The organism is Ensifer sp. EB106-03-01-XG145 (genome assembly GCF_058792075.1).
The window spans coordinates 109,345-166,810 of the sequence record NZ_JBYTEC010000006.1; the positions used below are offsets into that span (position 1 = coordinate 109,345).

Here is a 57,466-nt window from a genome sequence, read left to right on the forward strand (position 1 = left end):
GACCATCTGGTTAGAATATTCGTAGACTTCCTTGATCCGCTCGATATCCGAGCAGTCGAGCTGCGGGTCGACGCCTTGCGTGAACATGTTCAGCGCCAGGGTGACGACGTCGACGTTGCCGGTGCGCTCGCCATTGCCGAACAGGGTGCCTTCGACGCGGTCGGCGCCGGCCATCAGGCCGAGCTCGGTGGCGGCGATGCCGGTGCCGCGGTCGTTGTGCGGATGCAGCGAAATGATCAGGTTTTCGCGATTGTCGAGGTTGCGGCACATCCACTCGATCTGGTCGGCATAGATGTTCGGTGTCGCCATCTCGACGGTCGAGGGCAGGTTCAGGATCAGCTTGTTTTCGGGAGTCGGCTTGACGATTTCGGTGACCGCATTGCAGATCTCCAGCGCCACTTCGAGTTCGGTGCCGGTAAAGCTCTCGGGCGAATACTCGAAGCGGTAGCCGCCACCGGCCTTGGCCGCCATGTCGGTGATCATCTTGGCAGCGTCGGTGGCAATCTGCTTGATGCCGGCGACGTCCTTGGCGAAGACCACGCGGCGCTGCAATTCACTGGTGGAATTGTAGAAATGCACGATCGGCTGGTGGGCGCCCTCGAGCGCCTCGAAGGTGCGGGTGATCAACTCGGGCCGGCACTGCACCAGCACCTGCAGCGACACGTCCTTGGCGACGTTGCCCTCCTCGATGCACCAGCGGGCAAAGTCGAAGTCGGTCTGCGAGGCCGAGGGGAAGCCGATCTCGATTTCCTTGAAGCCCATGTCGAGCAGCAGCTGGAACATGCGGGCCTTGCGATCGTGACCCATCGGGTCGATCAGCGACTGGTTACCGTCGCGCAGGTCAACCGAGCACCAGATCGGCGCCTTGGTGATCGTCTTCGACGGCCAGGTGCGGTCGGTGAGTGCGATCTGCGGGTAAGGCTGATACTTCACCGACGCTTCCGGCATGCCGTTCTTGATGGAATGGGACTTCTGGATCATTGCAGCTTCTCTTCATCACTGAGCGCTCTGGCAGCATTGCCATAACCGATCGGGGACCGGATTGCGATGGCAAATGCCGCGGCGGGCGCGCCTTTGTCCTAAAACTCTATGGGGGTCGAGGAGCATCCGCCGGCGTGGCTTTTCGGCCGCCGGGCGCTCCTCAGCGAACCCGGCAACCGCGAGTAAGGCCGAGAAGAAGAAGCGATGCGAAGGCGCGCGACGGCGCACGATTGTCATCGTGTCCGGCGGGGATCGAGGCGATCCGATATGCGTCAGCCTTGGTCATGGTCAAAGCCTATACACGGCTTGCCGAACCGGAGCAAGCGGCACAATGCGCGCAGGTCGCTGCAAAAGAAAAGGGCACCGCCGCGATGCCGGTGCCCTTCATATCCGTTCGGCTGAAGCGAACTCAGATGTCCGCAGCCGAGGTGATGATGCGCGACACGAGACCATAGCTCTTGGCCTCTTCAGCCGACAGCCAGTAATCGCGCTCGGTGTCCTTGGCGATCTTTTCGACCGTCTGGCCGGTCGCTTCGGAGAAGATCTTGTTGAGGCGCTCGTTCATCTTGATGATTTCGCGTGCCTGGATCTCGATGTCCGAAGCCATGCCGCGGGTGCCGCCCGACGGTTGGTGAAGCAGGAAGCGGGTGTTCGGCAGGCAAAGGCGACGCTCCTTGGGAACGCCGACATAAATCAGCGCGCCGGCGGATGCGACCCAGCCGGTGCCGATCGTCCAGACCTTCGGCTTCACGAACTTGATCATGTCGTGAATGCTGTCGCCGGATTCAACGTGGCCGCCCGGCGAACTGACGAAGAGACGGATGTCCTCATCGCTGGCCGACGCAAGCGCCACGAGCTGCGAGCACACTTTCTGCGCCAGTTCCTGGGTGATCGTGCCGTAGATGAAAATCGAACGCGACTTGAAAAGGTTCGCCTCCGTTTCCTTGCCGAGCGGCAATTCGGTCTTCTTGTCGTCCTCGTCGTCGTTGTCGTACATCCGTGTTTCTCCGGCGTCTCATGAAGTCTTCAGTCAAAGTCAGATAATGCGACTCGACGCCGAAGACAATGCAACAAACCGAAGCGGCGACAAAGCGGCAAGGCGCACTTCGCTTATGGTAAAAACACCTACCGCCAAATGCCGTATAGACAGGTGGACAAAGGCCAATAAAATCAACCGCGCCAAACATTCAGAACGGGGCCATCCTCCCAGGCCTCGCCGATCCATGGGGACACGCATGAACAGACGCATCCTGATTGCTGCCGCGGCGCTGATCGCTTCCGCCGCCCCGGCCTTCGCCCACCTCAACCCGGAAGAAAACGGCTCGTTTGCGGCCGGCTTCTCGCATCCGCTCTTCGGCCTCGACCATATCCTCGTCATGGTCGCCGTCGGCCTCTGGGCCGCCCAGATTGGCGGCCGGGCACTGTGGATCGTGCCGACGGCCTTCGTCTCCATGATGGCGGCGGGCTTCGCGCTCGCCATGGCCGGCGTCGGACTGCCCTTCGTCGAGCCGGCGATCTTGGCCTCTGTGGTCGCACTCGGCCTGCTCGTCGCCATGGCGGTGCGCCTCGACACCGCTGCATCGGCGGCCATCGTCGGCGTCTTTGCCCTCTTCCACGGCCACGCCCATGGCGGTGAGCTTGGCAGCGCCGGGGCACTCGCCTTCTCGGTCGGCTTCATTGGCGCGACCGCAGCGCTTCATGTAGCCGGCATCGGTCTCGGCATCGCCCTTCAGCGCCTTTCCGGCGGCAACGTGCTGGCGCGCATCCTCGGCGGGCTGACTGCAGTTGCGGGTGCAGCCCTGATCTTCGGCTGAGATCAGGAAACGTGCAGCACGGACGCATTATCTTTCTGAACGGCACGTCCAGTTCCGGAAAATCCACGCTGGCAAAGGCGCTCCGGGAAATCCTCCCGGAGCCCTTCTGCTACTATGCGTCAGATCAGCTTGCCGACGCCGGCTTTCGGGTGCTCAAGCGTGGCATGCACCATGGGATGCGCGGCGAACGCAACAGGTTCTTCGACGGATTTCACCGCTCGATTGCGGCTTTCGCCGGGGCCGGCAACGATCTGATCGTCGAGCATATCGTCGAGGAGAAAAGCTGGTCCGACGAGATCAGAAAACTGACAGCACATCTGGACGTCTTCTGGATCGGCGTTCATGCGCCTATCGAAGACCTTGAGCGTCGCGAGCGCGGCGATCGCACGATCGGTGAAGCCCGGTTTCACCTCAAGACGCATGCCCACTGCAACTACGACCTCGAAGTGGATACGCACGAACCAACCGATCAGGTTGCCGCGCGCATCGCTGATGCCTGGCGCCAACGCCGGGCTTTCAAGCCGTAGCGGAGACCCCGCTTTTTCCCTTACCCGCGACCGCGATAGGTCGGCACGCCCTGATCGGGAAGCCACAGGCCCTCCGGCGGCTTGCCGGTCTGCCAGAAGACGTCGATCGGGATACCGCCACGCGGGTACCAATAGGCGCCGATGCGGAGCCAGCGTGGCGAAAGCAGCGAGACCAGCCGCTGGGCGATCTCGATGGTGCAGTCCTCGTGGAAGGCGCCGTGGTTGCGGAAGGAGTGCAGGAACAGTTTCAGCGACTTCGATTCCACCAGCCACTCATCCGGCACATAGTCGATGACGATATGGGCGAAATCCGGCTGCCCGGTCATCGGGCAGAGCGAGGTGAACTCCGGCGCGGTGAAGCGCACCAGATAGTCCTTGCCCTTGTTGCCGCTCGGCACCCGCTCCAGCACCGCCTCTTCCGGGCTTTGCGGCAGGTCGACCTTCGCGCCCAATTGCGAGAGGCCAGATACGTCAGTCTTGCTCATTTGCCTGTTGCTCCGTGAGAACATCCGCGCGTGGGTTCGGTCGATACCGGCTTGCGCCCTCGCCGACCCGCTCCGTTTGCGGCCCTTAAATCAGAACTGCCTTAAGAAGGAAATCTTCTCGCAGTTCAAGCGATATCGCCCGTTTGTGTTTTCAATGGCGCGCTGACGTCGTCTTGACGCGCACGCCGTGCGCCTTCTCGCCCTCGGGCTCCACGTGGATTGCAATTTTTGCGCCCGGATGCACCACCCGGATCGCATCCTCGATCCGGTCGCAGATATCGTGCGCCTCGCCGACCGGCATTGCTTCCGGTACGACCATGTGGAAGTCCACAAAGATGGCCGGACCGGCCTGACGGGTCTTGAGATCGTGCACGCCGAGCGACCCCGCGGCATTGGCGGCGATCGCCTGCTTGATCGCCTCTTCCTCTTCACCCGAAACCGCCCGGTCCATCAAGCCGTCGATCGAACGCGAGATCACCATCCAGCCCTGGAAGAGGATGTTGCAGGCGACGACGACGGCGAGCAGGGGGTCGAGGATCGCGTAGCCGGTCGCGATGGCAAGCACGAGGCCGACGAGAACGCCGATCGAGGTGACGACATCCGACAGGATATGGTGACCATCGGCACTCAGCGCCGGCGAGCGATGGTTGCGGCCGGCTGTGATCAGCACATAGGCCCAGATGGCGTTGACGACACCCGCGGCGAAGTTGATCGCCAGGCCCAGAGCCGGCGCTTCCATCACCACCGGCGCCATGATCGCCGGCACCGCTTCCCAGACGATCAAAAGAGCTGCAACGACGATCAGCACGCCTTCGATGACGGCTGAAAAATACTCCGCCTTATGGTGGCCAAAGGGATGGCCGGCATCCGCCGGCTTGGAAGCATAACCGATCATCAGATAGGCGATCACTGCAGCGATCACGTTGACCGTGGATTCGAGACCATCGGACAAAAGGGCCACCGAGCCGGTGAGCCACCAGGCAAGAAGCTTCAGCCCCAGCACGGCCAGAGACAGCGGAATGCCCCAAAAGGCAAGCCGCAGGACGGTTCTGTTGTCGGACGCAGACATTTTTATCATTCCCTATGCAGATGCAAACGAGTTGCAAACGCAAGCCCATTGAAACGCAAAACCGCCCGCGCGAATTTCGCGCAGGCGGTCTATCGCTAAGCATATGAGCGATTGGGCCCCGCTTGTCAAAGCTTGGTTCGGCTGGCTCCGGTTTCTCCGCAGGCAATGACCTCGAGGGCCAACAGCTTGGCTTCGATTTCGTCGCCGTCGGCAACCTTGCTACCCCGGCCAATGAAGAAGAACACGACGGCTGCGGTCGCAACCGTGATGCCAGTCAGCAGCCAAAGCAAGGCACTGAACGCATCGCCATAGGCGTGGAGGAGAACGACGTGCGATGTCTGCGGTGCAAGCAGCGCTGCGTCCGTAAGGTTGCCAGTCACGACGCGCTGGGCCATTGCAGCGGCATTCGCGCCGGCCTCCGGCCCCAGGTTCGAAGCGGTGAGCGCGGAGAGAACTGCGCTCACGATCGCGAGCGCAACCCCCTCGCCTGCGACACGCGTGGTGCTGAAGATCCCCGTCGCCATGCCCGCGCGCTCCTTCGGCACGACGCTGACGGCAAGCCCGTCCATCAGCCCCCAGGGCAGGCTGATGCCAAGTCCTATCAGCAGCAGAGGTGCGAGCAGCACGGTCGGCTCGGAACCCACCGGAAACCGGCTTAGCCAGAAGAGCCCTGCCGCCGAGAACAGCAAGCCCGCTCCACAGATCGCTGCCGGCGTGAACCAGCGCGTCAACAGGCCTGCGGCAATTGGCAGGATCAGAAGCGGCGCAGACATCGCGATCATCATCTGGCCACCTGAGACCGCGCTCATGCCCTCGATACCGATGAAACGCACGGGAAGCAGGATGAGTAGGACGACGAAGCCATAGGCGGGAGCTGCCGCAAGCAATTGCACGCCGACGAAGCGTGGATAGCGAAAAAGCGTCAGATCGAGCATGGGCCGCGCGACCGACCACTCGATCCGCCAGAAGGCCAGAAAGAAAAGTACGGAGGCCGCGAACATGGCGACCACGAGCGGGTGGCTCCAGCCGCTTTCCGGTGCCTGCAAAATGCCGAAGGTGAGCGCAGTCAGCGCCGCGGTGAAACTCGCAGCTCCCTTCCAGTCGAGGCCGGTGGCATCCGGATCCCACGTCTCCCGCATGAAAACCGCTCCGAGTGCCAGCGCCAGGCCAGCAAGAGCAACGACGAGCAGGAAGATCGCGGGCCACCCGAAGGCCTCGACCATCAGGCCCGAGGCGATTGGCCCGAAGGCGAGGCCGACGCCGAAGCTGGCGCCAACGAGGCTGAAGGCTCTCAGCCGCTCGTTTCCTTCGAACTCCTGGGCGAGCGAGGCCATGCCGCCGGAGAAGGCGGCGGCTGCCCCTATCCCTTGAAGCGCTCGCAACACGTCGAACCAGACGATATTGCCGGCGAATGCCAGAGCAGCCGAGAACAGCAGGAACGCGGCAAGACCGCCGAGGAAGACGCGCTTGCGACCGAAACTGTCGGCAACTGCGCCTGCCGCCATCAGCGAACTGCCGAAGGTCAGCATGAAGGCATTGGTGACCCAATTGAGCGCGATCGGATCGGCGCCGAGGCTGCGGCTGATCGCCGGCAACGCCACGGCTGGTCCCGTGAAGGTGAGCGGCATCGCGGCCGCCGCGCAGCAAACCGCGAGCAGCACGAACCGGCGTCCGCGCCCGTCTTTGAACTTTTCTCTCATATCGTCCATCCGTTGGAGCAAAGGAGATACCCACACAGACTTCCTGGAAACCTGCAGCTGGACGTCCGCCGCTTGGGCATCGATTGACGAATGCAGGATAGTTTCGCCATAATCGGCTGAGAATTGTGCCAAGAGGACAGGCATACCGGAACAGAACGCTCGAATAGGAAGTCAGCAATGGATCGCCTGAGTGGATTGACCGCCTTCGTGCGCACCGCCGATCTCGGCAGCTTCGTCGCGGCCGGGCGCGTGCTCGGCCTGTCCGCCTCCGCGGTCGGCAAGGCAGTCACTGCTCTCGAAAAGCAGCTCGGCGTGCGCCTGCTGCAGCGCTCGACCCGTAGTATCCGGCTGACCGAGGAGGGACGCCTCTTTCACGAGCGCTGCCGCCGCATCCTCGACGACCTCGACGATGCCGAAGCCTCATTGGCCGAGGCCGTGGCCGTTCCACGCGGTCGGTTGCGCGTCAGCGTGCCGATCGTCAGCTACCATTTGCTGCTGCCGGTGCTGCCGGAGTTCGTGCGGCGCCACCCCGAAATCGAGCTCGACCTCGACTTCAACGATCGCATCGTCGATCTGATCGACGAGGAAGTCGACGTCGCCGTCCGCAGCGGCGTGCTGCCGGATTCCCGGCTGATGACCCGGGCGCTGCGACCGTTCCAGCTTCTGCTCTGCGCCGCCCCCGCCTATCTCGATCGGCACGGCACACCCGAATGCCCGCGTGACCTCGACGGGCACCATGCGATCCGCTTCCGTTTTCCCAACAGCCGGAAGCTGCAGGAATGGCCGATCGCCATGCCCTCAGACGGACCCGGACCGCAGATCAAGACCGTGCTCACCAGCAACAACATGGAGGCGCTCAGCGGCGCCGTCCTCAGCGGTCTCGGCATCGGCTGCCTGCCGGATTTCCTCGCGCGCCAGCCACTCAGTGACGGCCGGCTCCGCACGGTGCTCGACGCCTATCTCGACGCTCCCGGACAGTTTCACCTCCTCTGGCTGTCAAACCGCCATCTATCGCCAAAGGTGCGCGTGTTCGTCGATTTCCTGGGCGAGCGGCTTTTTGCCGATCGCTGCGAGCGCGCGCCAGCCATTCAGGCGACACGGTAGGAACAAAAAGGGCCACCTCCATGACGGAAGCGGCCCCTTGGTTCTTCAATATCGTCAAGATCTTCCCAACGTCAGCATCGCCCGAATGCGGGAATGCTCAGGCGGCCTTGATCTTGGCGCGCTTGGCAAGATGCGCCACGACGTTCTCGATCATCCGCATGCCGGCGTCGCCGCCAAGCGTCATGATCGATTCCGGGTGAAACTGCACTGCAGCCACCGGTTCCTTGGTGTGCTCGATACCCATGATCGTGCCGTCTTCGCTTTCAGCTGTAATCATGAAGTCGTTAGGCAAGCTCGACGGATCGGCGAAGATCGAGTGGTAGCGCCCGACGGTCACTTCCTTGCCGAGACCGGAGAAGACGATGCCCGGTTCCAGCACGCGGATGCGCGACGGCTTGCCGTGCATCGGGATCGCGAGTTGGCGCAGGTCCCCGCCATAGGCTTCGGCAAGCGCCTGCAGACCGAGGCAGACGCCGAAAATCGGCAGTTCGCGGGCCCGCGCCTTCTTGATCGTTGCCCTGCAGTCGAAATCTTTCGGATTGCCGGGTCCTGGCGAAAGCACGACGAGATCCGGCTTGACGCGATCGAAGATCTCTTCCGCCACCGGCGTGCGCACCGTCGTGACGGTTGCCCCCGTCTGGCGGAAATAGTTCGCCAGCGTATGAACGAAGCTGTCTTCGTGATCGACGAGCAGGATGTTGACGCCGGCGCCGACCGCCGCAACGTCGCGGCTTGCCTTGCCGGCGTTGGCGGATTTCGCGTCGCGAATGGCAGCGATCATGGCGGAGGCCTTCAGTTCGGTTTCGGCTTCTTCTTCTTCCGGGTTTGAATCGTAGAGCAGCGTCGCCCCTGCCCTGACCTCGGCGATGCCGTCCTTGATGCGGATCGTGCGCAGCGTCAGGCCCGTGTTCATGTCGCCGTTGAAGCCGACCATGCCGATCGCGCCACCATACCATGCGCGCGGGCTCTTCTCATGGCTTTCGATGAAGCGCATGGCCCAGAGCTTCGGCGCACCGGTGACCGTCACCGCCCAGGCATGGCTCAGGAAGCCGTCGAAGGCATCCATGTCGTCGCGCAGGCGTCCTTCGATATGGTCGACCGTGTGGATCAGCCGCGAATACATCTCGATCTGGCGGCGGCCGATGACCTTGACCGAGCCGGGCACGCAGACGCGGCTCTTGTCGTTGCGGTCGACGTCCGAGCACATGGTGAGCTCGGATTCGTCCTTCTTGGAATTCAAGAGCTTCAGAATCTGCTCGCTGTCGGCGATCGGGTCGTCGCCGCGCTTGATCGTACCCGAGATCGGGCAGGTCTCGATGCGGCGGCCGGAAACGCGAACGAACATTTCCGGCGAAGCGCCGACGAGATATTCCTGGTTTCCGAGATTGATGAAGAAGGAATAGGGCGACGGATTGATCGCCTTCAGCCGATTGGAGATTTCCGAAGGCTTGCTCTCGCAGCGCTCGAAGAACTTCTGGCCGGGCACCACTTCGAACAGATCGCCACGGCGGAAGCTCTCCTTCGCCTTGACGACGAGCTCGGCATATTCGCCGGGGCGATGGTCGCCATGCGGCGGGATGCTGTCGACTGTCTGGAATGGTTCGCTCGCGATCTCGTCCGCCTTGCCTTCGGTCGTCTTGCCATCCTTGGCGAAATCGTAGCGGTCGATCCAGGCCTTGGCGGCATAGTGGTCGACGACGAGGATCTCGTCCGGCAGGAACAGCACCATGTCGCGCTGGTCGTCGGGACGCTTGAGCTTCAGGTCGATCGCGTCGAACTGGAAGGCGAGATCGTAGCCGAAGGCGCCATAAAGGCCGAGGCTCGCGTCCTCGGCCGAATGGAAGAGATTGGTGACGGCGCGCAGCACGCTGAACACCGTCGGCATCTTCGAGCGCTCTTCCTCGGTGAAGACGCGGTCAGGCTGATTGATCGTCAGATCGAGGCGGCGGCTGGTCGAGGCGCCGAGGGTGATGTCCGCTACTGTCTTCAGGTGCTCGGCGATGATCGACAGCAGCACTTCGCCACGGTCGTTATAGGCTTCGATCCAGAGCGCGCGGCCGAACGAGGAAATGCCGAGCGGCGGATCGACGACGGCCGTGTCCCAACGGGTGTAGCGGCCGGGATATTCATAGTTGGAAGAAAACACCGCGCCGCGGCGTTCATCGAGCTTGTCCACATAGCTCGCGATCGCCTGCGTATAGGAGGCTTCGCGTCGCCTGCGCGTCACCACGATGCCGCCTTTGGTGGTGTAGCTCTCCGCTCCGCCCTCGAGAATTACCGTTGCCATTCGCCTCGCTCCGTAAAAGCCCGGTCCTTGAGCGGCCCAACATGAAAAAAGCCGCCTCGAAATCTCCGGGCGGCTTCATCTCTCAATCACGCATGACTGGTCAAGGCCGCTTCAGCGAGCCCACCACCAAGTCGAAATGTTGCGTGCATTTTCCATGGGCGAAAGTGTTAGCGTGGGTTGATGCCTTGCGCAAGCGGGAAAGCCGCGCCGGATATCACGGATCGATCAAAAAAAGAGGCGGCTCTTGCGAGCCGCCCGACTGGAGTTGATCTGATCCTATCAGAACTTCGCCTTCGCCGTAACCAGGAAGGTGCGACCGCGGCCCGTATCGATCGTGCTGCCTGCAATCGTGCTCGACGACGGCGTGTAGGTCTTGTCGAACAGGTTCGTCACCGTCGCCGTCACCTCGAAGCCGTTCTCGAACTTGTAGTTCGCGAAGAGGTCGACGAGGCCATAGCCCGGAACGTTCGGCGGCGTGCGGTTGATCTCGCCGACGAATGCGTTCGACACGGCATAGAGCCGCGTGCCGACCGTCAGGCGCTGGTCTTCGAGGAAGCGCGCACCGAGCGTTGCGCTGATGATGTTGTCAGGCAGGTAGCTCTGGACACCGAATCCATTGACCTGCGAAGGCAAGTTGCTGTCGGTGTAGGTGTAGGCGAGATCACCGAAGACATAGCCGGCATCGTAAGCCGCCTGGAGTTCGAAGCCCTGCACCGTCGAAGTGCCGGGATTGTTGACGAAGAAGATCTGGCGACCGCCACCCAGCAGCGCTGCGGTGATGTAGTTGTCGATGCGGTTGTGGAAGTAGTTCGCCTTCACACGCAGGCTGTCGCTGGGATCGAGCAGCCCGTCGAAGGTGAAGTTCGCACCGATTTCCCAGCCCTTCGAGATTTCAGGCTCGAGGAACGGATTGGGGAAGAACGACTGGCCGCTCGTACCCGGGTGCGTGCCACCGGCGAAGGTCTCGTTGACGGTCGGCGAGCGTGAGGTCTCGGCGTAGGTCACGTAGGGCTGGAACCAGTCCGTCGGGTTGAGCGCGACCGTGACGCTCGGATTGAGACGGCCGTCGGACTTGTCGACCGTGTAGGGACCCGCCGGCAGGCCGATCGGGTTGCCTCGCACCACGGCGCCGGAGCCATCGAGGCTGAAGTGATCCCACCGCAGGCCGGCCGTCAGGTCGACGATGCCGTAGGTGAAGGTCGTGTTGCTGAAGACGCCGGTCGTGGCATTGGTGCCGCTGCCGTTGACACCGCCGCCCGGCCGCGCCGCGCTGTTGATGACGTCGTAGTCGTCGCGGAAATATTCGACGCCGTAGTTCGCCCGGACGGCAACCTCACCGAGATCGAACAGCGAGGTGTTCGAGATATCGAAGCCCTTGCCCGTGTCGGTGATGCGGCGACCGGCCGCCGAGCCGCCACCGCGAACATCGGTGTCGTACTTCATCTTCAGCCGGTTCCAATAGGCATTGGCCCGGAAATCGATGAGTTCGTTGTCCGGCGTGTAGGAATAGCTGGCCGAAACGGTCTGGTTCTTCACGTTCTGGAAGTAGGAGTTCGCGAAGAAGTCGTTGTCATAGGTGATGCCGGTGAGCTTGAAGGTGTGGTCCTGATCCGGAGTCACCTCGAACTTCAACAGGCCGGAAAGCAGGTCTTCCTCGGTGTAAGGCACCGTTACGCCGTTGCCGTTGTCGTAGTTGCCGGGATCAGCCTTGCTGATGCCGCCGAGCACCGAGAAGACGTCGTAGAAACGATAGGCACCGATCAAAGATTCCGACCAGCCGGCCTCGTTGCTGCCGTAGGTGGCAGAAGCGATGCCGCCGTAGTTCTTGCCGTCCTGGATCAGGTCTTCGACGTCGTAGGTCTTGAAGTTGACCGAACCGGCCAAAGCACCGCCGCCGACACCGGTGACGGCACCGCGGATGACGTCGATCTCGGAAAGGAATGCCGGATCGAAATAGGCAAGGCCCTGGGCTTCATGGCCGGTGAAGCGGAAGTTCTGGCGCACACCGTCGATCATCATGTTGACGCGGCCGGAACCCTCGAAGCCGCGGATGTTGACGGCGACGCCCGGGTTCTGCGGGTTGTTGGCGGTCGACGTGCCGGGAACGCCGCGCAGCAGGTCGTCGGTCTCGAGACCGGATTGCAGGTCGATCTGGTCGGACGTGACGACGCTGAACGGGCCGGCCTTGGCATAGGGGTCAGCGGTGCGCGAGCCCTTGGCAACGATCGGCGACAGATAGGTTTCGCCCTTCTTGGTCTCCTCAGCCTTTTTCTCTTCCGGCTTTGCCTGGTTTGTCGAACTCTGGGCGAATGCGACGGTAGCGACTGAAATTGCAAGAGTTGTCGTGCAAGCCAACAGGGCCTGGCGACGATGCCGGGTGAGCATGGACCAATCCTTTGAGGTTCGAGGCCGGGCTTGCTGTTGAGCGGCAAACTCAAGGGGCTGGCTGGGCGCGTTCTGGGCGTTGCGACATGTCGTCGCCTCATTTATGCCGCATAAAAAACATGAGTATAATTGTCAACATACAAAGATACTCCCCACAATTTGTGGGGTCGTGCCAATTCGAGGCGTTGCCGAACTGCAACGCTTTTGCCGGAGAGTTGGAGCGGACGAGGAAAAGTGCATGCGGCCTTCCGCCCGCATCCCGCTCTAATTTATTGGAATCGGTCACGTTTATGATTTGGTCGATTCCAACCAAAACATCGCGATCTCATGAAACCAGATCCGGTTCTGCGCGTTCCCTCCGCTCAAAGCCCGCCGCGCGGGCAGTGAGAAAGGTACTGGATGCGTCGCTCTTTCCCCTTGATCCTGCTGTCACTCCTGATCCTGACGGGCGCCAGCCTGCCGAAACACGGCCCCATCCCGATAGAAAAGCCGCCGACGGATGCAGGAGCGGAAGAGGCTGTTCCCACACCCGACAAGAAGCCGGCGGCACCGGCGGACGACGGCAAGGGCGCGACGGAGAAAGGGCCGACGGCAGCCAACGGCGAACAGCCCGTTCCGCAGCCGAAGCAGGCGGATGGAGACGAGCAATCGACAAAGGACAAGAAGCCGCCGGCGGACGAAAAGGACCAGCGCGCGGACGAGAAGAAGGATGCCGAGCCAGCGCCGGCGCCAATCGTCTATCCACCGGTCGAGACGGAGAATGCTGCCGAATATGCCAAGTGCCTTACCGACCTGAAAGCGGTTGGCGCGACGTTTGTCGAAGCCAAGCGCATCGACGACGGCAAGGGCTGCGGCATCGACAAGCCACTGGAGGTCACCAGCATTCTGCCCGACGTTACGCTCGCGCCCAAGGGAGTGATGCGGTGCGAAACGGCGCTGGCGCTGGCACGCTGGACAAAGGAAGCCGCCCAGCCGGCTGCCGAGGTCGCCTTCGACAAGAACATCAAGATCAAGGCGCTGAACCAGGCGTCGACCTATATCTGCCGCCTGCGCAACAATGCAACGTCAGGCAAGATCTCCGAACATGCCCACGGCAACGCCGTCGACATCGCGTCCTTCCGCTTGAGCGACGGAACGACGATCGCCATCCAGCCGCGCGACGAGGATGGCACGATGGACGGCGCCTTCCAGCGCGCGGTCACCGCCTCCGCCTGCCTGTATTTCAAGACTGTGCTCGATCCCGGCAGCGACGCAGCCCACGAAACCCACCTGCATCTCGACGTGATCGATCGGCGCAACGACTATCGCTATTGCCGCTAGGCGGGGATCACCTGGCCCGGTCGCCGCAACTCAGTCATTGCTATAGCCGAGGGCGACAAACTCGCCCTCGAAACGCCCGGCCACCTCTCCACCGTCAAGCAGGTCGGCAACGACCACGGCCCGCGCCCTGCCCCGCCGTTCGAGCAATCGCAGAAAGCTCGGCCACTGCCCGGCATTCGCTAGCGACGAGCGAGCCGAAAAGGCACCGGCCACCGGCTTTAGATAGTCCATGCGGTTGCTCTGGATCACCAGGCGCGCAGCCACGCCGCTTTTGCGCAACCGCACATGCAAGAGCGACCACGCCGACAGGATCGATAGCGCCGAGGCGCTGCCGCCGAACACCGTTTCGCGGTGATTGATGTTGGGTGCCAGGGGCGCCGAGAGCAGGATATGGTCTTCCGCTACCTCCTCTACATGAACCTGCATCGCCGCCGAAAGCGGGATATGGGCGTGAAGATAGGTCTGCAAATCCTGGGGCGTCATCGCGGTGTCCATTGTGTCTGCTACAGTGGCGTACGCCTTGCGTGTCGCGCAAAGGTCGCCTCCGATCAATGCACGAGACCCCATGTCCTGGCCAGTGCCGCAGGCCCGCGTTCAGTCGCCTCCGGCCAGCCTCATAACCACAAAGATACCGGTCGGCGCGCCTTGCAGGACGGCACCCCGGCTCCCAAATACAGGCATGAGGAAAATCCACCCGTTTTGCGCCCAGTCTCAAGGAAATGTGTCATGGCATTGACGATCTACCAGCTCTCCATTCCCGCATTCATTCGCGGTCTTGGTGTGCTCACCAAACTGCTCGACAAGGCCGAGGCTCATGCGCGCGACAACGGCATCTCCCCTGATGATCTCGTCATTGCCCGGCTGGCGCCGGACATGCTGACGCTTGCCGGCCAGGTGCAGCGAGTGAGCGACACGAGCAAGGGTCTGGTCGGGCGCCTGACTTCGATCGAGGTTCCCCGTTTTCCGGACGAGGAAAAGACCCTGGACGAACTGCGTCAGCGCATCGCCAACACGGTTGCTTTTCTTGAAATTGTGCGCCCCGTCGACCTGGAGGATAGCGGCAGCCGCGAGGTCGTCCTCAACTTCCCGACCCTGAAAGTGACGCTCACGGGCGAAGAGTATCTGCTGAGATTCGTTCTGCCAAACTTCTATTTCCACCTGACGACGGCCTACGACATCCTGCGTCACAAGGGCGTCTCGATCGGCAAGGCCGACTTCCTCAGCCTCACTGCCTAACTTCCATTCTGGAAGCAAAGATAAAGGAATGCAAAACACGACAACGCCGCGCATCCCGAAGGACGCGCGGCGTTGTTTTGATCAGGCCAGTCGGTCGCTCTAGAACAGCCCCTCGATGTAACCCCGCTCGTTCAGGAAGATCTTCTCCGACGACGGCACTTTGGGAAGGCCGGGCATGGTCATGATCTCGCCGGTGATGACCACGATAAAACCGGCGCCGGCCGCAAGTCGCACCTCGCGGATCGGCACCGCATGGCCGCTCGGCGCGCCGCGCAGGTTCGGGTCGGTCGAGAAGGAATATTGTGTCTTGGCCATGCAGATCGGCAGGTGGCCATAGCCCTGGTTCTCCCAGGTGTGCAGTTGATCGCGCACCGACTTGTCGGCGATCACTTCGCTCGCATGATAGATGTCCTTGGCGATTGTCTCGATCTTGTGGAAGAGCGGCATGTCATCCGGATAGAGCGGCGAGAACTGCGAATGGCCGCCCTCGGCCAGATCCGCCACCTTGCGCGCCAGTTCTTCGATTCCCGCCGACCCCTCGGCCCAATGCCGGCAGAGCACGGCGTCGGCACCGAGTGTCGTCACATAGTCCTTGATCGCCTGAATCTCGGCCTCGGTGTCGGAGGTGAAGTGGTTGATCGCGACGATCGCGGGAACGCCGAACTTCTTAACGTTCTGTACATGCCGGCCAAGGTTGGCGCAGCCCTTGCGCAGGGCCTCCAGGTTTTCCTTGCCGAGATCGTCCTTCTTGACGCCGCCATTCATCTTGATCGCCCTGACGGTGGCGACGATCACCGCGGCATCGGGCTTCAGCCCCGCCTTGCGGCACTTAATGTCGAAGAATTTTTCCGCACCGAGATCGGCGCCGAAGCCGGCTTCCGTCACGACATAGTCGGCGAGCTTCAGCGCCGTCGTCGTCGCGATCACCGAATTGCAGCCATGGGCGATGTTGGCGAAGGGACCGCCATGCACGAAGGCGGGATTGTTTTCCAATGTCTGCACTAGGTTCGGCTGCATCGCGTCCTTGAGCAGCACCGCCATCGCGCCATCGGCCTTGATGTCGCGCGCAAACACCGGGCTCTTGTCGCGTCGGTTGCCGACGATGATATTGCCGAGGCGCTTCTCGAGATCCTTCAGATCGGTTGCCAGGCAGAGGATGGCCATGACCTCGGATGCAACGGTGATGTCGAAACCGGTCTCGCGCGGATAACCATTCGCGACACCACCGAGCGGTCCGACAATGCTGCGCAGTGCCCGGTCGTTCATGTCCATAACGCGACGCCAGGCGATGCGGCGGATGTCGACGTTCTGCTCGTTGCCCCAGTAGATGTGATTGTCGAGCAGCGCCGCGAGCAGATTGTGCGCTGAAGTAATGGCGTGGAAATCGCCGGTGAAATGGAGGTTCATGTCCTCCATGGGCACCACCTGTGCGTAACCGCCGCCGGCGGCTCCGCCCTTGATGCCGAAGCAGGGGCCGAGCGACGCCTCGCGGATGCAGACGATCGCCTTCTTGCCGATACGGTTGAGCCCGTCGCCGAGGCCGACCGTCGTCGTCGTCTTGCCTTCGCCGGCCGGCGTCGGATTGATCGCCGTCACCAGGATCAGGTGGCCGTTTTTCTTTTCGCGCTGGCGGGCGATGAAATCGGCCCCGATCTTAGCCTTGTCGTGGCCGTAGGGCAGCAGATCTTCCGCCGGGATGCCGAGTGCCGCCCCTATCTCCAGGATCGGCTTTTTCTTCGCCGCACGCGCAATCTCGATATCGGACTTAACCTCGGTCATGACATGTCCCCTCCCCAGGGTCTCGTTTTCATCCACGCCTTTCAAGGCGCAGTTCGCGATGCCGGAGCGAGATGAGGAAACGTGTCTGCGGCTTTCGGCCCGCATCCCGCTTTAACTCAAGTAAGGTCTGCGGCAGCGCCCGGAAGTTCAGGCGCCACCTTGCCGTTCAGCCCTATCGGGCGAGGATATCGCGCATTTCGACGATGTTCGAGCGTACCCTCAGCGTATAGAAGCCCATCGTCGCCAGATGCGTCGGCATGATCCAGCCGGCCTCCTCGCCGTTGGAGATGATCAGCGGCTGGATGCGCAATGCGGCGCGCAGTTGCTTGATCGTTTCCGTCCAGATCGGCGTCAGGCCGCGCTGGGCAACGACGTTGTCGAAGTCGGCGCCGGCGGCCGACAGAATGCCGTAATAACCGTAGAGCTGGCCATAGGCGAACCAGAAGCGGTCGTCGGCGCGCGTGTCGAACCAGCCGCCATTGTGGTTTTCCGACCGTTCGCGAATGATCGCCGAGGTGTTGCCGAGATCGTTGGCAACACGGTCGAGGAATTCGACGAGGTTGTCGGAGCGGCCGTCGAAGATCGCTTCGCATTTGCCGAGCGAGATGTTGAAGGCCCTGAGGTCCTTCATCGCCGCCCGGTAGAAGCTCGGCGTCGGCGTCTTCGGGCCAAACGGGTTCAGGCCGAAATACCAGGTCTCCTCATCGAACTGGATATTGCCGCGCGCACTCTGCAGGTCGCTGTTGATGCCGGACGTGCCGCGCACGCGACCAAGCGAATCGACCAGTTCGACCGAGGTGCGGCGCACCGCCTGGTTGATGCCGCGCTGGAACGACGCCTTGTTGTCGAGCCAGGGCGTGTCGTCCCAGTCAAGCCCGAAGAAACCGAGCTTGTAGAGCAGCATCGACGATATCCACGCATTCTCGTTGACATTGTAATCGATAAGGTCGGCGGCGACATCGACGATTGCCGAGGTCTGGCACACGGTACCGGCAGGCAATTGCACCACCGCCAGCGCCTCCGGTGTCGATTCGGTCTGCGGTGCAGCCGCCGCCGCAAGGTTGGTTGCCGCCGCACCGGTCGTCGATTGGCCCGTCGTCGCACCCGGGCCGCTCTTCGGCGAGCCCGCCGGCACCTTGTGCTCGGCCAGCTTGTAACGCTCGACATAGTCAGGATCGAAGTTCGTCCAGGCCTGCGTCTGCCAGATGAAATAGCCGTAGAGGAAGATGAGGCCGAGCAGAACGATGCCGATTGGTCCTTTGATGATCCAGCTCCGCTGCCGATACCAGTTACCGGCCGCGACGAACGGCCAGAGCAGCCAGGCAACGGCGAGACCTATGCCGCGGCCGATCGCGGTAAAGACCCGCTGGAAAAACGCAACGATCGGATCGAACATGTCCTATTCCTCTCTGAGGCCGTAAAGCTTGTGGCGGAAGGCCGCCTTGTCCTTGAGATATGAACCCGTCAGCGTCGCCACAACATAGGCCTTGAAGCTTTCGCCATAGCGCTCGTAGGCGTCGTAGAAACCCTGCTTGTCGAAGACGAAGCGCGAGACGAAATCGCGGGGCACGAGCTGGGAAATCAGTCGGTTGACCAGCCACTGGTCGGGATGGGTGGGTGCTGCGCGCACCAGCATGAAGCGGTTCGCCGGCGCCACGTCCTGCATCTTGATCGTGCCGGTCGCGGCAACCATGCGGATCATCTCCTGCAGGAACGGATAGGCCCCGTCCCTCGCGACGACAGCCGCATTGCGGTGCATCCAGGTCTGCAGCCAGATCCGGTCGGCATTGGCGAGATCGGCCGTCGGGTCAATGTCGTCGATCAGCCCGCGCACGATCATGTCGGCCCGGTGCTGATAGAGCCCCGACTCCTCCACCCAGGACGCCTGTGGCAATTGCAGCCGCTTGGTCGAGGCGAGGAAGTCGTAGATCCGGGCATGATCGTTGATGGCGATATAGCTGACCTGCCATGGCCGCGAGCGGCGGAAGCCGGGGACCGAGGGGTCGCAGATCACGGTCGTCGTCTTGTCGTCGAGAAAGACATAGACGCCCCCGAAATGATTGGCCCAGAAGGCTTCGTGGCGGAAGACGAGCTGGTCCGGCACCAGCGCATTCTGGCGGATATCGCCGGTGAGCTTGGCAAGCTCGACCATGCGGTTCAGCATCTCGTCGTCGGCCCAGGCCGTCGGCACTTTCTTCAGCCGGTCGACGAGGCCCCTGAGTTCGGCGGCCTTGCCGAGCATGTCCTCGGCCGACAGCACCCGGAAACGCACCTCGTTGATCGACAGCAGGTCGTCGATGTCATCGACGACCGAAACCGAATCCTCGATCTCGCCGTAGAGCGCGTCCTTGATCGTGATCGCATTGATCGCGCGGCCGTTGGCGTTGAAGAATTCGTGCATCAGCGCCGCCGTATTGGAGAAGCTCGTATGCACGACCGGCAGCTCCGCCTGATCCGGTGTCATGATGATGAACCGGCGGTTGACCCGGTTCGGATCGAGATAATCACGGTCACCCAGTTCGTCAGCGATTTCGGGCGAAAACCCGGTCATGTCGATGCTGAACGCCGTCAACGCCGTCGGGCGCAGGCCGAAGCCTTCGAGTGCCTTGTTGTAACGCGCGATCAGGTGCGGCTCGGAGACATCGAGCAGCCGTCCATAGATGAGCTCGGCTTCGAGCAAGCGTTTCATCGGTCAGCTCTTCCCATCATAACCCCTGCCACCGGCCGTCGCGCTTCATCGCCTCGATCTCGCGGATCGCCTTTTCGCGCTGGCGCTCGCGGCGGATGATGTCGGTGACGGCGGCATCGTCGGATTTGTCGGTGTAGCGGAATTCGCTGTCGGCGTAGCGGTTGATCTCCTGCAGCACCATGTCGATGGTGATCGGGCCGCGTAGCGCCTCGATCATCGCTTTCTTCTCGTCGTAGCTCTTGTGCATGAACGAGCCGGCATCCCTGAACCAGTCATCCGGCAGCTCGACATCCATGGCGCGCAGCTTGATCGCGTCGGTGATGTTCTTGATCGCGCGGCCGGTAAAGCGCGGCTCGGCCTCCTTGATCATGTGCAGATAGGCGCCGACATCGGCGAGCGAGGCGAGCGCGCCCCGTTCCTTCTGGTAACGCTCCCAGACGGCGATGAGGCCATCCTCCTTCGGCCGCGCGTGCTCGGCATAGGATTGCGACACGGCCCGCTTGATCTCCTGCCCCTCGAACAATTGGTGTTCGCCGAGCGGGATCTTGTGGTTCTTGCCAACGAGCAGCGCGAAGATGTCGACATAGTCGTCTTCCGTCTGCGGCCCGTCGACCAGCCAACGGGCGCCGGCGCGCTGGCGCAGCGCATCGTCGACATTCTCGGGATAGTTGGAGAACATGCCGAAGGTGCAGTTGCCGCGCACCACCGTCGAAGCACCGGCGAAGCTCTCCATCAGCACCGCCGTCACCTCATGCTGGCCGGCGGAAGCGCGATCATCGGAGCGCTTCGCCGCCACCTGGTCGACATCGTCGATCGTGCCGAAGCCGATCGCGCGCGGGTTGATGACGTTGTTGACGAACTCCTTGCAGTTCTGGCCCGATTTGCCCTGATAGGAGGAGATCTGGTCAACGCCGAAATTCTCGTAATGGAAGGCGTAGCCGGCAATCTCGCAATATTCGTTGAGCATGCCGGCGAGCATCTGGATCAGGATCGTCTTGCCGGTGCCCGGCATGCCGTCGCCGATGAAGGTGAAGAGGAAGCCGCCAAGCTCGACGAAGGGGTTCATCTGCCGGTCGAAGTCATAGGCCATCAGCATCTTGGCAAGCTTCAACGCCTGGTACTTGGCAATGTGGTTGCCGATGATCTCCTCGGGCTTCTTGAAGGTCATCACCAGCGGCTTGCGCTTCTGGCCCGGTGCGACATCGAAGCCGTTCAGCGTGAAATCGTCCTGGTCGAGCCGGATATGCACGGTCTCGAAGCTCTGCAGTCCAGTGAACCGCGCCTTGCGCGCGATCAACCCCTCGACTGCCACGCGCGAAAAGGCGCGCGCCCGGGCGGTCAGCGCCAGATCGTCAGGCGCCCCGGCAATGCCGCGGTCGAGCGCCGAGATGAGGCTCTTCAATGCGTCCTGCGGCGTGTCGAACAGAAAGTCGGGCTCGACCGCATCGTCCACCGGCTCGCCCTCACCTGAAAGCGTCGAGCCGAGATAGGCGGCAAGCGTAAACGCGGCGACATAGGCAGACGCCGAAAGCAGCGCCTTGAACTGGTTGGCCTCATCTCCTCCGAGCGGCGATGTGGCGTTTTTCGCCTGCAGTTGCTCGAGGTTTGTCTGCCGCGCAAAGACGTCGGCCACGGCGAGCGCCACCTGAATACCGCGGCGTGTGCGATAAAGCACGGCGTGCTGGGCCGGCGACAACATCGGATCGCCTTGGCGCACTGACTGAATGGTCTTGGTCAGCTCGACTTCGCGTGTGCGCCGCTGGCCACCGGTCGAAACCGTCGAGACGAAGCGGCGGCCGGTGCCGGCAAGCGTCGTCCCGGCGGATGCATCCTCGCGCTCCAGAATGATGAGCTTCGTCACCAGCCCCTGCGCCACCGCCTGATGCTTGGCGATGTCGTCCTCGTGCAGCGTCGTCAGCCCCGTATTGAGTGTCATCGTCAAACCTCGCTTACGACCTGGTTGCCGGAAATGACGTGGACCTTGTAGTCGCCGAACACCTGTTCGGCCTCGCCGGCGGCATAGAGCGCCTGATAGGCGTCGTGCGGCACCAGCGCGTGCTTCTCGTAGGAGGAGACACCCATGCGCGCCGCTTCCAGATTGGCGGTATCGATGTGGAACTCCTCCTGCGCCGGCGTCGATGACCAGAAGCCGCGTTTGGCGGGCCTTTCGGCCTTGGAGAAGACCTCCTGCACGGTCCAGGTCAGAAGCCAGGCATTCTCGGTCTTTCGCACCTTGGAGAGGATGTCGTTGATGCGCGCATTGTTCTCGGTGACCCCGGCAGAATAGAACGGGCCGAGCACGATGCGGCGCAGCTGCTTCGGATGGAGCTCGTCAAAATCCTTGTCGAGATTGGTCGCGATCGTCACCGGGGTCAGCGAATAGCTGCTGTTCTTGGAGGCGAAATCGTCGAAGCGGCTGGCGAGATCTGGATTGAGCAAACCACCAACCGGCAACGGGATCTCGACCTGCGGATTGAGCTTGCCGTCCTCGGTCACCAGCATCTCGACGATCTTCTCGGAGGAATCCTCGATCGTCGCCATGTAGACCATCGGCAGGGTATTGGCGCCGTCGAAGGCGCCCCAGCTCACGATGTAATAGGGACGCATCGTCTTGGAATTGACGGCGACGCGGATGGTCTCCGGCAAGATAAAGGGCGAGAAGATCTCACCCTTGCCGATCTGCTCCAGATAGAGCCGCTCGGCCATGCGCGTCTGCAACGCCTCGGGAAAGGCCTTCTGACGGAGGATGAAATCGACCATCTCGTCCCTCAGCGCATCGGCCGTGGGAATGTCGGCGAGGCGCTTTGCCGCCGTCTGGCGATCGTTCTCCAGTTCCAGCACGTTCTGGAACACCGGAAAACCGCTTTCGGCGCGCGAGATCCGGAACTGATCGACGAAGCCGATGCGGTTCTCCCAGCAGTCGATCGACGCCTTCAACCGGCCGAGATAGGGGACGATCACTTCGCCGACGACGGTGTTGCGATAGAGCGGCGAGTTGCGGTCGCCGAGAAAGAGTTCGAGCCCGGCGAGTGCGGCGTGGATCGACGCGAAATATTGTGCGACAGCGGATGAAGCCGCGACTTTCATGCAAATCCCCGTGGCGCGTGCCAGACGGCAAACTCGGTTCCGATCATTCGCCTGCCGATCACTGCTTCACGTAGTTGGCAGTGTTGTGCTTGTCCATGACAGCCTGGAAGCGACGGGCAAAGGCGTCGTCCGCCAGCTTCTTGCGGCGCTGGATATCCTGCGTCGAAAGCATGTTCTTTTCATGCATTTCGAGGAGATCGCCGATATGGCGCTGCGCAGCGGCACCGATGCCGGCCATCGTTTCCTCGGCGGCGGTGTCGACCTGGCTGCCGAGCGTGTTGATCTTGTGGGCGACATCCTGCTGGGCAGCCGTCTTCAAGGAGTCTTCCAGCGCCTTGTAGAGCACGATGCGCTGTTCGGTATCGATCGTCAGCTTGTTGATCAGCGTGTTCTGCGCGGCGATCTGGTTGTTGAGCGAATCGACGAAGGTCTGGAACATCGCGGTGTAGCGTTCGAGCGTCTGGCTCTCGGCGAGCAGCTCCTGTTCCTTGGCCCGCTTCTCGTTGTATTCGGTGGCAAGCGCCGAGCGTTCGCCTTCGAGCTCGGTGCGGACCTTCTGCTCCGTGGAGGCGGCAATGCGGTTTTCGATGTCGAGCAGCAGGGGGTTCAGTTCCTCGATGCGCTTCTGCACCTCTTCGAGGTTCGCCATCGTACCCTTGCGGCGCTCGATCACCTGGATCAGGCTCTGCTCCGAGGTCTTGTAGCGCTGGTCGAGGACCGACTTCTGCTCCTTGAGGATGCCGACGATCATGTCGGACTTCGACAGCAGCTCCTGCAGGTTGCCGGCAAGCGACATGTTGCGCACGCGGTCGGTGCGCATGCGCTGCATCTTCTGCTTGGAGAAGATGCCGATGAACTTCTCATAGCCGGTATAGTTCTTCATGCTCTCGAATTCGGAGCCGAAGACATTGGTCGCATCCTCGAGGCCGATGATCAGGTCGGCAATGTTGGCTTCCATCACTTTCTGCTGGTTGATCACGTCCTGGATGCGGGCGTTCTCGATGTCGAAGTTGACGTCGCCGAGCTTGGTCTCGGCCTTGGCGAATTGCTCCAGCACCACACCGGATTGCTCGAGCTTGCCGCGCATCTGTTCGACGACGCCTTTCGTCTTCTCGATCTCCGCGTCAAAATTCTGAAGAGTCGCCATGTCCTGCCCCTCGATCCACCGTGGCGCGATCCGCCAGCCCAGCCGAATTATTCAGCCTTCGATTGCAGTTATATAAAGGGTGTTTATGGAAAGAGAACAAGCCTGCCGCAGCGGCTTTTTTCGATCAAGCGTTGCAGCGAAGTGCTTGAGATATCGAAGGCATTGCCTATTTGGCGGCCGGCGGCGCCTTGAGATAGGCGATCACGTCGGCAATGTCCTGAGGTTTCTTGAGACCGGGAAAAGTCATCTTGGTGCCGCCGACCATCGCCTTGGGGCTCAAGAGATATTCGCTCAGCGTCGCCTCGTCCCAAACGTGCCCCTCGGCGCCGAAGGTCTTCATCGCCTCGGAATAGTTGTAGTCGGCAACCGACGCCACCGGCCGGCCGACGACGCCCATCAGGCTCGGGCCGACGCGATTGACCGGCTCGCTGGCGGTGTGACAGGCCGCGCACTTGCGGAACACCGCGGCACCCGCCGTCGCGTCGCCGCCGGCGTGGGCAGCCGGAGCTGCGACACCAAGACAGAGGAAAAGACTGGTAAGCAGGCGCCGCATCGAAAACCTCTTGCTGACAGGACCCGACGAGAATGGCACCGCGACCAAGGCGGCCGCAAGCGGCCAGTCGGTCGCACTCACTCGCAACGCATCAGGTCGTCCCAATGGCGCCGGCAATAGGAGACGTATTTCTCGTTGCCGCCGACATCGACCTGGGCACCCTCGCGCACCACCTTGCCCGTACCATCGAGACGCACGACCATCGTCGCCTTGCGGCCGCAATGGCAGATGGTGCGCACCTCGCGCAACTCGTCGGCGAGCGCCAGCAGCGCCATCGAGCCCGGAAACAACTTGCCCTGAAAATCCGTACGTAGGCCATAGGCCATGACCGGAATGCCGATCCGGTCGGCGACGCGCGCGAGTTGCCAGACCTGCGCCTCGTTGAGGAACTGCGCCTCGTCGACGAAGACGCAGGCGATCTCGCCGGCACCATCGGAATGAAGCGTTTCGATCAGCGTATAGATGTCGTCATCGCCATGGAACGGAATGGCGTCGGAGGCAAGACCGATGCGCGAGGAGATGCGGCCTACCCCTGCCCGGTCGTCATGCGCAGCGATCAGCATCACCACACGCATGCCGCGCTCCTGGTAGTTGTAGGAGGCCTGCAACAGCATCGTGCTCTTGCCCGCGTTCATCGTCGCATAGCTGAAATAGAGTTTGGCCATCTTCACCGCGTCCGGTTTCCGTCTCCCGGGTAATGACGAGCCTTGTCCCGGAAGGCCAGAGCGTGTTTGCGGCACCCACAGTTTTTCGCCGGACTAGACCATTTCGTGGACAATGCGACATTCAGCGTCGCATCGTGCACCCCCTCAGCATATTGACGCAATACACTTCCTTCGACATCAAAGCGCTTGAATTCGCTATCCAATGGTGTTTGGCTAAAACAATAATAGAGGCAGGGGAACGACAACGATGAAAAAACGACTCTCTCTCAAACTGATGCTGGCGGGCGCCGTTTCGGTCGTCGCCCTCGCCGCTGGACAGGCTGCAGCTGCCGAGCCGGAAAGCTGTGGTACCGTCCGTTTCTCCGACGTCGGTTGGACGGACATCACTGCAACCACCGCGACCGTTTCCACCGTCCTCAAGGGCCTCGGCTACCAGACCGACATCAAGGTTCTCTCGGTTCCGGTCACCTACACCTCGCTCAAGAACAAGGACATCGACGTCTTCCTCGGCAACTGGATGCCGACCCAGGAAAACGACGTTCGCCCCTATCTCGACGACAAGTCGGTCGAATCCTTCGGGCCGAACCTGGTCGGCGCCAAGTACACGCTGGCGACCAACGCCAAGGGCGCTGAGCTCGGCATCAAGGATTTCAAGGATATCGCCACCAAGAAGGACGCGCTTGAAGGCAAGATCTACGGCATCGAGCCCGGCAATGACGGTAACCGCCTGATCATCGACATGGTCGACAAGGACACCTTCGGCCTCAAGGGCTTCGAGGTGGTCGAATCCTCCGAACAGGGCATGCTGGCGCAGGTGTCCCGCGCCGAAAAGGATGGCTCGCCGATCGTCTTCCTCGGATGGGAACCGCATCCGATGAACGCCAACTTCAAGCTGACCTATCTTTCGGGCGGCGACGACATCTTCGGCGCCAACTTTGGCGGCGCGGAAGTCTTCACCAACGTGCGCGCCGGCTACACCACCGAGTGCCCGAACGTCGGCAAGCTGCTCACCAACCTCAAGTTCTCGCTCCAGATGGAAAACGAGATCATGGGCAAGATCCTGAACGACGGGCAGGAGCCGGACAAGGCTGCCGAGGAATGGCTGAAGGCCAATCCGACGGTCGTCGATCCGTGGCTTGCCGGTGTGACCGCCAAGGACGGCGGCGATGGCCTGGCCGCGGTCAAGGCCGCTCTTGGCCTCTGATCGGCATCGAGGCGGGGAAAAACCCCGCCTTTTTTCACCGCGTCATGCGCTCCTTTTGACCTGACGAGACGGATTTACCTTCGTGGAATATCTGACCGATAACCGCATCCCCATTGGCGGCTGGGCCAAGGCATTCGTCGACTGGCTGACGACGAATTTCGAGCTGTTCTTCGACCAGCTCGCTCGCTTCCTCTCCGGCGTTGTCGCCGTGCTGCTCTGGATTCTCCAGACCCCGCACCCGCTGATCGTCGTTGCCGTAATCACGGCGGCTGCCTGGTGGTTCCGTCGCTCGATCGGCGTAACGCTGTTCACCGGCCTTGGCCTGCTGCTGATCATCAACCAGGGCTACTGGAAGGAAACGACGGAAACGTTGGCTCTGGTGCTCGCCGCCAGCTTCGTCAGCATGGCCGTCGGCGTTCCGCTCGGCATTGCCGCTGCCCGTCGCGCCTGGATCTATGCCATCATGCGGCCGATCCTCGACCTGATGCAGACGATCCCGACCTTCGTTTACCTGATCCCTGCGCTGATCCTCTTCGGTCTCGGCATGGTTCCCGGCCTTATCGCCACCGTGATCTTCGCGATCCCTGCGCCGATCCGCCTGACCCGCCTCGGCATCATCTCGACGCCGCCGTCGCTGGTCGAGGCCGCCCAGGCCTTCGGCGCAACGCCCGGCCAGGTGCTGCGCAAGGTGGAACTGCCCTTCGCCATGCCTCAGATCATGGCCGGCCTCACCCAGACGATCATGCTGTCGCTGTCGATGGTGGTTATCGCCGCCCTCGTCGGCGCCAACGGCCTTGGCGTTCCGGTCTTGCGAGCCCTGAACTCGGTGAATGTCGCCAAGGGCTTCGAAGCCGGCCTCTGCATCGTCATCCTGGCGATCATCCTCGACCGCCTTTTCCGCTCGTCCGACGAAGGAGAAGGCGCATGACCACCGCCGTCGTATTCAAGAACGTCGATATCATCTTCGGCAACAACCCGCAGATCGCGCTGCAGATGGTCGACCAGGGCAAGACCCGCGACGAGATCGGTGCCGAAACCGGCCTCGTGCTCGGCGTCGCAGGCGCCTCGCTCGAAATCACCGAGGGCGAGATCCTGGTGCTGATGGGGCTTTCGGGCTCCGGCAAGTCGACGCTGCTTCGCGCCGTCAACGGCCTTGCGCCGGTGGTGCGCGGCGACGTCGAGGTGAAGACCTCGAACGGGCCGCTCAATCCCTACCGGACCAATGCGAAATCGCTGCGCGACTTTCGCATGCACACGGTCTCGATGGTGTTCCAGCAGTTTGCTCTGCTACCCTGGCGCACAGTTGCCGACAATGTCGGCTTCGGCCTCGAGCTTGCCGGCATGCCGGACGCCGAGCGCAAGGCGCGTGTCGGCGAACAGCTCGACCTCGTCAACCTGACGAAATGGGCGGGGCGCAAGGTCAATGAGCTTTCGGGCGGCATGCAGCAGCGCGTCGGCCTCGCCCGCGCCTTTGCCACCGGCGCACCGATCCTGTTGATGGACGAGCCGTTCTCGGCCCTCGACCCGCTGATCCGCACCCGACTGCAGGACGAACTGCTCGAGTTCCAGCGGCGGCTGAAGAAGACCATCATCTTCGTCAGCCACGACCTCGACGAGGCGTTCCGCATCGGCAACCGCATCGCCATCATGGAAGGCGGACGCATCATCCAGTGCGGCACGCCGCAGGATATCGTCAAGAATCCGGCCAACCAGTATGTCGCGGATTTCGTTCAGCACATGAACCCGATCACCATGCTGATGGCGAAGGACGTGATGCAGACCGGCGTCCAGCGCGGCGCGACCGTTGCCGGCGTGACCGCCACCGCCAAGCCGACGACACCGCTCGTCGATATTCTCGACGCCATGTCCCGCCAGCCGGGCAGCATCGGGGTTGTCGACAACGGCTCCGTCGTGGGCACCATCGATGCCCAGGATATCGTTCAAGGATTGACGCGCCACCGCAACAAAAGTTGACGAAGCCGCTCAGCAAGCCAATAAAAGCCCGGAGCACCGCTCCGGGCTTTTTCGTCATTGCATGTTTCCTTAAATCCTAGCCGATTTCAGGATAAAAACATGCGGTCATTCAAAGTGCTACAGCGACCTTTGCGCGTCTGATAAGACGCGCGGCGCTGTAGGCGATGATAGCATGGCAGGAAAGGTTCAAAGACATGAGCGACAAGCCGAGCGTATTGCGCGACACCGATGACGAGGCCCGCACCCTCGCCCGCACGCTTCTGCGCGGCGCGCGCAGCGCTTCGCTCGCGGCGATCGAACCCGAGAGCGGCGGCTTTCCCTTCGTCAGCCGCGTTCTTGTCGGCATGGATGTCGACGGCGTACCCGTCATCCTGATCTCGAAGCTGTCCACCCACACCCAGGCGCTGCTCGCCGATATCAGGGCCTCGTTGCTGACCGGCGAGCCCGGCAAGGGCGATCCGCTCGCCCATCCCCGCCTCACGGTGCAATGCACCGCCGAACAGGTCGCTCGCGACAGTGAAACCCATGTGCGCATCCGCGAGCGATTCGTTCGCCGTCACCCCAAGTCGAAACTCTACGTCGATTTCCCCGATTTCGGCTTCTTCCGGCTGAAGCCCTTGCGCGCCAGCCTCAACGGCGGTTTCGGTCGCGCCTATGTCTTGACCGCGGAAGATCTGCTGATCGACACGCCCGCCATCGCTTCGCTCGCCGCCACGGAAGCCAGCGCAATCGAGCACATGAACGCGGATCATTCGGACGCCGTGCAGCACTATGCGGTCAAGCTTTGCAATGCGCCGGAAGGCAATTGGAAGATCGTCGGGATCGACGCCGCCGGCCTCGATCTTGCAGATGGCGATCGGCTGAAACGCCTTGAATTCCCGGCACCTATCGAAGACAGTTCCAATTTACGGGCAATTTTGCGTGAACTTTACGGTTAATCGCGGGATAGCTACCCCCATTTCTTGCAGTGGGTGGTTGCCCTTTTATGCATCACGACTAATTATCGTGCTTCGTCAACCATAACTACGTGTGATGTACTTTTCGCATGGAGCACGCAATGCAGCCACTTTCGCCTGAAAAACACGATGAAGCCGAGGTAGCAGCCGGTTTCCTCTCGGCCATGGCAAACCCTAAGCGCCTTCTCATCCTCGATTCCCTCGTCAAGGAAGAGATGGCAGTCGGCGCATTGGCCAACAAGGTTGGGCTGAGCCAGTCGGCTCTCTCCCAGCATCTTTCGAAGCTCCGTGCCCAGAATCTCGTCAGCACCCGCCGCGATGCGCAGACGATCTATTATTCGAGCTCATCCGACGCAGTCATGCGGATTCTAGGCACGCTCAACCAAATCTACGGCGACGAACAGATCGTCACCGCAGAAAAGACTCCGGTCCGCAAGTCGGCCTGATATTCGGTTCGCTCTGCGGACCCGTTCGAACAGCCCCACACGAGAAATCGCGCGGGGCTTATTCTTTTCCGGGGCATCGGCAACAAGCAAAGGCGTCAGCCGCGCCTCGGCCGTTTACCGGGCCTTGAGACTTCGGCGGCACCATGCGCCGCAGCAGGGTCGGCCGGAGCAACGGACACAAGGGAATGCGTGACAAGGTCCGTTGGGGTATTGCCGGAACCGGCACAATCGCAAACAGTTTTGCATCGGATTTCCGCTTCGCGGGTAATGCGACGCTTGTCGCGGTCTCATCCCGCAGCGCTTCGAACGCCGCGGCTTTCGCCACACGCTTCGGCGGAATCCGCAGCTCTCACGATATCGGCGCGCTCGCCGCCGCCCCCGACATCGACGCGGTCTACATCGCCTCGCCCAATGCGCTCCATCGCGACCATGCCGCCCTCTTCCTCGCGGCCGGCAAGGCGGTGCTGGTCGAGAAGCCGCTGACGACATCGGTCGCCGACGCGCGCGCCCTTGAAGACGCAGCCGCCATCAGCGGCACCTTCGCGATGGAAGCGCTGTGGACCTGCTTCCTGCCGGCAATCGCCGAGGTTCGCGCACGCCTGCGTGCAGAGAGGCTCGGAACCATCCGCCATGTCCGGGCGGAACTTGCCTATGAGAAACCGTTCGACGCGAACAGCCGCTTCTTCGATCCGGCCCTGGGCGGCGGTTCCCTGCTCGATCTCGGCATCTATCCGATCGCACTTTGCCTGAACCTCTTCGGCCAGCCGAAGTCCATTGGCGGCACTTGGAGAAGCGCGCCCACCGGCGTCGATGTCTCGGCAGACGCCAGGCTGGCCTATGACGGCTTTGATGCTGACTTGAGGTGCGGTTTCGATCGAAACGGCCACAATCGCTTCGTCATCGACGGCGATCGCGGTACGCTCGTCATCGACGCGCCGTTCCTGAAGGCAAGCCGCCTGTTCGTCGCCACCAGCGCCCCGGCACGCAACCTGCTGACATCGACGGGGGAAGCGTTTTTCAGGGCTGCGCGGCGGATCCCCCTGCCCGGTCTCAAACGCTTCGACCATGCGTTTCCCGGCAACGGCCTGCAATTCGAGATCGAGGCCGCCAGCGCGGCCATCCTGGACGGCCGGCGCGAGCATGCGCTGATGCCGCTTTCACGCAGTATCGAAGCTCTGGAAATTATCGAGACGATCCGCGCCAATGGACCTACCTGAGAGGTCCATCCCGAAGAGTCCCTAAAGATCGAACGGACGATAGTCCCGCCAGCCACTGTTGAGCGCGAGCACGACCTCGGTCAGATGCCGCGCCGTCGCGCCGGAGAAGAATGGTGTTTCGCCGCGGTTGATCGCATCGGCCTGAACGGCAATCCCCCGCACGAAATCGATCTGCGACGGAAAGGCCGGAAGCGCCGGCGCTGACGATGTCTTGGGGTAGCGCACCCTCATACCGGGGTAGAGCCGCATGGGCAGCTTGCGCCCCATCTTCCATTCCAGCCAGTCGAGACCGCGATGCATCAACGAGCGCTTGGCGCCGACCGCTTCGACATGAACGGGCGAGCGATTGTCCCAGAGATCCCGCACCACGATCGTGCCCTTGTCGCCGATAACAGTCAGCGACCGGTCGCGCGGTGCCGCCAGGCCGCAGGTGACGCGCGCCGTCACGCCCGAGCGGAACTTCAGGCAACCCACCGAGAAATCAGGGCCGAGCGTCAGCGTCTCGGTTCCCGGGCCTTTGTCCGGAAAGGTCAGGGCCGAAATGGCGCTGACCTCGGCGACCGGCCCGAAGAGCGAGACGAGCCAGCTTGCGGCGTAGCCCGCGTGCTCGAGCGTGCAGCCAACCTCGAACTCGTGCACGCCCGGCCAGCGGGCGCCCGAGCGGCTGCGCCAAGCGCGCCAGTTCGCCTTGAAGACCGGCCCATCCTCCATCTCGGCATAGACCAGACGTGGCGTGCCGATGGTCCCAGCCGCAAGCAGGCTCGCACAGAGCGCCTGCGCATCGCTAAGGCCATTGGCCGGCGCGCCGGCAAGCACCAGAGCACGCTCGCGGGCAAGCGCGACCAGTTCGCTCGCCTCCTCCACGGTCATCGCCAGCGGCTTCTCGCAATAGACGTGCTTGCCGGCGGTGAGAGCGGCGCGGTTGACCGCGTAATGGCTTTCCGGCGTCGTCAGATTGACGACGATCGAGACGGTAGGATCGGCGAGCACCGCATCCAGCGAGGCATAGGGCGAAACCTTCCAGTAGCGCGCAAAGGCGTCGAGACGCACCGCGTCGCGATCCCAGACGCCGACAAGCCGGAGCTGCGGATGATTGGCAAGCGTCGTCATGTAATAGTCGGCGACGAAGCCGGTTCCGACAAAGGCTATTCCGGTCACGCTTTCAGTCTCCTAGCGCAATTCCAGGAAAAGTGTGAAACGGTTTTCCGTCCGGAATTGCGTAATTTCAAACAGTTAGAGTATTTCACTATTTCAATGAAATAGTGAAATACTCTAGCGCGCATCGGCAAGGAACGAGGCAACATAGGCGAGCGGCGCATTCCAGTTGATGGCGATTTCATTGGATCCATAGGCTTCGATGTCGTCGGCATAACACGTCTGCGGCGCACATCCCTTCAGGTGTTGCCGTGCGACGTCATCGACGAAGGTGGAATTCGGACCGCCGGCGAGAGAGCCAACCGGCGGGTTCGGCAGTTGCGGGTCCCGCTGGTGCGCATACCAGCGACTGTGCTGGTTCTTGGGCGCGCGGGTGCCATAGCCTGTGACGTAGGACAGTGCCATGGCATTGCGGCCGAGAATGTAATCCATGCCCTCGCGCGCACCATCGAGAAAGCTCTTCTCGCCGGAGAGATCGAAAGCGGCCGACAACACGATGATGTTCTGCAGCATCAGCTGGTTCGATCCCCAGTCGTAGCGTCTGCCCTCGGGTCGGTAGACGAGCCCGAAGGGCTCTGTTTGCTGCACCGACAGAAAATGCCGCGCTGCCGCAAGCACCGCGTTTCGGATCAGTTCACGCTCGTCGTCCGGCAAGCCCGTACTATAAAGGGCCAGTTGCAGTCGCGCGAAGCCGGCGACGTTGCGCCAATCGAAGGCGCCGCCGGGAGACAGCGTATCCGCCGCCCAAAGCGGCGACGCCCGCAGCACGTCGAGATAGGCCTCGTCACCGGTCGTCAGATAGAGCTCGGTCGCCGCCCAGAAGAGTTCGTCCGAAATGCTGTCGTCGTCGTAGTCGCCACCACCGCCAAGTCCGTCCGACTTCGGCGCAAGGAGTGCGGGATTGGCATTGGCGGCCATCCAGGCCTTGCGCGCAGCCGCGAGCAGACGTGCCGAGAACGTCGGATTCTGATCGGCGAAAAGCCGGGCGCCTTGAGCCGCGACGGCTGCGACATCGAGCGTTGCGGCAGTCGACGGACGGTAAAGCGCCCGCGGCTGCGGATCGTCGCTCGGCAGCATCGGCGGCGCGGTCCAGGTGGTGTCGTGGACCTTGTGGTGCACCATGCCGGCGAGCGGCTCGCCATCCGGAACCATCATGCGCAACAGGAACTCGAGCTCCCACCGCGCCTCGTCGAGAATGTCGGGCATGCCGTTGCCGTTTTCGGGAATGCGAGAGAGACCGTCGCGCGTCACCGGCGAAGCCGCGGCGTAGACACGCCCGCGTTCGTAGGCGGCAAGCAGTTGCGCGGCGGACAGGGCGCCGGTCACCGCGTATTTGCCGTGGTCGCCTGCGTCGTACCAGCCGCCGGAAACGTCCAGTCGATAGGAACAGGACCAGCCACCGTAAAGCGCCACGGCCTGCTTGCTGTCGAGGCATGGGACTGCCGTATCGCCCTGGTTCGGCGCCACGCCGACATGGCCTGCGGACCGGGCGTAGGCCTTGCCGGCGATCGCTGCCTTGATCTCGATGCCGCTACGCTGGGGATAGAACCAGGAAAGCGCATCGACGCGCAGACGGTCATAGAGATTGTCGCCGATCGAGAAGCGGTCACTCGCCCAATCGCCGGACACGAGACGATAGCCATCGCCAGCCGTTGCGAAGGATGAGAAATCCGCGACCTGCGTTTCGACGCCCGCCATCGGATCGAAACCGCTTGGTTGCGTCTTGCCCTTGCCGACGACCTTGTCCTTGGCGTCGAGCAGCTGGAAATCGATGGGGCGCTTCACATCGGCAATGAAGGTCGCGCGCTTCGGACCGCCGGTGAAGTAACCGAGCTGGTTGACGCGAATGGCAGGCCCCTCGGTCGCGCGCTTCGCCGCCTGTGACACGGCGCCGGTCGCGACCAGCGATACATCATCAAGACAGATGCGACCGGCCTCCGCACCCCCGAGCGGCAGCACCAGTTGCGCCTCATCCGGTTCGGTTGCCTCAAACTCCACGGAGAACGGACTGCCGCCCGGCGACCCCACCGTCGTAAACTCGGCAACGGCGGTCCAGGGATCTGCGGCCCGCTGCACCCTGACAGCGATCGCCCGCGCCGGCTTGGCGGCAATCCTCAGCGACAGGCGATAGATGCGCCCGGGCACCAGCGTCAATCCATTGACGCCGACGATCTGGCTCCAGACTTCTCCACCGCCCTGGACCTCCACGCAGAGCAGCCCACCCTCCCGCTGGAGGGTCAACCCGTCGCTCGCCCAGAACGTGTCCTGCCCCTTTTCAAAGCGACCGTCGGCGATCAGTCCGGCAGCGACTGCCGGAGCTGGCAGGAAGAGCGCCGCAATTGCCGCGTGTACTATCCCGAACCTCGACACGTCCCAGCTCCCGATTGGTCAGGCCGGGCCGCGGGGGGCGCATACCCATTCACGGGCGGCCATGGGCCCGGCAAGGCATGGCAACGCAGCGTTGCCGCAAACAAGTTAAGCTAGAGAAAATTTCCAGTCAGAAGACAAAAATTCGCCACCCCAAAGGCTCTCTGTGCGGGGCTTCCGAGGCTTGACGCGTCCCGGGGCGCTGATAGTTTGACCAAAGGGTAAAAAATTCAGGCGGCGGACGCCGCCTGACGAAGAACAGACCGAGGAGAACTGCAATGTCGAACCGTCTCAACACCCCGAACGATCTGCGCGCCTTCTGGATGCCGTTCACCGCGAACCGGCAGTTCAAGAAGGAACCGCGCCTGTTCGTCGGCGCCAAGGACATGCACTACACGACCCATGACGGTCGGACGGTTCTGGACGGAACGGCAGGTCTGTGGTGCGTCAACGCGGGCCATTGTCGCCCGAAGATCACCGAGGCGATCCGCGAGCAGGCGGGCGAGCTCGACTATGCGCCGGCCTTCCAGCTCGGCCACCCCAAGGCCTTCGAGCTCGCAAATCGCCTGGTGGATATCGCGCCCGAAGGCATGAACCATGTTCTCTATACCAACTCCGGTTCGGAATCGGTCGATACGGCGCTGAAGGTCGCGCTCGCCTACCACCGCGCCAAGGGCGACGGCTCGCGCTTCCGCCTGATCGGCCGCGAGCGCGGCTATCACGGCGTCAACTTCGGCGGCATCTCGGTCGGCGGCATCGTCTCCAACCGCAAGATGTTCGGCACGCTTCTGACCGGCGTCGACCACATGCCGCACACGCACCTGCCGGCGCAGAACGCCTTTACCCGCGGCGAACCGGAACATGGCGGCGATCTCGCGACCGAGCTCGAACGCATCGTCACGCTACATGACGCCTCGACCATCGCCGCAGTGATTGTCGAACCGGTGGCCGGCTCCACCGGCGTACTGATCCCGCCGAAGGGCTACCTGCAGAAACTGCGCGAGATCTGCACCAAGCACGGCATCCTGTTGATCTTCGATGAAGTCATCACCGGTTTCGGCCGCCTCGGCACGCCGTTTGCCGCGCAGTACTTCGACGTCGAGCCCGACATCATCACCACGGCGAAGGGCCTGACCAACGGCGTCATCCCGATGGGCGCCGTCTTCGTCACCTCCGAGATCCATGATGCCTTCATGAATGGCCCGGAGCACATGATCGAGTTCTTCCACGGCTACACCTATTCCGGCAACCCGATCGCCTGCGCCGCCGCGCTTGGCACGCTCGACACCTACAAGGAAGAAGGCCTGCTCACCCGCGCCGCCGAACTCGCCCCTTACTGGGAAGAGGGCCTGCACTCGCTGAAGGACTGCCCGAATGTCATCGACATCCGCAATCTCGGCCTGATCGGCGCGATCGAACTGCAGCCGATCGCCGGCGAACCAACCAAGCGCGCCTTCTCGGCTTTCCTCAAGGCCTATGAGAGCGGCCTCTTGATCCGCACCACCGGCGACATCATCGCCCTGTCGCCGCCGCTGATCATCACCAAGGCGCAGATCGACGAACTCTTCGGCAAGCTGCGCGCCGTTCTCAACAGCAACATCTGAGCAGGCTGACCGCCAACGATCTTGATCCTTTCCCCGGCGACGGGGGAAGGGTTACTCTTATCTGCCACATCGAACCTGGGCGCGATCGCACCGGGCGCCAAAGAAAACTGGAGTTGCCTCATGTCCGAAGCGCTGGAACGTTACATCGATCAGGGCGTCGGGCGCGAACCGGCAGACATCGTGTTGAAGGGTGGGCGCTTCTTCGACCTCGTGACCGGCGAACTCGTCGCCTCCGACATCGCGATATCAGGTGACCGCATCGTCGGCACCTTCGGCAACTACGACGGACGCGAGGAAATCGACATTTCCGGCCGCATCGTCGTGCCCGGCTTCATCGACACGCATTTGCACATCGAATCTTCGCTCGTGACACCGCATGAATTCGACCGCTGCGTCCTGCCGCTCGGCATCACGACCGTCGTCTGCGACCCGCACGAGATCGCAAACGTGCTCGGTACCGAAGGCATCCAGTTCTTCCTCGATTCGGCGCTCGAAACGATCATGGACATCCGCGTCCAGCTCTCGTCCTGCGTGCCGGCGACACATCTGGAGACGTCGGGCGCCGATCTGCCAATCGAAAGGCTTCTGCCTTTCCGCCACCATCCAAAAGTCATCGGCCTCGCCGAGTTCATGAATTTCCCCGGCGTCGTGCACAAGGACCCGGTCTGCCTCGCCAAGCTCGACGCCTTTCAGGGCGCGCATATCGACGGCCACGCGCCGCTGCTGTCCGGCAAGGACCTGAACGGCTACCTCGCCGCCGGCATCCGCACCGACCATGAATGCACCTCGGCTGAGGAGGCGATGGAGAAGATCCGCAAGGGCATGCACATCCTGGTGCGCGAAGGCTCGGTCTCCAAGGATCTGCACGCGCTGATGCCCATCATCACCGAGCGCCTGTCGCCGCATCTGGCGCTCTGCACCGATGACCGCAATCCGCTCGACATTGCCGAACAGGGCCATCTCGACCACATGATCCGCACCGCGATCGCCGCCGGCGTCGAGCCATTGGCGATCTACCGCACCGCCTCGATCTCGGCCGCCCGTGCTTTTGGGCTGCGCGACCGCGGGCTCGTCGCGCCCGGCTGGCGCGCCGATCTCGTGGTGATCGACACATTGGAAAACTGCAAGGCCGAGACGGTGTTTTCCGGCGGCCGCCGCGTCACCGATGCGCTGTTTGCGACCCGAAACCCGGTTGAGCCCGTCGGCCTCGACAGCGTCAAAGCCGGCCATGTCCATGCCAGTGCCTTCGGCATCCCCGTCTCGGATGGCGATACGTCGGTCATCGGCGTGCTCCCCGGTAAGATCATCACCGAACACCGCCGCTACCGCCTGCCGGCCGTCGGCAACCAGACCGGCCTCGACCTCGGCCGCGATATCATCAAGGTCGCGGTGATCGAGCGCCACGGCGTCAACGGCAACCACGCCAACGGTTTCGTCCAGGGTTTTGGGCTGAAGAAGGGCGCGATCGCCTCGACCGTCGGTCATGACAGCCACAACATCTGCGTCGTCGGCGTCAATGACGAGGACATGGCGATCGCCGCCAACCGGCTCGGCGAGATCAAGGGCGGCTTCGTGGTGGTCGAGGACGGCAAGGTGACCGGAGAGATCGCGCTTCCGGTCGCGGGTCTGATGAGCCTCGAACCTTACGAGTCCGTCCGCGACACGCTGCACCACCTGCGCCACGCCGCTTTCGCCCTTGGCGCGACGCTGGAGGAGCCGTTCCTGCAGCTTGCCTTCCTGCCGCTGCCGGTCATCCCGCACCTGAAAATCTCCGACCGCGGACTGGTCGATGTCGACAAGTTCATGCTGATCGGGTGAGTTCCATCCCTCACCCCGGGAGCCTCAGTTGTCTGCCACGGCCGGCGACAGTTCCTTGCGGAAATAGACGACGCGCTCCGTCTCCTCGAAACCAAGCGCCATGTGCAGGCTCTGGCTCCTGAGATTGTCGGTCACCGTGTCGGAGGCGAGTTCCTGGCATCCTTGCGAGGTTGCCCAGCGTTCCACCGCCGTGATCAGCGCACGCGCCACACCACGGCGGCGGTAACGCGGCAACACATAAATCCCTTCGAGAAAGGCCACGGGCGAGGTTTCGCAGCCGTTGACATAGTCCCGGCGGATCGACGCCTCGGCAAAACCAGCGGCAACACCAGCCTCGTCCTCGCACAGGAACGACGCATAGCGATCAGGCTCGGCAAGAGAGGACTCGACCTCCGCGCGGTGCTCCGCTTCCGGCGTATCCGGCCATAGCGCCAGACGCATCTCGACCCAGCGGCCGATGGTTTCGCCATCCATCAACAATACGCGCATCAAAGCTTCCCGCAGAAGGCCGATAATCCGTCAACCTGGATGCTACCCGCTTCGAGGCGCGCCGGATATCCGGGCAAATCCAGGGGCTCGACGACAGCGGGGGCCAGAAACGCCTGCGGTTCGCGGGTGAGATTGAAGACGAAGAGCAAGCGCTCGCCATCTTTTTCGCGAACGAAGGCCAAGAGATCGCTGTTGCTATCGAGGAAATGCATCGCGCCATCGTGCAGAACCGGTAGCGATTTGCGGAAGGCGAGCGTCGCGCGGTAGTGGCCAAGCACCGTATCCGCGCCTTCGGTCATGGCATCCACGGCCAGGCGGCGGTGTTCAGCCGGAACCGGCAGCCAGGGCTTGCCGCCGGTAAAGCCGGCATTGGCCGCCGCCTCTTCCCAGACCATCGGCGTCCGGCAGCCATCGCGGCCCTTGTAGGAGGGCCAGAAGCGGATGCCATAGGGGTCGCGCAGGTCCTCGAAAGCGAGTTCCGCCTCCGGAAGTCCCAGCTCCTCGCCCTGATAGAGACAGATCGACCCGCGTAGGCTCGAAAGCAGCATGATGGCGAGCCGCGCCACCCTCTCCCGCTCTGCTTCGTTCCGAGCGAAGCGGCTGACGTGGCGCGTCACGTCGTGGTTGGAGAAAGCCCAGCAGACCCAGCCGTCGGTGACGGCCTTCTGGAAATTCTCGACGCAGCGGCGGATATGGGCCGCGGTGAAGTCCGGACCGAGCAGGTCGAAGGTGTAGCACATGTTGAGCTTGTCGCCGCCGCCGGTATAGGCAGCCACGGTCTTCAACGAGCGGGCGCCGTCGCCCACCTCGCCGACCGTCATGCGGCCCTCGTAGCGGTCGAGCAGCGCCCGGAACCGCCTCAGGAAAGCGATGTTTTCCGGCTGGCTCTTGTCGTAGAGATGGTCCTGCATGCCATAGGGGTTGACGTCGGGAGCGTCGTTGCTGGTGGCGTCCGGATCGGGAACGAGCGGCGGGTTGTCGCGCAGATACCGGTCGTGAAAATAGAAGTTCACCGTGTCGAGGCGGAACCCGTCGACGCCGCGATCGAGCCAGAAGCGGGCGGCATCGAGCACCGCGTCCTGTACCGCCGGATTGTGGAAGTTGAGGTCCGGCTGCGAGCCGAGGAAATTGTGCATGTAGTACTGCTTGCGCACCCCGTCCCACTCCCAGGCGGGGCCGCCGAAGATCGACAGCCAGTTGTTGGGCGCAGTGCCATCCGGCTTCGGATCGGCCCAGACATACCAGTCGGCCTTCCCGCTCGTCCGGCTCGACCGGCTCTCAGCGAACCAGGGATGGCGATCCGACGTGTGCGAGATCACCTGGTCGATGATCACCTTGAGGCCGAGACGGTGGGCCTCACCAAGCATATCGTCGAAATCGGCGAGCGTGCCGAACATCGGGTCGACGTCGCAATAGTCCGATACGTCATAGCCCATGTCGGCCTGCGGCGAGGTGAAGAACGGCGACAGCCAGATCGCGTCGACGCCAAGCGAGGCGATATGCGACAGCCGCCGGGTAACGCCCTTGAGATCGCCGATGCCGTCTCCGTCGGTGTCCTGGAAGGAGCGCGGGTAGACCTGGTAGATCACCGCGCCGCGCCACCAATCGTCATTCGATGCCTGCCGAGACGTCATGAAATGCCCCTTGAAGACCGATGCTCCACGCCAGAGCGGGATGATGAGGAGCCAAGGTGTATCGCCGCCCGGCGCGGGAGTAAACGCCGTTCCTTCCTCTCGGTCCGCCGCGAGCCCTTCACCAGAAACAATCTCTTGCCGAGATCGGCTGAGCCCCTTATCCCGTCTCAGGCGAAATCTTGTGAGGAGGAAAGTCGTTGGCCGGGAAGATGCTTGCGATCGGGGAGTGCATGGTCGAGCTCATGCAGGCGGAAGGCGGGCTGCTGCGTAAAGGTTATGCCGGCGACACCTTCAACGCCGCCTATTATGCGCGGCTGTTCATGCCTGATGACTGGACCGTCGGCTATTGTTCCGCGGTCGGCACAGACACGGTATCCGACGAGCTGCTGGCCTTCATGGCGGAAAAAGCGATCGACACGTCAGCCGTGCGCCGGATCGAGAGCCGCTCGGCCGGGCTCTACATGATCCATCTGAAGGACGGCGAGCGCAGCTTCTCCTACTGGCGTTCGCACTCGGCAGCCAAGCTGCTCGCCGACGATGCCGATCATCTGAGAAGCGCGATCGAGGGCTCCGACCTGATCCTCTATTCCGGCATCACGCTGGCGATCCTTGCACCCGACGCGGTCGAAACGCTGCTGTCGGAACTGCGCCGTGCGAAAGCAGCCGGCAGCCAAGTGGTCTTCGACCCGAACATCCGCCCACGCCTCTGGGACGACGCCGAGCGCATGCGCCGGACGCTGACCGATGGCGCCCGCGCCGCAACCCTCGTCATGCCGAGCTTCGACGACGAGGTCACGCATTTCGGCGACGCCTCGATCGAAGCGACGATTGCGCGTTACAAGGGTCTCGGCGCCACCAATGTCGTCGTCAAAGATGGCGAGAAGGGCGTGACGCTTGCCTTTGGCGATGCGCCGATTGAGCACGTACCGGCAACACCGGTCGAACGCGTCGTCGACACCACCAGCGCCGGCGACAGCTTCAATGGCGCCTTCGTCGCCCGCCTTGTTGCAGGCGACACGCCGGCTGAAGCCGCCGCCTTTGCGGCAAGCGTCGCCGCCGGCGTCATCGGTCATCATGGGGCACTCGTCGCCCGGGAGAAGCTGCCCGTGGCGTAGGTGGCAGAAGGAAGGGCCTAACGGCGCTTCTCAGGCTGCTGATTAAGATATTTCTGATTGTTGTAAGCTTGCCGGAAAAACCTTTGCGCCAGCCAAAATCTCCGTCATTCCTGTGCTTGTCACAGGTATCTAGCCGGCCCAAGTCCTTACGCTCAAGTCCTTGGGCTGAAGGGTCTCTGACCCGACGGACGTCGGGTCGCTGGATCCCCGCCACGGGGGCGAGGGGAGCTTGGGGTCGCGCTATCGCCAGAAAACCATCTTCAAGGTTTGTAGCAGTCTGGGAAGCGCCTATCGGCGCTTCTTCGCCTTGGACTCGTAAGGATTATCGCCCGCGCGGAAATGCATGCGAATCGGCACGCCCGGCAGATCGAAATCGTTGCGCAGGCCGTTGATCAGGTAGCGCACGTAGGATTCCGGCAGCGCGTCGGGACGCGTGCAGGAAATCATGAAGCCCGGCGGACGTGCCTTGACCTGCGTCATGTATTTGAGCTTCAGGCGGCGACCGGACACGGCCGGTGGCGGATGCTGAACCGTCTGCGATTCCAGCCAACGGTTGAGCCGCGCGGTGGAGATGCGGCGGTTCCAGGTCTTGTCCGTTTCGATGATGGCCTGCATCAGTCGGTCGAGACCGTAACCGGTGTGGCCGGAAATCGGCACGGCGCGGATGCCGCGCGCCTGCGGCAGGAGCCGCTCGGTCTTTTCGCGAAGGTCGGCGAGCACCGCCTGCCAGTCCTCGACCAGATCCCACTTGTTGAAGGCGAGCACCGCCGCGCGGCCCTCACGCAAGACGAGATCGACGATCTGCAGGTCCTGCTTCTCGAAGGGAATGGTCGCGTCGAAGACGATGACAACCGTTTCGGCAAAACGGATCGCGCGCAGCGCGTCGGCGACCGAGAGCTTCTCCAGCTTCTCCTGCACCTTCGCCTTGCGGCGCATGCCGGCGGTGTCGAACATCTTGATGGTACGGCCGCGCCAGTCCCATTCGACCGAGATGGAATCGCGTGTAATGCCAGCTTCCGGCCCGGTCAAAAGTCGGTCTTCGCCGAGGAAGCGGTTGATCAGCGTCGACTTGCCGGCGTTCGGGCGGCCGACGATCGCCACGCGCAATGGCTTGGTCTCGTCATAGGCTGTCTCCGCCTCTTCCTCTTCGCCCTCTTCGTCTTTGAACGTCGGGCGCAGATCGATATCGGTCTCGGCCACGTCGTCTTCCGGCGGATAGGCCCGCTCTTCGCCGATCGCAGCGACGATCGCGTCGCGCAGGTCCAGCATGCCCTGGCCGTGTTCGGCCGAGATCGGGCAAGGTTCGCCAAGGCCGAGCGTAAACGCATCGTAGAAGCCGCCATCGGAGCCGCGCGCCTCGGACTTATTGGCCACCAGCACCACCGGCTTGCCGCGCCGGCGCAGCATTTCGGCCAAGGTTTCGTCGGCCGGCGTCAGGCCGCCCTTGGCGTCGACCAGGAACAGCGAAAGATCCGCCTCGTCGATCGCGGCTTCCGTCTGCGCCCACATGCGACCCTGCAGCGTGTCGGGCCCCGATTGCTCGAGACCGGCCGTGTCGATGATGCGGAAGCGCAGGTCGATCAGCTTTGCCTCGCCCGGACGACGGTCGCGGGTGACGCCCGGCGTATCGTCGACGAGCGCCAGCTTCTTGCCGACCAGGCGATTGAACAAGGTGGACTTGCCGACATTGGGACGCCCGACGATGGCGACGGTGAAGCTCATGGATCTATCCGTTTCCGCTTGGAGCGCCGCAGCCGATGGGCGGGCCGCGCTCGTAATTTCGTTCTCTGCCGCATTCAGGCGGCTCGCGAGCGTTCCTCTGGGGAACTGCTCTTGTTCACGCTGTCCCCGAACGCAATACCGCTGCGCACTTTTGCTGGAACTGCCTGTCTGTCTTTCGCAGTCCCGGACGCAAAACCGCTACGCACTTTTGCTGGAACTGCTTTAAATGCTTTAGCGCACAACCCCAAGATCGAGATCGATTTTGGGATCATGCGCTGATTCGAAAGGGTCGTGCACCCTGTGCCCATCCACGTGGAATGGGTGGAAACCTTAGGCCTTGCCGCTGGCCGTGATCACGTCGAGCAGCATCTGGGCGCGACCGGTGATGTTGCGCGGGCTCTGCGTGTCGTCGACGATCTGCTGGAACCAGGTCTTCGCCTTGGCGTAGTCGCCGGCCTTGTAGGCCGAGAGACCAAGCGCTTCGCGCGCCGAGTGGCGCATGTTGTTCTGCGGCGTCGCAAGCTGCTCGACTTCAGCCGAAACCTGATCGTAGCTGCCGGTATCGACGAGCAGATAGGCAGCACGCAGTCGCGCCGCTTCCTGAATGGCAGCCGGAACGCTGCCGTCCTTGCCGATGGCGGAGAATGCCTTCACCGCCGCATCGGTGTCGCCCTTCTGGGCCTGAAGCGTCGCCGCGCGCAGACGAGCCAGCACCGGATAGGCGCCGTAGCCGTCTTTCTCAAGCGCGTTCAAGGCAGCGAGCGCCTCGTCCGTCTTGTTTTCCTTCGCCAGATTGAGCGCCTGCAGGAAGGCGTCGCCCGACTTCGAGGAGGCCCCCTCCTGCCAGTACTCGAACCCGACCTTGCCGATAGTGCCGAGAACGATAAGCACGGCGATCGCCGCGATGAGACCGCCGAAACGAGCCCAGATGCTCTTCATCTGGTCGGAACGCAGTTCCTCATTGACCTCGCGGATAAAGCTGTCGTCTTGGTTCGCCATCTACTGCCCCGGCCTTGCCTGCCCACTGGTACGCCATTCCGACCGTCATCGACGGGAACAGCGCACAATCTCAAACTGTTCGAGCATGCACGACGCGTTCTAGCGCACGCATCGCGCTCTCATGGATTTTGCGCCTTCTACCCGATTTTGCGGCGCTTGTAAGGGGGCCGACGTTATTTAGAGCGCCCAGGGTCGACACGAAGTCACCTCCGTCGCTCTAAATTTTTTGTTACACGCAAGTCGGGACGCAAAACCGCTGCGCACTTTTGCTGGAATTGCCTTAGCCCATCACCACCGGGGCAACCCCGATCAACCACTCGTGAAGCTTCCAGACGAAGAGCCCGTAGGCGACGAGACCGATGACGATGGCCAGCACGTCGTTCGTCGATGACTTGAACACCGGCAGCACGCGCTCCCCTGCCCGCTCGCGACGCTTCAGCGAGATGCGCAGGATCACCGCCCAGGCGAGAAACGATCCGAAAAGCAGGACCGAGGACGTCTCGCCGTTCGCCAGCAGGTGCGCCAAAGCCCAGGTCTTGATCGACAGAATCTGCGGATGCTTGACCGCCACCGCAATGCGGCCCGCCGGCAGGAAGCCTGCAGCAAGGAAGACGAAGGCGAAGAGCATCAGGAGCAGCGCTATGTGGCGCAGGAACACCGGCGGATTGTAGAGCATGCCCGTTTCGCCGCGCGCCTGGCCGAAACCATAGATGATCAGACAGAGGCCGATGAGGCTGAGGATCGCATAGATCCCCATCCAGGTGCCCTTACCGCGACTCTCGATGATGCCGGCGCGAAAGCCGGGCGCAACCACGCGGATGAGATGCATGCCGAGAAAGATGATGATGCCGAGAACGAGTATCGCCATGGGGCCACCGCTTTGTTCGAGATATCGGAGATAGCGTCGCGTGCCGGATCTGGCGCGCTTGAGTCGCTGTAGCTCTTTGATTTTCTATGCCATTCGCCCTTGGACCGATTCCAGTCCAGGTTGCTATGGAGTAGCCTTGATGGCGTCTTTTTTCCAGCCCGATCAAAGGATTGCCGCAATTTCGAACCATCTGCGACAAAAATTCATCGCTGCAGTTGATCATGATCCGAACATTTCTCGCCTTTTCCCTTGCCCTGGTTCCGGCGCTTGCGCGGGCCGAACCGGCGACGCCGGCCACCGTCCCCGCCGCTGACCGGCAGCTGGTCATCGTCTCCTTCGACGGTGCCCATGACAACGCGCTTTGGGAAAAGAGCTTGGCGATGGCCAAGCGCACCGGCGCGCATTTCACCTATTTCCTGTCCTGCACCTTCCTGATGACCAGGGCCGACGGCAAGGAGATCTACAGGCCGCCGGGCCAGAAGCCCGGCCGCTCCAATGTCGGCTTCGCCCAGAGCCGCGAGGAGATTGCAGCACGCGCCGGCCATATCTGGCAGGCCCATCTTGATGGTCACGACATCGCCAGCCACGCCTGCGGTCATTTCGACGGCAAGGGCTGGAGCAAGGCCGACTGGCAGAGCGAATTCTCGACTTTCAATGCGGCGCTCAGCGACGCCTGGAAGAAAGCCGGCAAGCCTGAGGCGGAACCGGCCGGCTGGGCGGAGTTCGCCAAGACCGGCGTCAAAGGCTTCCGTGCCCCCTATCTATCGCTAAGCGACGGCCTGCTGCCGGCGCTGAAGGCGGACAACTTCACCTATGACGCAAGCCTGGTGACCAAGGGTCCGGGCTGGCCGGCAACGAAGGACGGGCTGCCGCGCTTCGGCCTGCCGCTGATCTCCGAGGGACCGTCGCAGCGCCCTGTCATCGGCATGGACTACAATCTTTTCGTCCGCCACTCGATGGGTGTCGAGAACAAGAAGGACAGCGCCCGCTTCGAGGCGCGCACCTACGAGGCCTACCGGAAAGCCTTCGACCGCGAATATGGCGGCGACCGCATTCCCCTGCAGCTCGGCTTCCACTTCGTCGAGATGAACGGCGGCGCCTATTGGCGTGCGCTCGATCGACTGCTCTCGGAAGTCTGCGGAAAACCCGACGTCGCCTGTGTCAGCTATGCCCAGGCGTTGCCTGTCATCGAGCAGGCAAAAAAGAAGGCGGGTCGCTCCGCCTTCTGATTGTCGTAGAGAGCGCCGGCCTTAGGCCGGCTGCGCATCTTCTGCAGCGCCGCGCTCCAGATAGCGCTGGTCAATTTCCGGCAGCGGTTCGTCGGAGATTGCCGCCTCAAAGGCTCTCAGGCGCTTGTGGATCGACAGCAGCTCGATGATCGTCGACCAGTAATTCACCAGATATTGGAACGAGTTGCTGACTTCGCCGAAGGCCGTGGCGATCTGCTGCCAGATACCCATCGTGATCTTCCCGGCGACGAATGTCGGGATCAGGATGAAGTTCAGGAAAATCGCATCGAGCTGGCCATAGGAATAGCGCGCGATGTTGAAATATAGATAGTGCCAGTACATGCGGAAGTAGTTTCGGCGAACGTTGCCGAAAAGCTCCCTCACCGTGACCGGTTGCGCGCGATCCTCATTGTCCTCGCCGTAGACCAGTTCCTTGCGGTAGGCCGCCTCAACGCGCTGGTTCTTGAAGTTCAGCCCCGGCAGCTTGATACCGGCGAGCGCCAGCAGCGCCGTGCCGAACACCGACCACACGATCGCCAGCCAGAAGAGCGCGTGCGGGACTGCGCCGATGATCGGAAGGTCGGAGACGTGCTGCGACATGTTGAACAGCAAAGGCAGGAACACCACCAGCGTCATCACCGAATTGATCAAGGTAACGCCGAGCCCTTCGAGAATATTGGCGAAGCGCATCGTGTCTTCCTGCACACGCTGCGACGCCCCCTCGATGTGGCGCAGCTTGTCCCACTTCGACATGTAGAAATCGTTCATGGCGGTGCGCCAACGGAACACATAGTGGTTGGTGAAGAACGCGGTGACGACGTTCAACGTGACGCCGACGAAACCGATTTCAAGGAAGCGCAGTTGCAGCGTGTAGAACTGAGTGGTGGTAATGCCGGGCTTTCCGGCAAGCGCATCCTGCAAGAGATCGAAGAACGGACCACGCCAATTGTTGAGCGCCACTGACGCCTGCACAGCGAAGTAAGCGATGAAGATGATAAAGGCCGAGCCCCAGATCGACCAGTTCGCCCAGGGGTGATCCTTGGCGATGATCTTCCAGGCACCGCCGAATATCGCCACGAAGATGGTGAAGTAGAGATAGAACCAGAGATTGTCCGGGGTGAAGAAGTACGCAAGGCCGATCGGTGGCTTTTCGCCCGGGGCCAGTGGCGGCAGGCCAACCGCGGCGCCGATTTGCGGGCCGACCGTGTACCAGACGAGAATGCAGATAATCGACCAGAGGGCACCGGAGGTGAAGAACAGCTTCGGCTTCGGAAAGAAGGAATGGAACAAAGGGTCTACTCACGTTTCGGTAAGGCGATGTGTCACCGCTCGAAGCGCCGAAACTAGGGCAAAGCGCCGTCGTCAACAATCGGATAATATAAACGTTACTGTTATTTCATCCGGGCAAACCACGGCGAACAAGACCTTTTTCCGCCACAGCGCATGGCACCCGTCAGCCGCTTAGCGCCGCAGAAATCCGCTTTAGTTCGGCAAGGATGACGCCGCCGCAGAGGAAGAGCACGGCTGCCGCAATCAAGGTTGGAGCGGAAAAGCTGCCGGTGCGTTCCGCCAGCCAACCGGCGACCAGGGGACCGATAATCTGACCGATTCCGAAGGCGGCGGTCATCAGCGCAAGCGCCTTGCGCGGGCTTTCCGGCGCGAGCTGCCGGCCGATCTGCAGCCCGTAAGCCGTGATCATCATGAAGGTGGCACCGAGCATCAGGCCGCCGGCAACCGGCGCATAGGGCAAGGGCAGGCTGACCGTCAGAACCAAGCCGACCGCCTCGACCAGAAGGCCGATTGCGTAGACGCCGGCAAGGCCGAAGCGCGGCGCGGCAAAGCGCCAGAGATAGACGGACAGTGCGGCGGCAAGACCTGTCAGCAACCAGGCGAGAAACTCGATGCCGTGGCCGCCACTCGGGTCACGCGCCATGGCGACGAGGAAGGTGGCCGTGATCACGTAACCGAAACCGAAGAGTGCGTAGGTGAACGTCACCACCGTAAACGGTCGCGTCCAGCGTAGCGGCTTCTCGCGCACCGTGCCCGCACCGGACGAAGGAACGCCGGGAAGAAGTGCGGCGACGACAATGGTCCCGATCAATCCAACCAGAGCCCCGGTGAACCAGTCGCCCATGGAGGTCGTCAGGCCGGCATGACCCGCAAGCGGGTTTGCCCAGACGCAGAGCGACGAAAATGCGATGCCGAGGCCGACGCCGCCGAAATGGACGGCCGGCACATGCTCCGATCGTGCAAGCAGGCCATGGCCAAGCACGATGCCGGAGATGAAGATCATCGCAAAGGCGCTGGCAAGGCCGGCCAGGAACCGGATGAGCGCCAGCGCGGCGACAGAGGACGAGAGCCCCATGGCCGCAAGCAGCACCGTCGTGGCGATGAGCGATAGAAGACCGATCCGGCGCTCGTGCCCGTGCGCCCAGCCATAGGCGGCGAGAATGGCACCGGCGAGATACCCGACGAAATTGGCCGAGGCGATGAGGCCGGCATCGCCAGGCGAGAGACCAAGATCCGTCATCATCGCCGGCAGGATCGGCGTATAGGAGAAACGACCGAAGCCCATGGCGACGGCCATGGCAATGGCGCCGGCGGTTGCCGTGGCGGAGATATTGGCCTGAAGCGGTCTGTCGAGCGTGGTCATGCCCTTTTATTGCACCGCAACACGACGCGCCACAAACGACAATAATTGAAGGACCTATTGAAGAAATCGAACGATCGCCGATTTCAATGGGTTAGAGGAGCGATGACGGCCGCGGCCCGCAATCGCATCCCTGATCTAGCCCGGCAGCGTCACCACCAACGGCCCGCCGCGCGTGACGACGACGGTGTGCTCGTATTGCACCGTTGGCGCCCTTGGATCGCTGTAGAGCGTCCAATCGTCGTTGCCGCCTTCGGCCCATTGCGCGCCCATCGACAGGAAAGGTTCGACGGTGAAGACCATGCCGTCCGTCATCCGGCGCCGTTCGCGCGGATCTGGCCAAGTGGCGATCTCGGTCGGCTCCTCGTGCAGCGAGCGGCCGATGCCGTGGCTGGCGAGGTTGGTGACGAGCGAATAGCGGTTCTTGCGGGCGAAGTCGCCGATCGCGTTGCCGATGGCCGCCAGCGGCTGGTCGGGACGCACCTGCTTGAGGCCCACCCACATCGCCCGCTTGCCGTCGCGGCAAAGCCGGTCGATCGCGGCCGTGACCGGTGGCACCGGGAACGAGGCGCCGGTATCGGCGAAGATGCCGTCCTTCTCGGCCGAGACGTCGATATTGACGAGGTCGCCCGCCTGGATCCCCCGGCTGCCGGGAATGCCGTGGGCGATTTCCTCGTTGACGCTGATGCAGGTGGCGCCGGGAAACTTGTAGCAGAGCTCGGGCGCCGAGCGCGCGCCGGCCTCTTCCAGCACCTTGCGGCCGATCGCGTCCAGTTCCGCCGTGGTGATGCCGGGCTCCAGCGCCTCGCCCATCGCCTGCAAGGCATTGGCGCAGATGCGGCCGATTTCCTTCAGCCGCAGCAGATCTTCTTCGTTGTTGAGGGTCATCCGTGTCTCGCTTTCGCGCTCACATGTAGCGTGTCGCTATACGTTATGCCAGCGCCGAACGGGACGGTCGGCAATCGAACACTGAACCCGGCGTTTGAGGTCAGACGGCGGCCCGTGCCGCCGCCTTCTCTTCCGCCAGCGCCGTGCGCACCAGCGGCGCCACCCTGGTGCCGTAGAGCTCGATGCCGCGCATGATCTGGTCATGCGGCATCGGCCCGATCGCCATCTGCAGCAGGAAACGATCGTTGCGGAACAGCTTCCAGTTCTCGACGATCTTTTCCGCCACCGTCTCCGGGTCGCCAAGGAAGAGGTTCCCGTTCGGGCTGCGTGCCTGGTCGAAATGCGCCCGGTTGGTCGGTCCCCAGCCGCGCTCGCGGCCGATGCGGTTCATCACCTCTGCCTGCGGTCCGTAGAACTGGTCTGCGGCGAGGTCCGTCGTGTCGGCAATGAAGCCGTGCACGTTGATGCTGGTTTTCAGCTTGGTCGCATCCTGGCCGGCCCGGCGCGCGGCCTCGCGGTAGAGATCGAAGAGCGGCGCAAAACGGCGCGGCTCGCCGCCGATGATGGCGAGCGCCACCGGCAAGCCGAGTGCTCCTGCCCGCGCCACCGATTGCGGCGTGCCGCCAACGGCGATCCAGAGCGGCAGCACCTCCTGCAGCGGCCGCGGATAGACGCCGCGATCATGGACCGCCGGCCGCATCTCGCCCGACCAGGTGACCTTCTCGCTGTCGCGAAGCGCCATCAGCAGATCGAGCTTCTCGGCAAAGAGCTGGTCGTAATCGTCGAGAGACTGACCGAAGAGCGGGAAGGATTCGATGAAGGAGCCGCGACCGGCCATGATCTCGGCGCGGCCATTGGAGATCAGATCCAGCGTCGAAAACTGCTGGAAGACGCGCACCGGATCGTCCGAGCTCAGCACCGTCACGGCGCTGGTCAGCCGGATGTTTTTCGTCTTTGCGGCGGCAGCGGCCAGAATGACCGAGGGTACCGAGGCCGCATAGTCAGGGCGGTGATGCTCGCCAAGACCGAAAACGTCGAGGCCGACCTGATCGGCAAGCTCGATCTCTTCGAGAAGGTTCTTGAGGCGCCGCTGCCCGTCTTTGCCCTTGTCTGCCGCATTCGGATCGACATCCGCAAATGTATAAAGCCCGAGTTCCATGATGCCCGTCCTATTTCTGTTGTGACAACAGATAGTTGCCGCGCGCGTGGGCAGCAAATGCTCATCCGGGAAACGCTGTGTTTCCCGGATGAGCATGAATGGAGCCTGTGTCGGATGATTGGCAGGAACCGGATGATGCGGGCGAAAACCGCCCAGTCCTGGTTCTCAGCTCAGCGTGCGCTTGACGGCGTTGCGCCAGCCCCTGAGCTTGGCCTTTCGCGTCTTCTCGTCCATGGCCGGCTCGAAGCGATGGTCACGCGCCCAGGACTGGGCGAACGCCTCCTGCTTCGGCCAGACGCCAGCACGGCTGCCGGCAAGCCAGGCGACGCCGAGCGCGGTGGTCTCGAGAATGACGGGCCGGTCGACCGGCGCGTCGAGCAGATCGGACAGCCGCTGCATCGTCCAGTCGGAGGCGACCATGCCGCCATCGACGCGCAGCACCGTTTCCTTGCCGTTGTTGCGCCAGTCCTTGTGCATCGCCTCGAGCAGGTCGCGCGTCTGGTAGCAGACGGCTTCGAGCGCGGCGCGGGCAAACTCGGCGGGGCCGGTGTTGCGGGTCATGCCGAAGATCGCGCCGCGCGCATCCGGATCCCAGTGCGGCGCGCCAAGCCCTGTGAAGGCCGGCACCAGGTAGACTTCCTGCGTCGGATCGGCGCTCTCGGCGAGCGTCCCGGTATCGGGTGCCGCCTTGATCACCTTCAGGCCGTCGCGCAGCCATTGCACGGCAGCACCGGCAACGAAGATCGAACCTTCCAGCGCATAGGTCGTTTCGCCGTCGAGCCTATAGGCAATGGTGGTGAGCAGCCGGTTCTTCGACCGCACCATGTCCTTGCCGGTGTTGAGCAGCGCGAAGCAGCCGGTGCCATAGGTGGATTTCAGCATGCCCGGCTTGAAGCAGGCCTGGCCGATCGTCGCCGCCTGCTGGTCGCCGGCAACGCCAAGGATCGGGATGGCGGCGCCGAAGATTGCCGGGTCGGTGACGCCGAAATCGGCGGCGCAGTCCTTGACCTCCGGCAGCATGGCGCGCGGCACTTTCAGGATCTTCAGCAGTTCGTCGTCCCAGGCATTCTCCGAGATGTTGTAGAGGAGCGTGCGCGAGGCGTTGGTGGCATCGGTCACGAAGGACTTGCCGCCGGTCAGCCGCCAGATGAGAAAGGTGTCGATCGTGCCGAAGCAGAGCTCACCCTTGGAAGCGCGCGCCTGGGCCCTGTCGACGTTGGTGAGCAGCCAGTTGAGCTTGGTGCCGGAGAAATAGGGATCGAGCAGCAGGCCGGTCTTCCTGGTGAAGGTCTTTTCCAGCCCCTGCTTCTTCAGCCTGTCGCAATAGGACGCAGTGCGGCGGTCCTGCCAGACGATGGCATTGTGGATCGGATTGCCGGTTTCGCGATCCCATACGACGACCGTCTCGCGCTGATTGGTGATGCCGATGCCGTCAAGGTCGCCGGCGGTGATGCCCGCCTTGGCGATCGCTTCCTGGACCGTCGAAAGGACCGTCTGCCAGATTTCCTCGGGATCGTGCTCGACCCAGCCGGATTTGGGGAAGTGCTGCTTGAATTCCTTCTGGCTGGCGCCAGCGATCTGCTGCTGACCGTCGAAGACGATCGCCCGGCTTGAGGTCGTACCCTGATCGATCGCGAGAATATATCCGCCCATATGCCCCTCCCCGGCCACACGCATGTTTATTCACCCGTCCTCAAGGGCGGGATCTCATTTCGAAAACTTCAATACGATGGCAAAACGAATGTCAAACGAAAACAAAACGCAACCGATCGGCTTCGCTGGCCCCCGCGGCAACTCTGCGGCCCGGAGCTCAAAAACACAATTGTCAGTGCGCCCGTTTTACGCGTAGGCTGGCGCTGTTGCGCCGCAACAAAGCAGCCCGCAGCGCCACGAAGGGAGAGAGCAACAATGACGAAAACAGCGGTCATCACCGGTTCGACGAGCGGAATCGGGCTTGCGATCGCCAAGGCTTTCGCCAAGGGCGGCGCCAACATCGTGCTGAACGGCTTCGGCAGCCCGGATGAGATCAGACAAGCGACGGACGACGTCAGCGCGCTGACGAGCGGAACGGTGCTTTATCACGGCGCCGACATGACGAAACCCGCCGAGATCGCTGATCTGATCGCGACCGCAACCGAGCACTTCGGCAGCGTCGATATCCTCGTCAACAATGCCGGCATCCAATATGTCGAGAAGGTCGAGGATTTCCCGATCGAGCAATGGGATCGTATTATCGCGATCAACCTTTCCTCCTCCTTCCACACGATCCGCGCCGCCATTCCCGGCATGAAGGCGAAAGGCTGGGGCCGCATCATCAACATCGCTTCCGCCCATGGCCTCGTCGCTTCGCCATTCAAGGCGGCCTATGTCGCCGCCAAGCACGGCGTCCTCGGCCTGACCAAGACCGTCGCTCTCGAAGTCGCCGAAAACGGTATCACCGCAAATTCGATCTGCCCGGGCTACGTGCTGACGCCGCTCGTCGAAAAGCAGATCCCCGATCAGGCACGCACCCGCGGCATCACCGAACAGCAGGTCATCAACGACGTGATGCTGAAGGGCCAGCCGACCAAGAAGTTCATCACCGTCGAACAGGTGGCAGCGCTTGCCGTCTATCTCGCCGGCGACGATGCCGCCCAGATCACCGGCACGCATGTGTCGATGGACGGCGGCTGGACGGCACAGTAGCCACACGCACGGACACAGCCAAAAATTTCCACGGCCCTTTGCTTTTCTGCATAACCACCTAAGATCAAAGTGATTTCAGGCAATATGCAGCAGCAGGGAATGAGTGGCATGCCCCAGCCGAACGGAAGCATCAGCTTCATCCTCAACGATCGCGAGGTCGCGCTTTCCGACATCGCACCGGCCGCGACCCTGCTCGATTACCTGAGGTTGGAGCGTCGGTTGACCGGCACCAAGGAAGGTTGTGCGGAGGGCGACTGCGGCGCTTGCACCGTGCTCGTCGGAAGGCTTGCCGGCGACAGGCTCGTCTATGAAGCCGTCAACGCGTGCATCCGTTTCCTCGGCTCGCTGCAGGCAACCCATGTCGTCACCGTCGAGCATCTTGCCGGCCAGGACGGGACGCTGCATCCGGTGCAGCAGGCGATGGTCGATTTCCACGGATCGCAATGCGGCTTCTGCACGCCCGGCTTCGTCATGTCGCTCTATGGCCTGTGGCTCGCAAACGACGATCCCAGCCGCGCTGATATCGAAAAGGCGCTGCAGGGCAACCTCTGTCGTTGCACCGGCTATGAGCCGATCGTGCGCGCCGCGGAAGCGGCGGCAAAGGCGCGCCCCTCCGAAATCTTCGACCCGATCACGCGAGAACGCGAAACGATCACCGCCCGGCTGAAGGCACTGGCGCCGACCGAGACGATCACCATTCGCCAGGGCGACACCTGTCTGATCGTGCCTGCGGACGGCGACGGCCTGGCGACAGCGCTTGCCGACAATCCGGGGGCGACCGTGGTTGGCGGTTCCACCGATGTCGGCCTCTGGGTGACCAAGCAGATGCGGCCGATCAACCCGGCCATCTTCATCAACGGCATTGCCGAGTTGCAGCGCATCGAGGAGACGGAGCCGGGTCTGACGATCGGTGCCGGCGTTAGCTACACGATGGCCTATGCCGCGCTTGGCAAAGCCTTTCCCGGCCTCGGCCCGCTGATCGACCGGATCGGCGGCGAGCAGGTGCGCAACATGGGCACGATCGGCGGCAACATCGCCAACGGCTCGCCGATCGGCGACAGCCCGCCGCCCTTGATCGTGCTCGACGCCACCGTGACGCTGCGCTCGACGGAGGGTCGCCGGACGCTGCCGCTCGAAGAATTCTTCATCGCCTATGGCAAACAGGACCGTAAGCCGGGCGAATTCGTCGAAAGCATCTTCGTGCCAAGTCTTCCGGCCGGCGATCTCTTTGCCGCCTACAAGATCTCAAAACGCCGCGACGAGGACATTTCCGCCCTGCTCGGCGCCTTCCGCCTGTCGGTAGACGGCGGAGTGGTCCGCTCCGCCCGCATCGCCTTCGGCGGCATGGCCGGCACGCCGAAGCGCGCCACGAATGTGGAAACGGCGCTGATCGGCAAGCCCTGGACCGAGGAGACGGTTCGCGCAGCACAAGTCGCCTTCGAGACCGACTACCAGCCGCTCACCGACTGGCGGGCGACAAGCGACTACCGCATGCTAGCGGCGAAAAACCTCTTGATGCGTTTCTTCCTGGAAAGCGGTGGCGAGCCCGCGCAACTGGTGCGCTACGCCGCGGGAGACAGATGATCATGGACAAGTCCACCTTCGAGGAACGCAAGGCAATCCGGGGCGAGATGCACGCGGCGCAGCGCCACGACAGCGCCCACAAACATGTCGCCGGCACCGCCGACTATATCGACGACATGCCGGAACCCGTGGGCACGTTGCATGGCGCACTCGGCATGACCGACCGGGCGCACGCGGAGATCACCGCGATGGACCTCTCGGCCGTCGCCGCCGTACCCGGCGTCGTCTGCGTGCTCACCGCCAAGGACATGCCGCATTCCAACGACATCAGCCCGAGCCACCTGCATGACGAGCCAGTGCTTGCCGATGGTCTCGTGCAGTTTCATGGACAACCCGCCTTTGCGGTGATCGCCGAGACCCGCGACATCGCCCGCCGGGCGGCACGGCTGGCGAAAATCACCTATCGCGACCTGCCGCATTTCACCGACATCCTCGACTCGCTCGCCCATGGCGGCGAACTGGTGACGCAGCCGCTGAGCCTGCAGCGCGGCGACGCCGAGGCGGAGCTGGAAAGAGCGCCACGCCGGCTCAAAGGGCAAATGCGCGTCGGCGGCCAGGAGCACTTCTACCTCGAAGGCCATATCGCGCTCGCCATTCCCGGCGAGGACGACGAGGTCACCGTCTGGTCCTCGACCCAGCATCCGAGCGAGATCCAGCACATGGTCTCGCATGTGCTCGGCGTGCCCTCAAATGCGGTGACGGTGAACGTCCGCCGCATGGGCGGCGGCTTCGGAGGCAAGGAAACGCAAGGGAATCAGTTCGCAGCGCTTGCGGCGGTTGCGGCGAAGAAGCTCAACCGCGCCGTGAAATTCCGCCCGGACCGGGACGAGGATATGACGGCAACCGGCAAGCGCCATGACTTCCTCGTCGACTACGACGTCGGTTACGACGACGACGGCCGCATCCATGCGGTTCATGCCAACTATGCGGCGCGCTGTGGCTTTTCGTCGGACCTCTCCGGCCCCGTCACCGACCGGGCACTCTTCCATGCCGACAGCTCCTATTTCTACCCACATGTGAAGCTCACCTCGCAGCCGCTGAAGACCAACACGGTCTCGAACACCGCCTATCGCGGTTTCGGCGGGCCTCAAGGCATGCTCGGCGGCGAACGCATCCTCGAGGAAATCGCCTACCAGCTCGGCAAGGATCCGCTCGAAATCCGCAAGCTGAACTTCTATGGCGAGAGCGGCTCGGGCCGGGACGTCACGCCCTACCACCAGAAGGTCGAAGACAACATCATTGCCCGCATCGTCGCCGAGCTTGAGGAGAGCGCCGACTATCAGGCACGCCGTCAGGCAATCCTCGACTTCAACAAGACGAGCCGCATCATCCGCAAGGGCATCGCGCTAACGCCAGTGAAGTTCGGCATCTCCTTCACCATGACCGCCTTCAATCAGGCGGGGGCTCTGGTGCACATCTACCAGGACGGCTCGATCCACCTGAACCATGGCGGCACCGAGATGGGCCAGGGCCTCTATATCAAGGTTGCGCAGGTGATTGCCGACAGTTTCCAGGTCGACCTCGACCGGGTGCGCATCACCGCAACGACCACCGGCAAGGTGCCGAACACCTCTGCGACCGCCGCCTCCTCGGGCTCTGACTTGAACGGCATGGCGGCTCATGACGCCGCACGCCAGATCAAGGAGCGGCTGGTCGCCTTCGCCTGCGAGCGCTGGCAGACAACGCCTGATCATGTCAGCTTCGTGCCCAACCATGTGAAGATCGGTGAAGAGCTGGTGCCTTTCCCCGAATTCATCAAGCAGGCCTATATGGGCCGGATCCAGCTTTCGGCTGCGGGCTACTACAAGACGCCGAAGATCCACTGGGATCGCGCCAGTGGCCGCGGCACGCCCTTCTACTATTTCGCCTATGGCGCTTCGGTTTCGGAAGTGTCTGTCGATACGCTGACCGGCGAATACATGGTCGACCGTGTCGACGTGCTGCACGATGTCGGCCGTTCGTTGAACCCGGCGATCGACATCGGCCAGATCGAGGGCGGCTTCGTGCAAGGGATGGGCTGGCTGACGACGGAGGAACTGTGGTGGGACGACAAGGGCCGGCTTCGCACCCACGCCCCCTCCACCTACAAGATCCCGCTCGCTTCCGACCGGCCGAAGATCTTCAATGTGAAGCTCGCCGAATGGTCGAGCAATACCGAGAAGACCATCGGCCGCTCCAAGGCGGTAGGAGAGCCGCCCTTCATGCTGCCGATCTCGGTTCTGGAGGCGCTTTCCATGGCAGTCGCCAGTGTCGCGGATTATCGCGAGTGCCCGCGGCTCGATGCCCCGGCAACACCGGAGCGTGTGCTGATGGCCGTCGAGCGTCTGCGAGATCGCTGACGGCCATCAAGATTTGCCTCAAATCCGCGGCAACTCATTGATGCTGAGCAGGCGACGGGCGTTGGCCATCGCCTCCTCGTCGTCGCTATGCGGGCTATGGACATCCATGAAACCCATATCTCTCTTCATGTGGTCGGAGAGAGCGTTGACATCCAGCATCGGCTTGGGGGCAACGAGGCCGCCGAACAGGGCAGCCGTGAGCCGTATGACCGGCTCGATTGAAAGAAATGGTTTTCTTTCAGTACGTTCGAATGTGTCGCAACTCATTTCAGCACCTGTTCGTCTTGGGAAGTTGACTTGGAGGATGCCGTGGAGGAGGATCGAAATCCAATCGAACATCCGTCTGCATGCATCAAGAGAACTTATCCATGAAGATGTCGAAGCAGTTTCCGCTGAATGCGCTGCGGGTCTTCGAAGCGGTCGCCAGGCTCGGCAGTTTCACCAAGGCCGGCGAAGAACTGGGCATGACCCAGACCGCCGTCAGCTACCAGATCAAGTTGATCGAGGAGAATGTCGGCGAACCGCTTTTCCTGCGG

At 62.6% G+C, this 57,466-nt stretch carries 49 protein-coding genes (2 of these 49 running past the window's edge); 20 read left to right on the top strand and 29 right to left on the bottom strand.

The annotated features are described in order from the left end of the window. Together leuA and AC3WWH_RS16700 are read right to left on the bottom strand one after the other, a co-directional pair. Positions 1-981 carry the 5' portion of a 2-isopropylmalate synthase gene (gene leuA / locus AC3WWH_RS16695; RefSeq protein ID WP_058321150.1) on the bottom strand. 729 nt of this gene lie to the left of the window's left edge, so the window shows 981 of its 1,710 coding nt (coding positions 1-981); the start codon lies at positions 979-981; its stop codon lies off the left edge, out of view. Positions 982-1,390: 409 nt separating this feature from the next. Next, positions 1,391-1,978 (bottom strand): ATP-dependent Clp protease proteolytic subunit, encoded by a 588-nt coding sequence (locus tag AC3WWH_RS16700; protein ID WP_057253064.1) that lies wholly within the window; start codon positions 1,976-1,978, stop codon positions 1,391-1,393. Positions 1,979-2,216: 238 nt separating this feature from the next. On the opposite strand from AC3WWH_RS16700, the gene AC3WWH_RS16705 reads away from it, so the two are divergent. Both AC3WWH_RS16705 and AC3WWH_RS16710 read left to right on the top strand, forming a co-directional pair. Then, entirely contained in the window at positions 2,217-2,795 is a 579-nt protein-coding gene (locus AC3WWH_RS16705; RefSeq protein WP_057254325.1) for a HupE/UreJ family protein, read from the top strand. 11 nt (positions 2,796-2,806) lie between these two features. Further along, positions 2,807-3,322 (top strand): chloramphenicol phosphotransferase CPT family protein, encoded by a 516-nt coding sequence (locus tag AC3WWH_RS16710; protein ID WP_057253063.1) that lies wholly within the window; start codon positions 2,807-2,809, stop codon positions 3,320-3,322. A 20-nt stretch (positions 3,323-3,342) separates the two neighbouring features. Here the strand turns inward: AC3WWH_RS16710 and queF are convergent, their stop codons facing one another. From queF to AC3WWH_RS16725, 3 genes are all read right to left on the bottom strand, one after another. Further along, a complete protein-coding gene (queF, locus tag AC3WWH_RS16715; protein WP_057253061.1) occupies positions 3,343-3,807 on the bottom strand; it encodes a preQ(1) synthase in 465 nt (154 codons plus the stop codon). 151 nt (positions 3,808-3,958) lie between these two features. Then, the gene (locus AC3WWH_RS16720) at positions 3,959-4,876 is read right to left on the bottom strand and encodes a cation diffusion facilitator family transporter (protein ID WP_058321151.1); all 918 of its coding nucleotides are present in this window, start codon (positions 4,874-4,876) and stop codon (positions 3,959-3,961) included. Positions 4,877-5,001: 125 nt separating this feature from the next. Further along, on the bottom strand, positions 5,002-6,576 hold the full coding sequence (locus AC3WWH_RS16725) for an MFS transporter (RefSeq protein ID WP_197417261.1): 1,575 nt from the start codon (positions 6,574-6,576) through the stop codon (positions 5,002-5,004). A gap of 177 nt (positions 6,577-6,753) precedes the next feature. Between AC3WWH_RS16725 and AC3WWH_RS16730 the strand changes: the two genes are divergently transcribed. After that, positions 6,754-7,680, top strand: a complete 927-nt coding sequence (locus AC3WWH_RS16730; protein ID WP_058321153.1) for a LysR family transcriptional regulator — start codon at positions 6,754-6,756, stop codon at positions 7,678-7,680. Positions 7,681-7,777: 97 nt separating this feature from the next. Here the strand turns inward: AC3WWH_RS16730 and AC3WWH_RS16735 are convergent, their stop codons facing one another. Further along, positions 7,778-9,967: an anthranilate synthase gene (locus AC3WWH_RS16735; RefSeq protein ID WP_058321154.1), complete on the bottom strand. Its 2,190-nt coding sequence runs from the start codon at positions 9,965-9,967 to the stop codon at positions 7,778-7,780. A gap of 41 nt (positions 9,968-10,008) precedes the next feature. Between AC3WWH_RS16735 and AC3WWH_RS16740 the strand changes: the two genes are divergently transcribed. Then, the gene (locus tag AC3WWH_RS16740; protein WP_156433013.1) at positions 10,009-10,236 is read left to right on the top strand and encodes a hypothetical protein; all 228 of its coding nucleotides are present in this window, start codon (positions 10,009-10,011) and stop codon (positions 10,234-10,236) included. Between the two features lie 10 nt (positions 10,237-10,246). On the opposite strand, the gene AC3WWH_RS16745 is transcribed toward AC3WWH_RS16740, so the two are convergent. Further along, positions 10,247-12,352 carry a TonB-dependent receptor domain-containing protein gene (locus AC3WWH_RS16745; protein ID WP_058321155.1) on the bottom strand — a complete coding sequence of 702 codons (2,106 nt, stop codon included), beginning with the start codon at positions 12,350-12,352 and terminating at the stop codon, positions 10,247-10,249. A 399-nt stretch (positions 12,353-12,751) separates the two neighbouring features. Here AC3WWH_RS16745 and AC3WWH_RS16750 point away from each other — a divergent pair, with 399 nt between their 5' ends. Further along, the gene (locus tag AC3WWH_RS16750) at positions 12,752-13,672 is read left to right on the top strand and encodes an extensin-like domain-containing protein (protein WP_058321156.1); all 921 of its coding nucleotides are present in this window, start codon (positions 12,752-12,754) and stop codon (positions 13,670-13,672) included. Between the two features lie 30 nt (positions 13,673-13,702). On the opposite strand, the gene AC3WWH_RS16755 is transcribed toward AC3WWH_RS16750, so the two are convergent. Beyond that, the gene (locus AC3WWH_RS16755; RefSeq protein WP_058321197.1) at positions 13,703-14,155 is read right to left on the bottom strand and encodes a thioesterase domain-containing protein; all 453 of its coding nucleotides are present in this window, start codon (positions 14,153-14,155) and stop codon (positions 13,703-13,705) included. A 243-nt stretch (positions 14,156-14,398) separates the two neighbouring features. Between AC3WWH_RS16755 and AC3WWH_RS16760 the strand changes: the two genes are divergently transcribed. Next, positions 14,399-14,908 carry a DUF1993 domain-containing protein gene (locus AC3WWH_RS16760; protein ID WP_058321157.1) on the top strand — a complete coding sequence of 170 codons (510 nt, stop codon included), beginning with the start codon at positions 14,399-14,401 and terminating at the stop codon, positions 14,906-14,908. Positions 14,909-15,007: 99 nt separating this feature from the next. Here AC3WWH_RS16760 and AC3WWH_RS16765 read toward each other — a convergent pair whose 3' ends face one another. The 8 genes from AC3WWH_RS16765 to AC3WWH_RS16800 all read right to left on the bottom strand — a co-directional run bounded on the left by AC3WWH_RS16765 (position 15,008) and on the right by AC3WWH_RS16800 (position 24,828). Then, positions 15,008-16,687, bottom strand: coding sequence for a formate--tetrahydrofolate ligase (locus tag AC3WWH_RS16765; protein ID WP_058321158.1), 1,680 nt, complete (start codon positions 16,685-16,687; stop codon positions 15,008-15,010). A gap of 172 nt (positions 16,688-16,859) precedes the next feature. Next, positions 16,860-18,083, bottom strand: a complete 1,224-nt coding sequence (locus tag AC3WWH_RS16770) for a DUF2333 family protein (protein ID WP_057253042.1) — start codon at positions 18,081-18,083, stop codon at positions 16,860-16,862. Positions 18,084-18,086: 3 nt separating this feature from the next. After that, positions 18,087-19,376 carry a DUF6638 family protein gene (locus AC3WWH_RS16775; RefSeq protein WP_058321159.1) on the bottom strand — a complete coding sequence of 430 codons (1,290 nt, stop codon included), beginning with the start codon at positions 19,374-19,376 and terminating at the stop codon, positions 18,087-18,089. Between the two features lie 16 nt (positions 19,377-19,392). Next, positions 19,393-21,312, bottom strand: coding sequence for an AAA family ATPase (locus AC3WWH_RS16780; RefSeq protein ID WP_058321160.1), 1,920 nt, complete (start codon positions 21,310-21,312; stop codon positions 19,393-19,395). Positions 21,313-21,314: 2 nt separating this feature from the next. Further along, positions 21,315-22,463, bottom strand: coding sequence for a hypothetical protein (locus tag AC3WWH_RS16785; RefSeq protein WP_058321161.1), 1,149 nt, complete (start codon positions 22,461-22,463; stop codon positions 21,315-21,317). A 58-nt stretch (positions 22,464-22,521) separates the two neighbouring features. Beyond that, a complete protein-coding gene (locus tag AC3WWH_RS16790; RefSeq protein ID WP_058321162.1) occupies positions 22,522-23,610 on the bottom strand; it encodes a coiled-coil domain-containing protein in 1,089 nt (362 codons plus the stop codon). A 166-nt stretch (positions 23,611-23,776) separates the two neighbouring features. After that, positions 23,777-24,163, bottom strand: coding sequence for a c-type cytochrome (locus AC3WWH_RS16795; RefSeq protein ID WP_058321198.1), 387 nt, complete (start codon positions 24,161-24,163; stop codon positions 23,777-23,779). A gap of 77 nt (positions 24,164-24,240) precedes the next feature. After that, a complete protein-coding gene (locus tag AC3WWH_RS16800; protein ID WP_058321163.1) occupies positions 24,241-24,828 on the bottom strand; it encodes a thymidine kinase in 588 nt (195 codons plus the stop codon). 247 nt (positions 24,829-25,075) lie between these two features. Between AC3WWH_RS16800 and AC3WWH_RS16805 the strand changes: the two genes are divergently transcribed. The 6 genes from AC3WWH_RS16805 to AC3WWH_RS16830 all read left to right on the top strand — a co-directional run bounded on the left by AC3WWH_RS16805 (position 25,076) and on the right by AC3WWH_RS16830 (position 30,625). Then, a complete protein-coding gene (locus AC3WWH_RS16805) occupies positions 25,076-26,032 on the top strand; it encodes a choline ABC transporter substrate-binding protein (RefSeq protein ID WP_057253031.1) in 957 nt (318 codons plus the stop codon). Between the two features lie 82 nt (positions 26,033-26,114). Beyond that, on the top strand, positions 26,115-26,960 hold the full coding sequence (choW, locus tag AC3WWH_RS16810) for a choline ABC transporter permease subunit (protein WP_057253029.1): 846 nt from the start codon (positions 26,115-26,117) through the stop codon (positions 26,958-26,960). Then, positions 26,957-28,006, top strand: coding sequence for a choline ABC transporter ATP-binding protein (gene choV / locus AC3WWH_RS16815; RefSeq protein WP_057253027.1), 1,050 nt, complete (start codon positions 26,957-26,959; stop codon positions 28,004-28,006). The genes choW and choV overlap by 4 nt, the downstream gene beginning before the upstream one ends. A gap of 194 nt (positions 28,007-28,200) precedes the next feature. Beyond that, positions 28,201-28,944 (top strand): HugZ family pyridoxamine 5'-phosphate oxidase, encoded by a 744-nt coding sequence (locus AC3WWH_RS16820; RefSeq protein WP_058321164.1) that lies wholly within the window; start codon positions 28,201-28,203, stop codon positions 28,942-28,944. Positions 28,945-29,063: 119 nt separating this feature from the next. After that, complete coding sequence (locus tag AC3WWH_RS16825) at positions 29,064-29,408, top strand: ArsR/SmtB family transcription factor (protein WP_058321165.1); 345 nt, start codon at positions 29,064-29,066, stop codon at positions 29,406-29,408. Positions 29,409-29,593: 185 nt separating this feature from the next. Continuing rightward, positions 29,594-30,625, top strand: a complete 1,032-nt coding sequence (locus AC3WWH_RS16830; protein WP_058321166.1) for a Gfo/Idh/MocA family protein — start codon at positions 29,594-29,596, stop codon at positions 30,623-30,625. A gap of 21 nt (positions 30,626-30,646) precedes the next feature. Here the strand turns inward: AC3WWH_RS16830 and AC3WWH_RS16835 are convergent, their stop codons facing one another. Further along, on the bottom strand, positions 30,647-31,735 hold the full coding sequence (locus tag AC3WWH_RS16835) for a Gfo/Idh/MocA family protein (RefSeq protein WP_058321199.1): 1,089 nt from the start codon (positions 31,733-31,735) through the stop codon (positions 30,647-30,649). A gap of 162 nt (positions 31,736-31,897) precedes the next feature. Next, the gene (locus AC3WWH_RS16840; RefSeq protein ID WP_113399045.1) at positions 31,898-34,150 is read right to left on the bottom strand and encodes a glycoside hydrolase family 9 protein; all 2,253 of its coding nucleotides are present in this window, start codon (positions 34,148-34,150) and stop codon (positions 31,898-31,900) included. A 275-nt stretch (positions 34,151-34,425) separates the two neighbouring features. Between AC3WWH_RS16840 and aptA the strand changes: the two genes are divergently transcribed. Next, on the top strand, positions 34,426-35,751 hold the full coding sequence (gene aptA / locus AC3WWH_RS16845) for an omega-aminotransferase AptA (RefSeq protein ID WP_058321168.1): 1,326 nt from the start codon (positions 34,426-34,428) through the stop codon (positions 35,749-35,751). 120 nt (positions 35,752-35,871) lie between these two features. Beyond that, on the top strand, positions 35,872-37,569 hold the full coding sequence (gene ade / locus AC3WWH_RS16850) for an adenine deaminase (RefSeq protein WP_057253014.1): 1,698 nt from the start codon (positions 35,872-35,874) through the stop codon (positions 37,567-37,569). A 24-nt stretch (positions 37,570-37,593) separates the two neighbouring features. Here ade and aac(6') read toward each other — a convergent pair whose 3' ends face one another. Both aac(6') and bglA read right to left on the bottom strand, forming a co-directional pair. Then, positions 37,594-38,058, bottom strand: coding sequence for an aminoglycoside 6'-N-acetyltransferase (gene aac(6') / locus AC3WWH_RS16855; protein WP_058321169.1), 465 nt, complete (start codon positions 38,056-38,058; stop codon positions 37,594-37,596). After that, on the bottom strand, positions 38,058-39,692 hold the full coding sequence (gene bglA, locus AC3WWH_RS16860; protein WP_058321170.1) for a beta-galactosidase BglA: 1,635 nt from the start codon (positions 39,690-39,692) through the stop codon (positions 38,058-38,060). The genes aac(6') and bglA overlap by 1 nt, the downstream gene beginning before the upstream one ends. A gap of 197 nt (positions 39,693-39,889) precedes the next feature. On the opposite strand from bglA, the gene AC3WWH_RS16865 reads away from it, so the two are divergent. After that, complete coding sequence (locus tag AC3WWH_RS16865) at positions 39,890-40,807, top strand: sugar kinase (RefSeq protein ID WP_058321171.1); 918 nt, start codon at positions 39,890-39,892, stop codon at positions 40,805-40,807. Positions 40,808-41,095: 288 nt separating this feature from the next. Here the strand turns inward: AC3WWH_RS16865 and der are convergent, their stop codons facing one another. The 3 genes from der to AC3WWH_RS16880 all read right to left on the bottom strand — a co-directional run bounded on the left by der (position 41,096) and on the right by AC3WWH_RS16880 (position 44,396). Continuing rightward, positions 41,096-42,529 (bottom strand): ribosome biogenesis GTPase Der, encoded by a 1,434-nt coding sequence (der, locus tag AC3WWH_RS16870; protein WP_057253007.1) that lies wholly within the window; start codon positions 42,527-42,529, stop codon positions 41,096-41,098. A 330-nt stretch (positions 42,530-42,859) separates the two neighbouring features. Then, positions 42,860-43,528 carry a tetratricopeptide repeat protein gene (locus AC3WWH_RS16875; protein ID WP_057253003.1) on the bottom strand — a complete coding sequence of 223 codons (669 nt, stop codon included), beginning with the start codon at positions 43,526-43,528 and terminating at the stop codon, positions 42,860-42,862. A gap of 280 nt (positions 43,529-43,808) precedes the next feature. Beyond that, positions 43,809-44,396 carry an NnrU family protein gene (locus AC3WWH_RS16880; protein ID WP_058321172.1) on the bottom strand — a complete coding sequence of 196 codons (588 nt, stop codon included), beginning with the start codon at positions 44,394-44,396 and terminating at the stop codon, positions 43,809-43,811. A 221-nt stretch (positions 44,397-44,617) separates the two neighbouring features. On the opposite strand from AC3WWH_RS16880, the gene AC3WWH_RS16885 reads away from it, so the two are divergent. Continuing rightward, positions 44,618-45,625, top strand: a complete 1,008-nt coding sequence (locus AC3WWH_RS16885; RefSeq protein ID WP_082640699.1) for a polysaccharide deacetylase family protein — start codon at positions 44,618-44,620, stop codon at positions 45,623-45,625. A 21-nt stretch (positions 45,626-45,646) separates the two neighbouring features. On the opposite strand, the gene sbmA is transcribed toward AC3WWH_RS16885, so the two are convergent. The 5 genes from sbmA to glpK all read right to left on the bottom strand — a co-directional run bounded on the left by sbmA (position 45,647) and on the right by glpK (position 51,975). Continuing rightward, positions 45,647-46,915, bottom strand: a complete 1,269-nt coding sequence (sbmA, locus tag AC3WWH_RS16890) for a peptide antibiotic transporter SbmA (RefSeq protein ID WP_058321173.1) — start codon at positions 46,913-46,915, stop codon at positions 45,647-45,649. Positions 46,916-47,078: 163 nt separating this feature from the next. Next, complete coding sequence (locus AC3WWH_RS16895) at positions 47,079-48,278, bottom strand: MFS transporter (RefSeq protein WP_197417262.1); 1,200 nt, start codon at positions 48,276-48,278, stop codon at positions 47,079-47,081. 135 nt (positions 48,279-48,413) lie between these two features. Further along, positions 48,414-49,163, bottom strand: a complete 750-nt coding sequence (gene map, locus AC3WWH_RS16900; protein WP_058321174.1) for a type I methionyl aminopeptidase — start codon at positions 49,161-49,163, stop codon at positions 48,414-48,416. Between the two features lie 100 nt (positions 49,164-49,263). After that, on the bottom strand, positions 49,264-50,322 hold the full coding sequence (locus AC3WWH_RS16905; protein ID WP_113399042.1) for an LLM class flavin-dependent oxidoreductase: 1,059 nt from the start codon (positions 50,320-50,322) through the stop codon (positions 49,264-49,266). A gap of 165 nt (positions 50,323-50,487) precedes the next feature. Continuing rightward, complete coding sequence (glpK, locus tag AC3WWH_RS16910) at positions 50,488-51,975, bottom strand: glycerol kinase GlpK (protein WP_057252993.1); 1,488 nt, start codon at positions 51,973-51,975, stop codon at positions 50,488-50,490. A 255-nt stretch (positions 51,976-52,230) separates the two neighbouring features. On the opposite strand from glpK, the gene AC3WWH_RS16915 reads away from it, so the two are divergent. The 3 genes from AC3WWH_RS16915 to xdhB all read left to right on the top strand — a co-directional run bounded on the left by AC3WWH_RS16915 (position 52,231) and on the right by xdhB (position 56,930). Continuing rightward, positions 52,231-53,007 (top strand): 3-hydroxybutyrate dehydrogenase, encoded by a 777-nt coding sequence (locus tag AC3WWH_RS16915; RefSeq protein ID WP_057252991.1) that lies wholly within the window; start codon positions 52,231-52,233, stop codon positions 53,005-53,007. Positions 53,008-53,115: 108 nt separating this feature from the next. Then, positions 53,116-54,591 (top strand): xanthine dehydrogenase small subunit, encoded by a 1,476-nt coding sequence (gene xdhA / locus AC3WWH_RS16920; RefSeq protein WP_057254312.1) that lies wholly within the window; start codon positions 53,116-53,118, stop codon positions 54,589-54,591. 2 nt (positions 54,592-54,593) lie between these two features. Then, positions 54,594-56,930 (top strand): xanthine dehydrogenase molybdopterin binding subunit, encoded by a 2,337-nt coding sequence (gene xdhB / locus AC3WWH_RS16925; protein WP_058321175.1) that lies wholly within the window; start codon positions 54,594-54,596, stop codon positions 56,928-56,930. An 18-nt stretch (positions 56,931-56,948) separates the two neighbouring features. Here the strand turns inward: xdhB and AC3WWH_RS16930 are convergent, their stop codons facing one another. Continuing rightward, positions 56,949-57,269, bottom strand: coding sequence for a hypothetical protein (locus tag AC3WWH_RS16930; RefSeq protein WP_058321176.1), 321 nt, complete (start codon positions 57,267-57,269; stop codon positions 56,949-56,951). A gap of 29 nt (positions 57,270-57,298) precedes the next feature. Between AC3WWH_RS16930 and AC3WWH_RS16935 the strand changes: the two genes are divergently transcribed. Further along, on the top strand, positions 57,299-57,466 hold the 5' portion of the coding sequence (locus AC3WWH_RS16935) for a LysR substrate-binding domain-containing protein (protein ID WP_057252987.1). Its footprint extends 747 nt past the window's final position; 168 of the gene's 915 nt are visible here — the first part of the coding sequence; the start codon lies at positions 57,299-57,301; its stop codon lies beyond the right edge, outside the window.

Coding starts and splice junctions, on each gene's coding strand:
- AC3WWH_RS16820 (WP_058321164.1), top strand. CDS start 28,201: ATGAGCGACAAGCCGAGCGTATTGCGCGACACCGATGACGAGGCCCGC.
- AC3WWH_RS16775 (WP_058321159.1), bottom strand. CDS start 19,376: ATGAAACGCTTGCTCGAAGCCGAGCTCATCTATGGACGGCTGCTCGAT.
- AC3WWH_RS16725 (WP_197417261.1), bottom strand. CDS start 6,576: ATGAGAGAAAAGTTCAAAGACGGGCGCGGACGCCGGTTCGTGCTGCTC.
- queF (WP_057253061.1), bottom strand. CDS start 3,807: ATGAGCAAGACTGACGTATCTGGCCTCTCGCAATTGGGCGCGAAGGTC.
- AC3WWH_RS16800 (WP_058321163.1), bottom strand. CDS start 24,828: ATGGCCAAACTCTATTTCAGCTATGCGACGATGAACGCGGGCAAGAGC.
- xdhA (WP_057254312.1), top strand. CDS start 53,116: ATGCCCCAGCCGAACGGAAGCATCAGCTTCATCCTCAACGATCGCGAG.
- AC3WWH_RS16780 (WP_058321160.1), bottom strand. CDS start 21,312: ATGACACTCAATACGGGGCTGACGACGCTGCACGAGGACGACATCGCC.
- AC3WWH_RS16720 (WP_058321151.1), bottom strand. CDS start 4,876: ATGTCTGCGTCCGACAACAGAACCGTCCTGCGGCTTGCCTTTTGGGGC.
- AC3WWH_RS16755 (WP_058321197.1), bottom strand. CDS start 14,155: ATGACGCCCCAGGATTTGCAGACCTATCTTCACGCCCATATCCCGCTT.
- AC3WWH_RS16730 (WP_058321153.1), top strand. CDS start 6,754: ATGGATCGCCTGAGTGGATTGACCGCCTTCGTGCGCACCGCCGATCTC.
- AC3WWH_RS16735 (WP_058321154.1), bottom strand. CDS start 9,967: ATGGCAACGGTAATTCTCGAGGGCGGAGCGGAGAGCTACACCACCAAA.
- AC3WWH_RS16805 (WP_057253031.1), top strand. CDS start 25,076: ATGAAAAAACGACTCTCTCTCAAACTGATGCTGGCGGGCGCCGTTTCG.
- ade (WP_057253014.1), top strand. CDS start 35,872: ATGTCCGAAGCGCTGGAACGTTACATCGATCAGGGCGTCGGGCGCGAA.
- AC3WWH_RS16745 (WP_058321155.1), bottom strand. CDS start 12,352: ATGCTCACCCGGCATCGTCGCCAGGCCCTGTTGGCTTGCACGACAACT.
- AC3WWH_RS16895 (WP_197417262.1), bottom strand. CDS start 48,278: ATGACCACGCTCGACAGACCGCTTCAGGCCAATATCTCCGCCACGGCA.
- AC3WWH_RS16740 (WP_156433013.1), top strand. CDS start 10,009: ATGAAAAAAGCCGCCTCGAAATCTCCGGGCGGCTTCATCTCTCAATCA.
- AC3WWH_RS16760 (WP_058321157.1), top strand. CDS start 14,399: ATGGCATTGACGATCTACCAGCTCTCCATTCCCGCATTCATTCGCGGT.
- map (WP_058321174.1), bottom strand. CDS start 49,163: ATGACCCTCAACAACGAAGAAGATCTGCTGCGGCTGAAGGAAATCGGC.
- glpK (WP_057252993.1), bottom strand. CDS start 51,975: ATGGGCGGATATATTCTCGCGATCGATCAGGGTACGACCTCAAGCCGG.
- AC3WWH_RS16830 (WP_058321166.1), top strand. CDS start 29,594: ATGCGTGACAAGGTCCGTTGGGGTATTGCCGGAACCGGCACAATCGCA.
- choV (WP_057253027.1), top strand. CDS start 26,957: ATGACCACCGCCGTCGTATTCAAGAACGTCGATATCATCTTCGGCAAC.
- AC3WWH_RS16915 (WP_057252991.1), top strand. CDS start 52,231: ATGACGAAAACAGCGGTCATCACCGGTTCGACGAGCGGAATCGGGCTT.
- AC3WWH_RS16885 (WP_082640699.1), top strand. CDS start 44,618: ATGATCCGAACATTTCTCGCCTTTTCCCTTGCCCTGGTTCCGGCGCTT.
- AC3WWH_RS16905 (WP_113399042.1), bottom strand. CDS start 50,322: ATGGAACTCGGGCTTTATACATTTGCGGATGTCGATCCGAATGCGGCA.
- AC3WWH_RS16750 (WP_058321156.1), top strand. CDS start 12,752: ATGCGTCGCTCTTTCCCCTTGATCCTGCTGTCACTCCTGATCCTGACG.
- AC3WWH_RS16790 (WP_058321162.1), bottom strand. CDS start 23,610: ATGGCGACTCTTCAGAATTTTGACGCGGAGATCGAGAAGACGAAAGGC.
- AC3WWH_RS16770 (WP_057253042.1), bottom strand. CDS start 18,083: ATGTTCGATCCGATCGTTGCGTTTTTCCAGCGGGTCTTTACCGCGATC.
- AC3WWH_RS16705 (WP_057254325.1), top strand. CDS start 2,217: ATGAACAGACGCATCCTGATTGCTGCCGCGGCGCTGATCGCTTCCGCC.
- AC3WWH_RS16875 (WP_057253003.1), bottom strand. CDS start 43,528: ATGGCGAACCAAGACGACAGCTTTATCCGCGAGGTCAATGAGGAACTG.
- AC3WWH_RS16785 (WP_058321161.1), bottom strand. CDS start 22,463: ATGAAAGTCGCGGCTTCATCCGCTGTCGCACAATATTTCGCGTCGATC.
- AC3WWH_RS16930 (WP_058321176.1), bottom strand. CDS start 57,269: ATGTTCGATTGGATTTCGATCCTCCTCCACGGCATCCTCCAAGTCAAC.
- AC3WWH_RS16795 (WP_058321198.1), bottom strand. CDS start 24,163: ATGCGGCGCCTGCTTACCAGTCTTTTCCTCTGTCTTGGTGTCGCAGCT.
- bglA (WP_058321170.1), bottom strand. CDS start 39,692: ATGACGTCTCGGCAGGCATCGAATGACGATTGGTGGCGCGGCGCGGTG.
- der (WP_057253007.1), bottom strand. CDS start 42,529: ATGAGCTTCACCGTCGCCATCGTCGGGCGTCCCAATGTCGGCAAGTCC.
- aptA (WP_058321168.1), top strand. CDS start 34,426: ATGTCGAACCGTCTCAACACCCCGAACGATCTGCGCGCCTTCTGGATG.
- AC3WWH_RS16835 (WP_058321199.1), bottom strand. CDS start 31,735: ATGACGACGCTTGCCAATCATCCGCAGCTCCGGCTTGTCGGCGTCTGG.
- AC3WWH_RS16880 (WP_058321172.1), bottom strand. CDS start 44,396: ATGGCGATACTCGTTCTCGGCATCATCATCTTTCTCGGCATGCATCTC.
- xdhB (WP_058321175.1), top strand. CDS start 54,594: ATGGACAAGTCCACCTTCGAGGAACGCAAGGCAATCCGGGGCGAGATG.
- AC3WWH_RS16765 (WP_058321158.1), bottom strand. CDS start 16,687: ATGACCGAGGTTAAGTCCGATATCGAGATTGCGCGTGCGGCGAAGAAA.
- AC3WWH_RS16825 (WP_058321165.1), top strand. CDS start 29,064: ATGCAGCCACTTTCGCCTGAAAAACACGATGAAGCCGAGGTAGCAGCC.
- AC3WWH_RS16700 (WP_057253064.1), bottom strand. CDS start 1,978: ATGTACGACAACGACGACGAGGACGACAAGAAGACCGAATTGCCGCTC.